Source organism: Mesorhizobium sp. WSM4837, assembly GCF_055811435.1.
In genome coordinates this window covers 1-56,324 of the sequence record NZ_JBVVQE010000007.1, presented here as the reverse complement: position 1 = coordinate 56,324, position 56,324 = coordinate 1, and the positions used below count along the sequence as shown (strand labels likewise).

Sequence of the window (56,324 nt, the reverse complement as noted above, 5' to 3'; positions counted from 1 at the left end):
TGACGCAGTGGCGCACGGCCTGCGCCTCGGCGCTGGCAGCCTCCTATCTGGCCCGCGAGGACGCTTCGCGGCTGCTGGTGGTCGGCGCCGGCGCGCTGTCGCCGTTCCTCGCCAGGGCGCATTGCGCGGTGCGGCCGATCACCGTCATCCGCATCTGGAACCGCACGCCGGCCAATGCAGAAAAGGTTGCGGCGGAATTGCGCGCCGAGGGCTTTGCGGCCACCGCCGCGAGCGATCTCGACGCAGAACTCGGCCAGGCCGACATCGTTTCGTCGGCGACGATCACGACCACGCCGCTGATCAAGGGCGCGCTGTTGAAGCCGGGGACCCATGTCGATCTGGTCGGCGGCTTCACGCCGTCCATGCGCGAAAGCGACGACGATGCGATTGCGCGCGCCCGCGTCTACGTCGACACCCGGGCCGGCGCCACCAAGGAGGCGGGCGACATCGTCCAGCCACTGGCCTCGGGCGTGCTGGAGGCGCAAGCCATCGTCGCCGACCTGCATGAATTGGCACGCGACCAGAAGAAGGGCCGGCAGAGCCCCGGTGAGATCACGCTGTTCAAATCGGTCGGCGCAGCCCTCGAAGACCTCGCCGCCGGCATTGCGGTGTACAAGGCGAGCAGTAGGCAGTAGGCAGTAGGCAGTAGGGGAGCCGTACAAATCGAGCGGCTTCGTGCAAGCCATACTTTCCCTATTCACTTACTGCCTACTGCCTACTGCCTACTGCCTACTCCCTTACTCCCTTCCCTCCGGGAACGTCTCCGGCGTCACCCCGTTGTTCAGGCGTTATGGAGATACGCGGGTTCCTGTTGTTCTGGTCCATCTTGGCCGCCGTTGTCGCGGCGCTCAGCCTTGGACCATCCTTCGCCCATGTCCTGGAATCAGCTCCTCGGCTGACGAAATGGTCGCCTTCTCTCTGGCGCGAGACGACTGTCTTCAACGCCCAGTTCCAGCTGTTTGCCGTCATTGGCGCGCCACTGGACCTGGCCGCGATCGGCTGTCCGGGACTGCTCGCTTGGATGCTGCGCAATGACCGTCCAGCGTTCTGGTATGCGTTGGCCGCTGCCGTGATCTATGCGGTGTCTCTTGCGATGTGGTTTGCTCTCGTCAAGCCGGCGAACGATATTCTGGCCACCTGGGTGCCTGGGCCGATTCCGGAGAATTTCGAAGCGATCCGGCTGCGCTGGGAAACCGGCCATCTGATCGTCGCCGGCTTCAAGGCCGTCGGTTTCGTATCGCTGGTTGCCGCCCTGCTTTTCATCAAGCGCGGCTGACCGTTTCGGGAATGTCCAGCGACTGCGTTTATTGCGCCGGTGAATGTGCTGTGGCAGAAGCGGGCCACGTCGGCCCGGAGATGCGCTTCTTGAAACCTTTTCGCGACAAACGCCGCGACAGCCGCTCGCATCAGCCCGCAAAGGGCGGGGCGGAACCGCGCGGAACCGGCGCATCGGGCAACCGCACCGAGCCGATAGCCGCGCCGCGCGTCCTTTCCCGCCGCGACGGCGCCCTGCCCGCCGAACACCTGCCGCTGATCCTCGAAGTCGCGCCCAACGCCGACTACGCGTTGCTCGACAGCGGTGCCGGACAGAAGCTCGAGCAGTACGGCCCCTATCGCATCGTTCGGCCTGAAGGCCAGGCGATCTGGCAAAAAGCGTTGCCGGCCAAGGACTGGGACCGCGCCGACGCCATTTTCACCGGCGACACCGACGAGGAAGGCATCGGCCGCTGGCGTTTCCCCAGGACGCCGCTCGGCGAAACCTGGCCAATGAAGCATGACGGCATCGATTATCTCGGCCGCTTCACCTCGTTTCGCCATGTCGGCGTGTTCCCCGAGCAGGCCTCGCACTGGGATCACATGGCCGGGCTGATCGCGGCGGCGAAGCGGCCGGTCAAAGTGCTGAATCTGTTCGGCTATACCGGCCTTGCCTCGCTGGTGGCGGCGCGCGCCGGCGCCGAGGTCACCCATGTCGATGCTTCCAAGAAGGCGATCGGCTGGGCCAGGAAGAACCAGGAGATGGCGGGCCTGTCGCAAAAGCCGATCCGTTGGATCGTCGACGACGCCCTAAAATTCGCCGAGCGCGAGGAGCGCCGTGGCAGCCGTTACGACATCGTCCTGTTCGATCCGCCCGCCTATGGCCGTGGCCCCAGGGGCGAGGTCTGGCAATTGTTCGAGGATCTGCCTGCTCTGACCGACCTCTGCCGCTCGGTCCTGACGCCGAAGCCGCTCGCTGTCGTGCTGACCGCCTATTCGATCCGCGCTTCCTTCTTCGCCATCCATGCCTTGATGCGCGACACTTTTGCCGGCATGGGCGGCACGGTCGAATCCGGCGAACTGATTATCCGCGAGAAATCCGCCGGCCGGGCGCTGTCCACCTCGCTGTTTTCGCGCTGGGTGGCCTGAATGAGCGAGCGGCACGCCGGCGCGCCAGGGCAGGTGAAGGAAGTCACCAGCCTTGCCAATCCGTTGATCAAGGACATCAAGGCGCTCTCGCTGAAGAAATACCGCGACCAGCAGAACGCATTCATGGCCGAGGGGCTGAAGCTGGTCATCGACGCGCTCGACCTCGGGTGGTCGATCCGGACGCTGGTCTTCGCCAAAGCCGGACGCGGCAACGCGGCGGTCGAAAAGGTCGCGGCACGCACGGTTGCCGCCGGCGGCACCGTGCTCGAAGTTTCGGAAAAAGTGCTCGTCGCCATCACCCGCCGCGACAACCCGCAAATGGTGGTCGGCGTCTTTTCGCAAAAGTTCCTGCCGCTGAAGGACATCCGCGCTCAAGACGGCGATGTCTGGGTGGCGCTGGACCGCGTGCGCGATCCCGGCAATCTCGGTACCGTCATCCGCACCGTCGATGCCGTTGGCGCCAAGGGCATCATCCTGGTCGGCGAGACCACCGATCCTTTTTCCGTCGAGACCGTGCGCGCCACGATGGGTTCGATCTTCGCCGTGCCGGTCGCCAAGGCGACGCCGGAAGCCTTCCTTGCGTGGCGAAAAAGCTTTCCTGGCCTGGTTGCCGGCACACATCTGAAGAGTGCGGTCGATTACCGTTCGGTCGACTTTTCCAAAGGCCCGGTGCTGCTGATGATGGGCAACGAACAGCAGGGCCTGCCCGAAAGCCTGGCCGAAAGCTGCGACAGATTGCTGCGGATTCCACAGTCCGGTCGGGCCGATTCGCTCAATCTCGCGGTGGCCACCGGCATCATGCTGTTCGAGATCCGGCGCGGCGCGCTGAAACTTGCCCCGGAGGGCGCCTGACCGTGACATCCCGAATGGTGAAATCCCCAACGGCAAAATCCTGGTTGCCCTACGTCGTGCTGGTCGCCGCCGCGGTGACGCTCGACCAGTGGGTGAAATATCTGGTCGAGACCGGCCTCCCTTTTCAGGAAAAGGTCGATCTTGTCCCGTTCCTGGCATTGTATCGCACCTACAACACCGGCATCGCCTTCTCGATGTTTTCGTCCTTCGGTGACACCGGCCTGGTGGTCATCGCCGCTTTCGTCGTCGCTTTCGTGCTCTATCTCGCGGCCCGAACTCCGCCCGGCCACGTGCTTACCCGCATCGGCTTTGCGCTGATCGTCGGCGGCGCGCTCGGCAATCTGTTCGACCGCGTTACCTATGGTCACGTGATCGACTACATCCTGTTTCACACCCCAATATGGTCCTTCGCCATCTTCAACCTCGCCGACGCCTTCATCGCGGTCGGCGCGGTGGTGGTCGTCCTCGACGAACTCATTGGTTGGCGGCGTGAGGCCAAGCCCTCAAGCGATTGACCTGGCCTTCTGCCGCCATACAGTGTCCCATTCAAGAAGCCCGAGGAGAAGACATGCCCGAAACCTTCAAAGCCATCCTCGTTTCGCGCGACGCCGAGAAGAAGCAGTCGGTCGCGATCACCGACCTTACCGAAGCCGACCTAATGGAAGGCGACGTCACCGTCGCCGTCGAGGCGACGACGGTGAACTACAAGGACGGCCTCGCCATATCCGGCAAGGCGCCGGTGATCCGCCGCTGGCCGCTGGTGCCGGGCATTGATTTCGCCGGCACCGTGATCTCGTCCTCCCATGCTGACTGGCGCACGGGGGACAAGGTCATATTGAACGGCTGGGGCGTCGGCGAGACGCATTTTGGCGCCTATGCCGAGCGCGCCCGTGTCAAGGGCGACTGGCTGGTGCCGCTGCCCCAGGGCATGAGCCCGCATGATGCGATGGCGGTCGGCACGGCAGGTTACACAGCCATGCTTTGCGTTATCGCGCTGGAACGGCACGGCATCGTGCCGGAACGCGGCCCCGTCGTGGTGACGGGCGCGGCCGGCGGCGTCGGCTCGGTCGCGGTTTCGATTCTGTCCAGCCTCGGCTATCACGTCACCGCCTCGACCGGCCGCAGCGCTGAAAGTCCATACCTGACCGACCTGGGTGCTTCGGAAGTGATTTCGCGCGACGAGCTTGCCCAGCCGGCAAAGCCGCTCGCCAAGGAACGCTGGGCCGGCGGCGTCGACGCGGTCGGCAGTCACACCCTGGCCAACGTCCTTTCGATGACCTCCTATGGCGGCGCCGTCGCCGCCTGCGGCCTGGCCGGCGGCATGGATCTGCCGACGAGCGTCGCCCCGTTCATCCTGCGCGGCGTTTGTCTGCTCGGCATCGATTCGGTGATGGCGCCAAAAACGGTCCGCATGGAGGCGTGGCGCCGCATCGGCACGGACCTCGACCTCCAGAAGCTCGCCAAACTGTCCACGACCATTGGCTTCGATGGCATCATCGACGCCGCGCACGATATCGTCGAGGGCAAGGTCCGCGGTCGCGTGGTGGTGGACATGTGAGCTCTTCCTTCTCCGGTTTTTAATGCATGTCGAGCAAAAGTATGACCCAGGGTGTGCAGCGGTGAAGCGCCTCGCATGAGGCCGGCCAAACGCGACGCGCTTCAGGAGCGGAGAGGCAAAAACCGCGCGACCGCTAAAATTCGAACGATCCGCGGCAATTTTCCATAATCTCTGTCTGGCAAGGGTTTCCGCATGGTCACGGAATCCGGCATCAGAGAAACAGAGAGCGCCGAAAACGTCGACGGGATCGGCCCGGAGGCGCCAAGCCGGCAGCATATCGCGGCGCCGCCACTGGCGCCTGAATTGCCCGCCGCCAATCGCGAAGGCCTGCCGTTCCTGATGCTCGTCGCCATCGTCGTGCTGGCGGGCCTGTCGCATCTGACCGGCGCGCCGATCTTCATCACCGTCGGGCTTTTGTCGACTGGCATGGCAGGCCTTGCCGTGCATGTGCGTGCCAGGCGCACGGCGCGCCGCACGGTTGCGCTGCTTGGCGAGACCGCAGCGCGCAGCCGCGCCGAGGTTGAGAGCCTGGCCGACCGCGTGTGGGAGATGCAGGAGAGCGAGGAACGCTTTCGCGGGTTGATCGACGCGCTTGGCGATCTCGTCGTCCATCGCGACCGTGACGGCCACATCGTCTATGCCAACAAGGTTTTCGCCGAGCTTGTCGGAGCCGACCAGCGCGACCTTGCCGGCAAGGCCCTGGCCGACCTCGGCATCGACGTCGGCATCGTTCCCGATGCCGCTTTTTCCGATCATGAATGCCTGAGCTCCACCGACGTCGCCATTAGAACACCGAGCGGCCCGCGCTGGTTCTCATGGATCGAACTGTCCGTGCGCGACAAGGAGAGCGGTGCCGTCTCGCATCGCGCCATCGCCCGCGACATTACCGCCCGCAAGCACGCCGAAACGTCGCTGATCACCGCCCGCGAGCGAGCCGAATATGCAAGCCAGGCCAAATCGCGCTTCCTCGCCACCGTCAGCCACGAGATCCGCACGCCGATGAACGGCATCATGGGCATGGCCAAGCTGCTGGCGGACACCGGGCTCTCGCCGCAACAACGGACCTATGTCGGCGCCATCTCGACCTCGGCCAGCGCGCTGCTGGCGCTGATCGAGGACCTGCTCGACTATTCCAAGATCGAGGCCGGCCGCTTCGATCCCGAACCGCAGCCAATGTCGGTGCGCGAGATCGCCGACAACATCGTAGAACTCCTGGCGGCGCGTGCTTTCGCCAAGAACATCGGCCTTGGCTGCCATGTCGAACCCGACGTGCCGCAGATGATATCAGCCGATCCTGGAAGAGTCAGGCAGGTGCTGCTCAACCTCATCGGCAACGCCATCAAGTTCACCGACAGCGGCGGCGTGTTGGTGAGCATCGCTCGTGCCCGCACCGAAACCACCGACCGCATATGCTTCACCGTCACCGACACCGGTCCCGGCCTGCAGGAGGACGACCTGGAGCGCATCTTCGAGGAATTCGAACAGGCTGACGGCACGTCGACTCGCGCGCATGGCGGCGCCGGGCTCGGTCTTGCCATCTCCAGGCGCCTGGTGATCGCCATGGGCGGCACGATCTCGGTGTCGAGCCAGCTCGGCCAGGGTTCGGAATTCGTCTTCGAAATCCCTGCAATATCGGCCACCGAGCCGCCGCAGAGCCGTCGGGATGCGCTGTCAGGGCGGCGCGCCGTGATCCTGTCGAAGAACGCCATCGAGGCCGACGCCATCGCCCGCACCATCCGCGCCAATGGCGGCAAGGTCGATCTGGCCACCACCGCCGCCCAGGCAGCGTCCTTCGCCGAAGGCTGCGACGCGCTTTTGGTCGATGCGGCCATGGAGGAAGGCGACGGCAGGTTGCTCAAGCGCCTTCGCCAGAGCGGCTTTGCCGATTGCGAGGCGATCACACTGATCGCGCCAACCGACCGCGGCATGCTGGGCGAGTTCCGCGCCAGCGGCTACGCCACCTTTCTGGCAAGGCCGGTGCGTGGCGAAACGTTGCTTCGCGTGCTCTTGACCAGCAGCGTGCCTGCCCTCACCCAGCCGCAGCCGGAAAAGCGCGGCGCACCAACCGCCCGCGCCATTGGCGGCCGGCGGCGGGGCCTGTCCGTGCTGATCGCCGAGGATAACGACATCAACGCCATGCTTGCCCGTGCCACACTGCTAAAGGCCGGGCATCGCGTGAAACTGGTCGGCAACGGCAAGGCCGCCGTCGAGGCCATCACCGGGACCGACCACAAGTACCGCTTCGACGTGGTGCTGATGGACCTGCACATGCCTGTCATGGACGGGCTGGACGCGATCGCCGCCATCCGCCGGCACGAGGAGGAAACCGCCGTGTCGCCGGTTCCGATCATGGTGCTGTCGGCGGACAGTCAGGAAACGACCCGCCACGCAGTGCTCGCCCATGGCGCCAGCGGCTTCGTCACCAAGCCGCTCGACCCCGACGCGCTTGTCCATGCGGTCGAGGGTCACGTGGCCGCTTGATCCGCCGGCTATCCTTGCCTGGCTTACCTGCAGAACATAGCCGGTTGAAGGGTTGCCCAGCCGACGAAGTATTGCCGGCAGGGCCGTATCACGGTACTGTCACAATCCTGTTGCACCTACGCCGTATCCCCGTGCCAAGAGGGATGGCTCGAAGGAGAATCACTCGTGCATACAGTTATGCCGGAATGTGACGCTCGGCCGAACGCCAGGGGTGCTTTGCTCACCGGGCGCAACGTCGATGCTGTCATAAAAGGCGAAGCGCTTGGCCGTATCGGCAACCTCGAAGTGCGGCTCGCACGCAACGAGGCCGAGATCGCCGCCGCGCAGGAAGTGCGCTACCGGGTGTTCTATGACGAGCTCGGCGCCAAGAAAACCCTGTTTCAGGTGCAGGACCGCCGCGACGCCGACCATTTTGATCCGCTCTGTGATCATCTGCTCGTCTTCGACACCTCGCTGTCCGGTCCCGAGCATCGCCGCATTGTCGGCACCTACCGCCTGTTGCGGCAGGAGATCGCGGCAGCGGCCGGCGGCTTCTATTCCGAGGGCGAGTTTGAGCTGACCAATCTTATCGCCCGCCATCCCGGCCAGCGTTTCCTCGAGCTCGGCCGCTCCTGCGTCTTGCCGGAATACCGCTCGAAGCGCACCATCGAGGCGCTCTGGCAAGGTATCTGGGCCTATATCAACCATTATGGGATCGGCGTGATGACCGGTTGCGCCTCGTTCCCCGGCACCGTGCCGGCGGCACACGCCGAAGCGCTGACCTATCTCGCCCATCACTGCCGGACGAATTCGGCCTGGGACGTGCGCGCCGTCGCCGGCCGCTACTGTTCCATGGATTTGATGCCGATCGAGGCGGTCAACGCCAAGGCCGCGATCGCGGCGATGCCACCGCTGGTCAAGGGCTATCTGCGCGTCGGCGCGCGCATCGGCGACGGCTGCGTCATCGACCGCGAATTCTCGACGGTCGACGTGTTCGTGGTGATGCCGGTCAAGGAGATCGGCGCCCGCTACGTCAGCTATTATGGCGGGGAAGCCCAGCGCTTCGCCGCATGAGATTCCAATGAGTAGCGAATAGGGAGTAGCGAGTAGCGGGAGTTCCGCCAATTCGCTGCGGATCGTTGTCCCTATTCGCTACTGGCCCTCATTTCACGGAATATCTTCCGGCCGCCGGCCGGGCCGGCTCTTGTAGGACGGAAAGGCCCAGCCGAACTTAAGCGCGCCGCCACGCACGCAGAAAGCGGCTATGAAGCCCACCAGGCCCGAGGCGAGCGGCGGCAGTCCGGCGAGATCGCCTGTTGTAAACAGGATGGCGCCCGCAAGGGCGGCGGTGACATAGATTTCTGGTCTCAAGAGCACCGAAGCCTCACCGGCCAGCAGGTCGCGCAAGATTCCGCCGAACGTGGCGGTGAGCACGCCGGTAACAACGGACACGACCGGCGAGCCGGTGATGGCCAGGCCCTTGGCGGCACCCATCACCGAAAACGCGGCGAGGCCGACGGCGTCGAGCCAGAGCAGTAATTTCCAGCGGGATTCGAGACGGTGCGCCCCGAAAAAGACAAGCATCGCCACCACCGCGCAGATCAGCACATAGCCAGAGTTGGTAACCCAGAAGACCGGCAGATTGAGGATGACGTCACGAAACGTGCCACCGCCGATGCCGGTGACGCTGGCCAGGAACAGAAAGCCGATGATGTCGAGCTGCTTGCGCGAAGCGGCCAGCGCACCGGTCGCCGCGAAGACGGCGACACCGGCATAGTCGAGAAGCTCGATCGGGTTCAAGGGCATAGCGGAGTAGGAGAGCGGGTGAATAGGGCTGTATGAATAGCACGAAGCCGTACGATTGGTACGGCTCCTTTACCCTACTGCCCCTACTGCTCCTACTGCCCTATTCCCTTAACTTACGCATCCTTCTCAGCTTGCTCATTCACCGGCCCTGGCTCGACCGGCGCTTCGCTTGCCACATGCTTGGGACCGCCCTTGGCAACGCCGACCATGGCCGGCCGCAACACCCGCTCACCGATCGAATAGCCTGGCTGCACGACCTGGACCACCGTGTTGGCCGGCACCTCCGGATTGGGCACCTCGAACATCGCCTGATGGAAATTCGGGTCGAATTTCTCGCCTTCCGGCTCGAGCTTCTTCACTCCGTGCCGCTCGAGCGCCGATAGCATGGCGCGCTCGGTGAGCTCGACGCCCTCGATCAGTGACTTCAAACCGGCATCACCTGACGCCTTGGACTCAGCCGGGATCGCATCCAGTGCGCGGCGCAGATTGTCCGATACCGACAGCATGTCACGGGCGAAATTGGCAACCGCATAGGCGCGTGCATCGTGCACGTCACGGGCGGTACGGCGGCGCAGATTCTCCATCTCGGCTGCGACGCGGAGCGCGCGGTCCTTCAACTCGTCGTTTTCCTTCAGCAGCCGCACAAGCGCTTCATAGTCGCCGTCGGCGCTGCCTTGCGTGTGTTCGGTGGCAGCCCCGGCCGTCTCGGCTTCATCGGGCGCGCGTTCGTCTTTTGCCTGGTCGCTCATCGCCGTTTCCCGTCATTTCAAATGATGTGGATTTTGTGCCCGATATCGAGGTTTGGCGGCCAAAAATCAAGGGGCAAGCGATACTGGACAGGCCGCTCGCGCTTTTGACGACGCATCATGGAGACCTTTCGATATTAATTCAAATTTTACTGTAACCACCGGCTTTGCTTGCCAAGATGCTGCGATAGGGGAACCATTCGTCTGCTGGAAGAGTTTCGAAACCGACACAGGATTTTGAGATGGCGACCCGCAACGACGGCGACCGTAAGACTGGCGCCCCCAACGATGACGAAAGACGTGAAAGGCTGGCGGCCGGCATCAGGCGCCAGTTCGGCACCGAGGCAACGATGCACTTTCTGCGCGCGTTGCCGGCGTTCTGGACGGAGAACGACATTCCCGATCGTTTCAGGGAATTGCTTGACCGCCTGGACGGCATCGAAAGCAGCGTAGCCGCCGGTGGCAACCGGCGATAGACAACACACACGCCTGTCGCTGCGCGCCATTGGCATGCCTTTTGCCGCAGCTTGCGCGTCGCGCGACAATTACCCGCAGTAACTTTGCGTGATGCCTGGCTTGCGGCGACGAAATGGCCCGTCTATGCTTCCTGATGAACATGATTTCCCCCGAAGCTGTAGCGAACAGCAAGCGTGCCTGGTTGAAGATCCTGGCGCGCTACAAGAAACCTGACAGGCGGCGCAGCGCCGTCGAACTTGCCATCACCCTCATCCCCTTTGCCACGCTGTGGGCACTGTCCTCGGCTGCCTATGCCTATGGCCATTGGTGGGGCCTGATCCTCATCCTTCCGGCCGCCGGCTTTCTGGTGCGGATCTTCATGATCCAGCACGATTGCGGCCACGGCTCGTTCTTCGCCAATCGCACCGCCGACGACTGGATCGGCCGCGGGCTGGGCATCCTGACCTTGACGCCTTACGATTGCTGGCGGCGTGCCCACGCAACCCATCACGCCAGCGCCGGCAACCTCGATGAGCGCGGCACGGGCGACATCAGGACGCTGACTGTTGCCGAATATCGGCAAATGTCCTGGCGGGGCCGCCTTGCCTATCGTCTCTATCGCCATCCGCTCGTCATGTTCGGCCTCGGCCCCATTTGGCTTTTCATCTTTGAGCAGCGACTGCCGGTCGGCATGATGCGAGGCGGCCTCACGCCCTGGGTGTCGTCAATGGCCACCAACGTGGCCATCGCGGTTGCGGCCGCCGCCCTCATCTGGTTCGTCGGCCTCGAAGCGTTCCTGGTTGTCCACTTGCCCATCGTCGTTCTCGCCGGCTCCGCCGGCATCTGGCTGTTCTACGTCCAGCACCAGTTCGAGGAGACCGAGTGGGCAAAGGACTCCGAATGGGAGTTCCAGCATGCGGCCCTGCACGGCTCGTCCTATTATGACCTGCCGCCGGTGCTGAACTGGTTCACCGGCAATATCGGCGTCCATCACGTGCATCACCTCTCCGCCAAGGTGCCGTGCTATCGGCTCCAGGAGGTCCTGAGGGACTATCCGGAACTGCGCGAAATCGGCCGCGTCACGCTTCTCGACAGCCTGCGCTGCGTCAAGCTGGCGCTGTGGGATGAGAGCCGCAGCAAGCTGGTGTCGTTTCGCGAAGCGCGGATGACTGCGTAAAAGCATCACCCGAAAATCGAAATCGATTTTCGGAAGGATCATGCGCAGAATCAAGTTCTACAGCGTCCTTTGCGCGTCCCAAAAGGACGCGGCGCTGTAGAGCCGCCGCACCACTGGTGCGGCGGTTTCCAAGGCCCGACTCAAGCCGCCTGGCGTTCGTCGCGCATCAGGATCTCGCCGTGGCGGATCTCGGTGCCAAGCACTTTCAGGCATTCGCGCATGAAGGCGGCCAGCCCCGGCCAGCCCTTGGCCGACACCAGATTGCCGTCGACATGGGCGCCGGTCGGCGCGACATCGATGTAGGTGCCGCCAGCGAGCGTGACTTCCGGCTCGCAATACTGCAGCGCCGCGACTTCCCTGCCACGCAGCACGCCGTCGACCGCCATCAGGATCTGCGCGCCGTGGCAAATGGTGAAGATCGGCTTGCCGGTCTCGTGGAAATGCCGCACCAGCGCCTGCACGCGCTTGTCGATGCGGATATATTCCGGCCCGCGCCCGCCTGCCGCATAGACGGCATCGTATTCAGCCGGATTGACCTCGGAAAACGTCTTGTTGAGGATGTAGTCGTGGCCGAGCTTTTCCGTATAGGTCTGGTGACCCTCGAAGTCGTGCAGCGACGTCTTCAGGATATCGCCTGCCTTCTTGTCGGGACACACGACATGCACGGTGTGGCCGACCGCATGCATGGCCTGTTCAAAGACGAAAATCTCGTATTCCTCGCTGAACTCGCCAACGAGCATCAATATCTTCTTACCAGCCATTCCCGGTTCCTCCCTTGGTGGCGAATTTATTTCGGATCACGAAATAATAGGCCGTATCTTAAGGGGCGGGATGCCGAAAATAAAAGATTGAATCGGCAAAGTGGTCCGACCAGATGCGACTTGCTCGGTGGGGAGATCAACCGGTGCGCACCCGCCGCCAGGAATATTTGGGGCCTTTGGCCTCCGGCTTCACGGTCGGCTGGTAGGACAGCGGCAGACCGCCGGTGCGGCCTTCCTCGAGCCGTTTCAGCAACACTGGATTTGATACTTCGAACTCGTCGAAGCCGAGGCGCAGCATATGCGGAAGCTGGTCGACCAGAACCTGTCCGGTGGCGCGGACCGCGCCCTCGAAACGGTAGCGGCTGCGCAGCAGTTCGCCCTTGGAGAAGGAGCGGCCGTCACTGAAAGCCGGGAAGGCCAGCGCCACCAGCGATATCTGGTCGAGCAGGTCCGCGATCTTTTCGAGCTGATCGCCGGGCTGAAGCAGCACGCCGAGGCGCTCCTTCGCCGACCGGCGCACCGCCGGATCGAGGTCGAGAAACACCTGCAGCGGCAGGATGAAGCGGCCATTGCCGGACAGTGCGTCGGCGCTCTCGGCATGACTCCACTCGTCCTCGCTAAAACCTGTCGGGGTCCAGAGGCGGGTGGCGTTTTTCACTATCGATTCACTCATCGAGAAATTCCCAAGTCCACAAAATTCTAAAGTTGAAAACGCTCGAGGGTGTGTTGAGATTCAGGACAGGCCGAGCCGAGAATGGTGGCTTCCGAGAACCGGAGCGGAGCGTACTTTGGGTACGTGCCGCCATTCGCAGGCCAGCCTCACCTGAATATCGACATACCCTAAAGCGATGCGTCGGTCAGCGACTTCTCCAGCCCCGACAAATGGATGCCGCACTCTGTCTTGGCGTGCCCCACCCAGCGCCCGCTGCGTGCATCCTCGCCCGGCTGCACCGGCTGCGTGCACGGGAAGCAGCCTATCGAGAGATAGCCATAGGCGACCAGCGGATTCTCACGCAGCGCATGCGCGCGCATATAGTTAGCCTGGTCTGATGTCGTCCAATGCGCCAGCGGATTGATGCGAATGCGCGATCCGACCGCCTCGAACACCGGCAGAGATGCCCGCGTCGTCGCCTGAAAACGCTTGCGGCCGGTGAACCAAGCGCGGAACGGCTCGACGCCGCGCGCCAGCGGCTCGACCTTGCGGACCTCGCAGCAGGCGTCGGTGTCGGTTTCGTTCAGATTACCGGCCGGATCGATCCGTTCGAGCGCCGCTTCTTCGGGCATGATCACCCTTATATCGGTCAGCCCGAAATCGGCAACCAGCGCGTCGCGATAGCCAAGCGTCTCCTCGAAGTGCTTGCCGGTGTCGAGGAAGATGACCGGCAGCGTCCGGTCGATCTTGGCGATCATGTGCAGAAGCACTGCAGAATCCGCCCCGAACGACGAAACTGCGGCGATTTCACCTTGAAAGAATTCCCGGGCCGACCGCTCGATGATCTCCAGCGGCTTCAGATGACCATAGAGCGCATCGAGCCCCGCCGCTTCGGCGGCGATGCCGGCCTCGACGTCGACGATACGATCAAGCGGCCTTGGCTTCGCCAGCATAGAGCGCCTCCTTGAACGGCGCGGGACCGACACGGCGGTAGGCGTCGATGAATTTTTCGTTTCTGTCGAGCCGGAGGCCGAGATAGGTCTCGACGATCTGCTCGATGGCGTCGGTGATCTCTGCCGAGCTGAAGCCGCGGCCGATGATCTCGCCGACCGAGGTGTTCTCGTCGGCCGAGCCGCCGAGCGTGACCTGGTAGAGTTCGGCGCCCTTCTTCTCGACGCCGAGGATGCCGATATGGCCGACATGGTGATGGCCGCAGGCATTGATGCAGCCGGAAATCTTCAGCTTCAATTCGCCGATCTCGCGCTGACGCTCGAGCGAAGCGAAACGACGCGAGATTTCCTGCGCCACCGGAATCGAGCGCGCCGTGGCCAGCGCGCAATAGTCGAGGCCCGGGCACGAGATGATGTCTGATATCAGGTTGGAATTGGCGGTCGCCAGTCCGATGTCGACCAGCGCGTCATAGACCGCCTTGAGGTCGGCCCGCGCGACATGCGGCAGGATCAGGTTCTGCTCATGGCTGACGCGCAGCTCGTCGAAAGCATATTTTTCGGCAAGGTCGGCGACCGCTTCCATCTGGCTGTCGGAGGCGTCGCCCGGCGCTTCGCCAATGGCCTTGAGCGAGATGGTCACGGCGGCATAATCGGGGTGACGGTGGGTCACCACGTTCTGGTCGAGCCACTCCGAAAAGCTCTTCGAATCGAGGCGGGCGAGCTTGACGGCCTCGTCGCCTTCCGGCCGATCGACCAGCGCCGGCGGCGCGAAATAGGCATCGATGGCGCGGATGTCGGCTTCCGGCAGTTTTAGATCCGCATCCTTCAGCTCCTGCCATTCGGCCTCGACCTGGCGGGTGATCTCCTCGACGCCGGTCTCGTGGACGAGGATCTTGATGCGCGCCTTGTATTTGTTGTCGCGGCGGCCGTAGAGGTTGTAAACGCGCAGGATCGCCGTGCAATAGGACAGAAGGTCGGCCTCGGGCAGGAAGTCGCGGATCTTCTTGGCGATCATCGGCGTACGGCCCTGGCCGCCGCCGACATAGACGGCGAAACCGAGTTCGCCGGCAGCGTTCTTCTTCAAATGCAGGCCGATGTCATGCGTCTGGATGGCGGCGCGGTCGCGCTCCGCGCCGGTCACCGCGATCTTGAATTTTCTCGGCAGGAACGAGAATTCCGGATGCACCGACGACCATTGGCGCAGGATTTCCGCATAAGGACGCGGATCGGCCACCTCGTCGGCGGCGGCACCGGCAAAATGGTCGGCGGTGACGTTGCGGATGCAGTTGCCGCTGGTCTGGATGGCGTGCATCTCGACGCTCGCCAGATCGGCCAGGATCGCCGGAATGTCCGACAGCGCCGGCCAGTTGAACTGGATGTTCTGGCGCGTCGTGAAATGGCCGTAGCCCTTGTCGTATTTGCGGGCGATGTGGCCAAGCATGCGCAACTGCTTGCTGTTCAGCGTGCCGTAAGGCACCGCGATGCGCAGCATGTAGGCGTGCAACTGCAGGTAGACGCCATTCATCAGCCGCAGCGGCCGGAACTGATCCTCGGTGATCTCGCCGGCAAGCCGCCGCGCGACCTGATCGCTGAACTCGGCGACGCGGGCCTGGACGAAATCGTGATCGAACTCATCGTAACGGTACATGTCTGGTCTTTCCGGGCGCGTCCGCCCGTTGTCTTCAATGTGGTCGTTTACGCCGCCCGGGCGGCTACCGGGCGGGCCTGCTTGCCCAGGTCGTTGCGGTTGGTCGGGCCGGCGGCGCGGATCTTTTCGCGCAGCCGGACCGGCTCGACGACACCATTGGCGACGGTCACGTCGATCAGATTGACGTCGACCACTTCATTGTTGGCAGAGGCCGTGGCGCCGATCGCCTCCAGCCGGTCTTCAGCCGCCTTGTCATAGGCGATATCGGCATTGTCGATGGTCTCGGCCCAGCCGCCATTGGCGTACCAGACGGCCTCGCCGTCGGCGAGGCGGTTTGCTGTCAGAACTTTCATCGATCAGCTCCTTCGGCGGCTGTTTGGGCCGCGCCTTCATGCCTGTGTGCCGCCAGCGGCTCGGAACGTTCAAAATTGGCGCCGGCGACCGCATCGCCGATGATGGTCATGACCGGACCGGTAAGGTCGGCGCGAATCTCCAGCGACGGCAGGTCGGCGAGCGTGCCGTGGAAACGGCGGCGGTTGGCAAGGCTGGCATTCTCGACCACGGCGACCGCCGTATCCGGCGACAGGCCGGCCTCGATCAGCCGGCCGGCAACCTCGGCCGCGACCGAGCGGCCCATATAGACGGCGACCGTGGCGCCGGAAATGGCGAGCTTGGCCCAGTCGGGCAGCGAATTTCCCTTGAGGTCGTGGCCGGTGGTGAACACCATCGACGACGACACGCCGCGCAGCGTCAGCGGCAGCTCGAAATCGGCGGCGGCGGCGAAGGCCGCGGTGACGCCCGGAACCACCTCATAGGCGATGCCGGCATCGCGCAGCGCTGCCATTTCCTCGCCCGCCCGGCCGAACACCAGCGGATCGCCGGATTTCAGCCGCACGACGCGCTTGCCGTCGCGGCCGAGCTCGATCAGCAGCGCATTGATCTCGGCCTGGCTCTTGGTGTGGCAGCCCTTGCGTTTGCCTACCGGCAGACGCTCGGCGTCGCGACGGCCCATGGCGACGATCGCCTCCGGCACCAGCGCATCATGGACGATGACATCGGCTTCCATCAGCAGCCGGTGGGCGCGCAACGTCAGCAGGTCTTCGGCGCCGGGACCCGCGCCAACCAAGGCAATGTGACCCGATGCCGGCGCGTTCGAAAGCAACAGGTCGACGGCGGCACCGTGCGCCTGCGAAAGCTGGCCAGCCTCCATGGCGCGGGCCGGCGCGCCGCCGAAAAACTCGCTCCAGAAGCGGCGGCGGGCATTGCCTTTCGGCAGCAATCTCTCAACAGTGCCGCGCAACGAGGCAGCAAGCGAAGCAAGCGGCCCGAGCGACGGCGACAGCATGCGGTCGATGCGGCTGCGCAGCATCTGGGCAAGCACCGGTCCGGCCCCTTCCGTGCCGATGGCAATGGCGACCGGCGCGCGGTTAACCAGCGCCGGGGTGAAGAAATCGCACAGCTCCGGCCGGTCGACGGCATTGACCGGAATGCCCAGCCGGCGCGCATCCTCGGCAACGCGGCGGTCAAGCGCCTCGTTGCCGCTGGCAGCAAACACCATCACCGCGCTTTCGAGATGCGCGGCCTCATAGGCGGCAGCGATGTGGACGGCGCCATTCGCGGCGATGAAGGCCAGCAAATCATGCTCGGGGGCATCGGCTATGATGCGCAAGACGGCGCTCGACTGGCCGATCAGCCGCGCCTTGGCCAGAGCCTCCTCGCCGCCGCCGACGATGGCCACAGCTTCGCCAGCGACCCGCATAAAGACGGGAAAGGCGTTGAGCTTGGCGGCGGCCTGCGGCATACGAGCGGAATCCTGAATACGCTGTCGGTTTTACGGGCGGGCGCGAAAAAACAGAAGGAACGCACTCGCGCATCGCTTCGTGCGAAGCAATCGCTTTTCCGCAAGCACCAGAGGCAGGAGAAAAAAATTCCACACCCACGAGTGGAGCGGATCCAAGCCGCTGTTGCGAGCCTTGATCTGCGGCCGTTCTAGCGACAAGCGAGATATATTACAAAACACTTTTTTCTAAATTCTACCAATCTAGTAGATTAAAGCCGACATGCGCTGAGCACCGTCATCCCCGTTGGTTGGCTTGCTCGCCGTGCTTGTCGTCATCGGAACATTCCTGCCTCGGCGCGCGTTTGCCTGTGCGAATCCGAGCCTGGCTGTCCAGCTGCGGCAATGGCTCCAGAGACGGGGCCTGGAAAACCATGAAAAACAGAAAAAGGAGCGCTCCGGTGAACAACCTCAAGCTGAAACGCGGACTGTGGGTCGTGGTCGCCGACGGCGAGAAGGCACTGTTCCTCGAGAACGCGGCGACACCCAATATCCCGACCTTCAGGTCGTGCAGGAGATGGAACAGGAAAATCCGGCAACGCGAGAGCAAGGTTCGGACCGCCCGGGTCGCTACAGCGACGGCCCATCCGTCCACCGCAGCGCAGTCGAGGACACTGACTGGCATCGCCTCGGCAAGGAGCGTTTCGCCGACGAAGTTGCCGAGCGGCTTTACAAGCTCGCGCATCGCGGCGCCTTCAAGGAGATGGTGCTGATCGCACCGCCGCAGGTACTGGGTGACATGCGTCGAAAACTGCACAAGGAAGTTGCCGAGAAAATCACAGCGGAAATTCCCAAGACGCTGACCAACCACACCATCGTCGACATCGAAAACCTGCTGCAGGCCGCCTGATCGGGCATCAGGCGCGCAGGCCATCTCTTTTTAGCAGCGACCATTGCCAGCCCGAGGCGACCCGCCTTCTGCCACCCTTGTCGTCGGTCCATGGCATTTGCGGGTTGCCGCGCGGCTATCCGGGCCGCCACATTGCAAGGCGGCTGCTTCGGGCGGTGCATATCCGACATCGTAATTTTGAAAGGCGCTCCATAGACAATGCCGCATGACACGCCGCTTATCGCCACCATCGTCGCCGGTTTGGGGCTGGCTTTCGTCTTCGGCGCAATTGCCAATCGCTTCCGCATCCCGCCGCTGGTCGGTTACCTCGTCGCCGGCGTCCTGGTCGGGCCGAACACGCCGGGCTTCGTCGCCGATACCGGCCTCGCCAATGAACTGGCCGAAATCGGCGTGATCCTGTTGATGTTCGGCGTCGGCCTGCATTTCTCGCTGAAGGACTTGTTGTCGGTCCGCGCCATCGCCGTGCCCGGCGCCATCGTGCAGATCGGCTTCGCGACGGCGCTCGGCGCCGGCCTTGCCTGGATGCTCGGCTGGTCGATGGGCGCGGGGCTGGTGTTCGGGCTGGCGCTTTCCGTCGCCTCGACCGTTGTGCTGCTGCGTGCCTTGCAGGAGCGGCGGCTGATCGAGACCGAGCGCGGCCGCATCGCCGTCGGCTGGCTGATTGTCGAGGATCTGGCCATGGTGCTGGCGCTGGTATTGCTGCCGGCGTTGGCCGGCGTGCTGGGTGGCCAGCAGCAAGTGGAGAGCCATAGCAGTCTGCTGTCGCTGCCGGCGAGCTTCGGCGTCTGGGGCATCGTCGGCATGACGTTGGCCAAGGTCGCGACTTTTGTCGTCGTTATGCTGGTGGTCGGCCGCCGGGTCATCCCCTGGATCCTGCACTACGTCGCCCATACCGGGTCGCGTGAATTGTTCCGGCTGGCGGTGCTGGCCATCGCGCTCGGGGTTGCCTTCGGCGCGGCCAAGCTATTCGGCGTCTCGCTGGCGCTGGGCGCATTCTTTGCCGGCATGATCATGAGCGAATCCGAACTCAGCCATCGGGCGGCCGAGGAATTGCTGCCGCTCCGCGACGCCTTTTCCGTGCTGTTCTTCGTTTCGGTCGGCATGCTGTTCGACCCGTTCAGCCTGGTCAGCAATGGCTGGCCGATCTTGGCGACGCTGGCCATCATCGTCATCGGCAAATCGCTGGCGGCCTTCGTCATCGTCGTCGCCTTCCGTTATCCGATCGCGACCGCGTTGATGATTTCGGCAAGCCTGGCCCAGATCGGCGAATTCTCCTTCATTCTGGCCGAGCTCGGCGTCGGGCTGAAGCTGCTGCCCGAACAAGGACGCGACCTCATCCTCGCCGGTGCTATCCTGTCGATCGTCCTCAACCCGCTGATGTTCCTTGCCGTCGACTGGATGAAACCATGGCTGGAGAGGCGCGCCGGCAAGGCGGCGTCGCTCGATGAGGCAAAGCCGATCGGCCCCGCGACGGAGCCAGGCCAGTTGGCTTCGGTTGCGGCACCTGTGAAAGAGGATGGCCCGCCGCCCAGGACAGCGCTTACCGGCCACTCCATCCTGGTCGGCTATGGCCGTGTCGGCAGCCTCGTCGGCGCGTCCTTGAAGAAGGCCGCCCTGCCCTTCCTCGTCATCGAGGATGCCGACAAGACGCTGGCGAAGCTCAGGGACGACGGCATCGAAACCGTGTCAGGCAACGCCGCAAATAGCGAGGTGTTCGCCGCAGCCAATCCCGAGGGCGCGAAGCGGCTGATCCTCGCCATCCCCAACGCCTTCGAGGCGGGACAGATCGTGCTGCGCGCCCGCGCCGCCAACCCGAAGATCAACGTCATCGCCCGCGCCCACTCCGATGCGGAGGTCGAGCATCTCAAGGGGCTCGGAGCCGACACGGTCATCATGGGTGAGCGCGAGATCGCGCGCGGGATCGTGGAAGAGGTTTTGGCAGCACCGAAAGCGCCTTCAGCAGCCTAAGCCGGCGCCGCCCCTCACCCTTACCCTCTCCCCGTGAAGAACTAGAGAGGGTAAGGGTGAAAAAGCTCACACGTGCTGGCCGCCATTGATGTGGATTTCGGAGCCCGTCACATAGGACGCCTGCTGCGAGCACAGGAAGAAGATGATGTCGGCGACTTCGGCCGTGGTGCCCAGCCGTCGCAGCGGAATCGTCTCGACGATCTTTTCCGTGCCCGGTGACAGGATCGCGGTGTCGATCTCGCCAGGTGCGATGGCGTTGACGCGGATGCCGTGCGGGCCGAAATCATGCGCCATTTCGCGCGTCAGCGAGCCGAGCGCCGCCTTCGACGTCGCATAGGCGGTGCCGGCGAAGGGATGCACGCGAGTGCCGGCGATGGACGTGACGTTGACGATCGAGCCTTTGGCCGACGCCAATTCCCTGAACAATCCCCGCGCCAGCATGATCGGCGCGAAGAAATTGACCTGGAACACGTCGCGCCAGACATGCATCGGCGTGTCGATCGAATTCATGCGGCTGTTGCCGTCCTTGAGCTTTGGCGAGATACCGGCATTGTTGACCAGCGCATGGAGTTGGCCGCCATGCGCCTCCAGCCGATGTCGGATCTCCGAGATCGCGATGCCGACATCCTCCTGGTCGGCGAGATCGACCTTGATATGGTCCTCCGGACCGGCCGGCCACGGGCAGTCGTCGGCAAAGGCCTGGCGCGAGCAGGTGATGACGCGCCAGCCTTCGCGCGAAAAGCGCTTGACCGTGGCGTGGCCGATGCCGCGGCTGGCGCCGGTCAGCACGATGGTCTTTCTGGTGTCGGTCTCGGCCATTCACGATCTCTCTTTAACCCGCAGATGTAGCGGAACACGGCAGCGATGACGAGGGGGTCAGCCGCCGGTGAGGATGTCGAGGATCGAGGTCTGCCGCTTCTTGACCGGGCCGCCGACATCGGCGGGCGGCACCGGGCGCTTGATCGATGCGGTGGTGCCGCCACCGCCCGGCATGCCGAAGCCGCCGGCATCGACCGTTTCGGCGGGACGCACGGCGCGAGGCGGCGACGCTTTTTGGGCGGACGGCGCGGATTGGCCAACCGAAGCGGACGGCACCGGCGCCGGTTGCGCCGTGTTGGGCGGTAATTCGTCCTGCACGATCGTATCGGCAGGCGTCGACCGCCATGTCCCGGGCAGCGGCCGCACCGGCACGCCTTCGTGCGCGGCGACCATGAACTCATGCCAGGCCTGCGCCGGCAGCGCGCCGCCGGTGACCTTCTTCATCGGACCGCCATCGTCATTGCCGAACCAAACTCCGGTGGTGAGATTGGCGGTATAGCCGATGAACCAGGCGTCGCGCGAATTCTGGCTGGTGCCGGTCTTGCCGGCGGCCGGCCAGGCAAAGGCCGCCTTCCTGGCAGTGCCGATTTCAACGGTGCCCATCATCATAGAGTTCATCATGCCGACGATCTCGGGCTTGATGACGCGCGGGGCGCCGCCATTGTTGTCGTAGAGCACCTTGCCGCCGGCTGTCGTCACCCGGCGGATGAAATGGACATCCGGCCGGTAGCCGCCATTGGCGAAGGGGACATAGGCCGACGTCAGTTCCAGCGGTGTCACTTCGGACGTGCCGAGCGCGATCGAGGTGTTGGCCGTGAGGTCGGACTCGACACCCATGCGATGCGCCGCCTCGACGACCGCGTCAGGCCCGACTTCCATGGTCAGCTGGGCGGCCACCGAGTTCAGTGACTTCGCCAGCGCCGTCGCCAGCGTCACCTTGCCGAAATACTTGCCGCCGTAATTGGTGGGCGTCCATTTGCCAATTTTGATCGGCGCGTCATTGCGCACGCTGTCGGGCGTGCGGCCGGCTTCCAGCGCCGCCATGTAAACAAAGGGCTTGAACGCCGAGCCGGGCTGGCGGCGCGCCTCCGAGGCGCGGTCGAACTGGCTGGTCGAATAATCATAGCCGCCGACCATGGCGCGTACCGCGCCGGAATTGTCGATCGACACCAGCACGCCCTGGCTGGCATTGAGCTTTTTGCCGCTGCCGTCGATCAGCCGGCGGATCGATTGTTCGGCGAGCTTCTGCAGCGTCAGGTCGACGGTGGCGTCGACGATGATGTCGCCGCGCACGTCGCCGATCAGGTCGGGCAGTTCTTCCACGATGGCGTCGGCGACGTAGTTTTCCGAGCCCGTCCAGTAGGATGCCACCCGCGACGCCGGCGCGCTCATCGCCGTGGTCAGTTCCTTGGCGCTGATCTTGCCTTCGTCGCGCATGGCGGCGAGAACAAGCTGCGAGCGCTGCTCGGCGGCCTTCGGGTCACGCGCCGGAGACAGTCGCGACGGCGCTTTCAACAGGCCGGCGAGGAGCGCGGCCTCCGGCAACGTGACGTCGCGCGCGCTCTTGCCGAAATAGCGGCGCGAGGCCGCTTCGACACCATAGGCGCCGGAGCCGAAATAGACCCGGTTGAGATACATTTCGAGGATCTGGTCCTTGGTGTGCTTGTGCTCGAGCCAGAGCGCCAGAAGCACTTCCTGCACCTTGCGTTCCAGCGTGCGATCGGGTGTCAGGAACAGGTTTTTCGCCAATTGCTGGGTCAGCGTCGAGCCGCCCTGCGAAAAACGCCCGCCGACAACGTTGGCCACCATGGCTCTGGACAGACCGATCGGGTCGATGCCCAAATGCGAATAGAAGCGGCGATCTTCGATGGCGATGACGGCCTCGGGAATATAGGTCGACATTTGATGCAGGCCGACGGCTTCGCCGCCGCTCATGCCGCGATTGGCGAGCAGTTTTCCGTCGACCGAGACGATCCTGATATTGGGCGCGCGGTCGGGGATGGCCCAGGTGGTGGCCGCCGGCATTTTCGCGCCGTAATAGACGACGATGCCGGCGGTGGCGATGGCGCCCCAGATGGCCAGCACGAAGCACCAGTAGGCCAGCCGGCCGAGCACGCCGAACAGGCCGCGCTGGCTTTTGCCGCGCCCGCGACGCGACGCTTTTGTCCTGGCCGATTGGCGCTTTGCAGAGGTGTTGCGGTTGCTCGGCACGACGCGATCCTCCTCGCTCACCGAAAAACCGGCCGAGGATTTCGCCCGCGGCGGTCCCTCGAAGCTCGGTTCGATGCGGCTGTCTCTGCGGTTCGCCATGCGCTGTGCTGTCTGTCCCGATGCCTATCGCATCGGCCCGAAACTCGCAATTTTCGGGCCGATGCGAAGCTTCAAAGTCGTAGAGCGCACTCTGTGTGTCCGAACGGACGCACGTCGCTCCATGGCGTTCGGGGTGAAGAGTAGATGCGGCGATTTAAGGGCGGGTTAAATGGTTCAAAGTTAGTTCAATGCGTTACGGCACGTCACCGCTCCGTTCCTTGCTCCTGGCGGTCGGCAACAATGGCGTCTATCGCGAGACGGCGGAGCGTTCTCGCATTTCGGCATCAACTGCCCAGCCGCAGTCGTTCGGCGCGGACCGCCAATAGCAAGGTAGCCGCAATCTATGCTCGTCATTAGAGCGCGATCGGTAAAGTGCGTTCGATCGCGCTCTAACCCATTGAATCTACGCATGACCTTGTTACCAAAGTTACGCGTACTGGGGATCATGCGTTAGCCAATCGCAGCACGAACGGAAAGCGCTGCCCAGGATGATTGCATCGTCTCGCCCACATGGCAGTAGCAGACAATTTCGTGGAGCTCATCGTCGGTCAATTCGAAGAAACGCTTTGCTTCGCCATAAGTATCGTCTTTCAGCCCCTCATCGCGCAGGACCGAATCCTCGAAGGCAACCGATATTGGCGAGCCTTCGCCACGCATAATGTCGCGCTCGGGTGACGAACGATATTCGGTCCCGATAAGTGCGGTGAGGAGTCGGTTGGGCTGCCGTTCAAGAAGTTTTGACCAACGTTCGAGACGCTGGGTTCGGTCCATTGCAGGAGGTGTTGTGTCTCTGTGTACCTTTGCCACCGTATGCAGTTGGTCCAGTGTTTGGTGCCTCATGGCAACCTCCTAATAGTAGGTGGGTTGGCCCCAAACTCCCTGTACCAAGATCATACCGCGAATGTGTCGATACGTCACTCTCATTCCATATCCGGCTTGGCTTCTATCCGGGTGCATCGAAGGATGGAGCGGCCCCTGCCTTATCGTCAATTTTCGGCCTGATAGGGTTAGATCATCGGCACCTCTGCCGCGCCAACCCAACGCCGCTCAATTCCGCTGGATCGATATGCCCTTGTCGTCGATCTTGAGTTCCACGCCCTCCGGCCTGGTTTGCTCGCGATAGACATAGATGCCGAGCGCGATGACCACGACGACGAGCGCGCCGATGACGAGATAGAGCATGTTCTGTTTCATGGCGCGCCCTTGATGTGCTTCGCAGGATCAGGCCTGCTTCACCAGCTTGATCAGCACGAGCAGGATCACCGCGCCGATCGTGGCGTGGATAATGGAGGCAAGTATGCCACCGCCTATGGCGAATCCCAGCCTTGGGAAGAGCAAGCCGGCTATCAAGGCGCCGACGATGCCGACGACGATATTGCCGATCAGGCCGAGGCCGAAACCCTTGACGATCAAGCCGGCGAGCCAGCCGGCGATGGCGCCGATGATGATGAAGACAAGCAGGCTCTCAGTACCCATTGCAGATCCCTCCCGAGCGAATGGTCGCGGAGCGGAAAGCTCCGAATCGACCTCCGATTGCAACAGGTCCAACCTATTGGAAAGAAGCCGGCGCCGCCAGCGGCGTCATTCGCCGTCGTCATCCCCGGATGCAGGCCGCCAGCTGATCGGCTCGATCTTTCTTTGCGTATGACCGTCCGTATAGGCCCACCAGCCGGTGTCGTTCTCGTCCCAGTCGCCGCCGGCCGCTTTCAGCCGGTCGAGCGACCTGTACTGCGCGATGGATTCGTTCATCACCCCGTCGCTGTCCTTCCAGTAGACGGTGACCTTGGAGCCATCCCTGGGTGCTGTTTCGATTGGTTTTCTGGCAGCCATTTCTTCCCCTCCATCGATCGATAGAACGTCGAGGCGAACGCCTGGTTCCACTTAGCTGTGGGCGAAGATGTCTGCCTCATCCCAGCCCATCAGGTCGAGTTTCGCACGCGTCGGCAGGAAGCGGAAGCAGGCCTCGGCCTCCTTGGTCCGGTTGTCGCGCGCCAGCCGCATCGTCAGCACATCGCGCAGCTGGTGCAGGTAAAGCACGTCGGAGGCTGCGTATTCGAGTTGTTCGGGCGACAGTGTCTCCGCCGCCCAGTCCGACGATTGCTGCGCCTTCGACAGGCTGACGCCGAGAAGCTCAAAACAAATGTCCTTCAGCCCGTGCCGGTCGGTGTAGGTTCGGGTCAGCCGCGAGGCGATCTTGGTGCAAAACACCGGCTCTGGCATGACGCCGAAGGCGTTGTAGAGGACGGCGAGATCGAAACGGCCGAAATGGAACAGCTTGGTTATGCTGCGGTTCCTGAGCAGGCTGACGAGGTTTGGCGCCTTCTTCTGGCCGGGCGCGATCTGGATGACGTCGGCGGAACCGTCGCCCGGCGAGATCTGCACCACGCAAAGCCGGTCGCGATGCGGATTGAGCCCCAGCGTCTCCGTGTCGATCGCGACCGCCCCGACGTCGTAGTGCAAGAGCCCGGGCAGGTCGTTCTTGTGGAAGCGGATATCGCTCATCGTCTTCTCCGGTCGCGGCCCATTCGTGCGTCCAACTGGGCGCGGCGTCGCTCTATCCCGTCCTCGCCGCGATCCGATGAAAAATCAACAGAAAGTTGCAGTCTGGCCCTCTCAGCGTGTCAGCGCGTCGAGAATGCGCGCCCACGAGCGCTGGCCCTTGTGGAAGGAACTCATTTCGTATTTCTCGTTCGGCGAATGGATGCGGTCATCGTCGAGCCCGAAACCGACAAGCAAGGATTCGATGCCGAGATAAGTCTGGAAATCGCCGACCACCGGGATCGAGCCGCCGCTTCCCGTGGTCACCGCCGGCTTCGGCCACTCGTCGGACAGCGCGTCCTTGGCCTTGGCGAGAAATGGCGAGTCGTAGGAAAGCTGGATCGCCGGCGAGCCGCCATGCGGGTGGAAATCGACTGAGCAGTCGGCCGGGATGCGCTCCCTGACGAAGGCCTGGAAAGCGGCGCGGATCTTTTCCGGGTTCTGCTTGTGGACGAGGCGGAAGGACACTTTTGCCGAGGCTTCCGCCGCGATCACCGTCTTGAACCCTTTGCCGGTATAGCCACCTATAATGCCGTTGAACTCGGCAGTCGGCCGCGCCCACGTGAGTTCGAGCACCGAGCGGCCGTGTTCGCCGGAAGGGATCGACAGGCCGACAGGCCCAAGGAACGTCTCAGCGGTCTCGCCGAGCGCCTCCCACGACTTCAGGATCTGCGAAGGCGTCTCCTCGACACCGTCATAGAAACCGGGAATGGTGACGCGGCCTTCCTTGTCGTGGATGTCGGCCAGGATCCTGGCCAGGATGCGAATCGGATTGGCGGCAGCACCGCCGTAGAGACCGGAATGCAGGTCGCGGTCGGCGGCTTTCACCGTGATCTCCTCGCCGACCAGACCGCGCAGCGCGACGCAGATCGACGGCGTATCGCGGTCCCACATGCCGGTGTCGCAGACGAGCGCGAAGTCGGCCTTGAGTTCGGCCGCATTTGCCTCGAGGAACGGCTTCAGCGATGGCGAGCCGGACTCCTCCTCGCCCTCGAACAGAATTGTGATGCGGCACGGCAGCCCGCCATGCACCTGCTTCCAGGCGCGGCAAGCCTCGACGAAGGTCATCAACTGCCCCTTGTCGTCGGCCGAACCACGTCCCGTGATCACCTGGCGGCCGGGCTCGATCTGCTTTACCGAAGGTGCGAACGGATCGCTTTCCCAGAGCTCGATCGGGTCGACCGGCTGCACGTCGTAATGGCCATAGAACAGGACATGCGGCGCGCCTGCCGGCCCGTCATGGTGCGCCACCACCATCGGATGGCCTGGCGTGTCTCGCACGCTGGCGTCGAAGCCGATCAGCTCGAGCTCAGCCACCAGCCATTCCGCCGCCTTGCGGCAGTCTGCGGCATAGGATGGATCGGTGGAGATCGACTTGATCCTGAGCAGGCCAAACAGGCGCTCCAGGCTCTCGTCGAGATTTTTGTCGAGGCGGTCGAGGACGGGAGAAATTCTGGACATTTTATCAAGCCTTTCGATTCTGAGCGGCAACCCTAAAGCTGCGAGGCAGAAACGAAAAGCCGGCGGTCGTTGGACCACGGGCACCGGAAGGCAAAAAAATGCCGCCGTGGTGGAGGGGGAACCACGGCGGCCTTTACTCGAAACGATGCGGCAGCCCGGAGAGGGGGGATAGGCTGCCGCAAGTGTCCGGGATAGGCGGGGGACGGGCCTTGCTCCGGACCTCGGCGAAAAATGCCGATGGCGTTTATCTGTGTCTCCGAACGTGGCGATTCAAGGGCACGAAGATTACACTTTCGTAACATACCCGTGATCGGATCGACGTGTCAGGGATGTTGCCGGAACCGGTGGTTGAGGCCGCCTTTGGCATGGACCACGACGCCGCGCCGCGCTATCCCTTCGTCCCATGAAAAAAGGCGATCATCTGTTCCTTGTCGACGGCTCCGGCTACATCTTCCGTGCCTATCACGCGCTGCCGCCACTGACCCGCAAATCCGATGGGCTGCCGACCAGTGCCGTTCTCGGCTTCTGCAACATGGTGTGGAAGCTGACGCAGGACGCCCGCAACACCGATGTCGGCATCGTGCCGACGCATTTCGCCGTCATCTTCGACTATTCGTCGAAAACCTTCCGCAACGACCTCTACCCCGAATACAAGGCCAACCGCTCGGCACCGCCGGAAGATCTGATCCCGCAGTTCGGCCTGATCCGCCAGGCGACCAGGGCCTTCAACCTGCCCTGCCTCGAGACGGAAGGCTACGAGGCCGACGACCTGATCGCCACCTATTGCCGGCTTGCCTGCGAAGCCGGCGCCGACACCACCATCATCTCCTCCGACAAGGATCTGATGCAGCTGGTCGGCCCTTCGGTCGCCATGTACGACCCGATGAAGGACCGCCAGATCGGCGTTCCCGAGGTGATCGAGAAATGGGGCGTGCCGCCGGAAAAAATGATCGACCTGCAGGCGCTGACCGGCGATTCGGTCGATAATGTGCCGGGCGTGCCCGGCATCGGGCCGAAGACGGCGGCGCAATTGCTGGAACAGTTCGGCGATCTCGATACGCTGCTCGCCCGTGCCACCGAGATCAAGCAGGACAAGCGCCGCGAATCGATCATCGCCAATGCCGACAAGGCGCGCATCTCGCGTGAACTGGTGACGCTGAAGAACGACGTGCCGTTGAACGGCGGGCTCGATGATTTCGTGTTGCACCCGCCCGACGGACCAAGGCTGATCGGCTTCCTCAAGACGATGGAATTCTCCTCGCTGACCCGCCGCGTGGCGGAAGCAACCGGAACAGAAGCGGCTGACGTCAAGGCCATGCCCGTCATTATCGAGCGCGCCGACACCGCGCATGGTCCCGATGTCGGGTTTGGCGTGCCGGCAGCCGCCGAAAGCGTGGCAGGCACAGTGACAGACGAAGCCGGGGAAGCGGTGCCGGCCACCGTCAAGGTGGAACCCAAGCAAGGCGACACCCCATCGCTTCTCTCGGCGCTTCGCTTCGAGGACGCCACCGCCAGCAAGATCGACACCAGCGCCTACGTCTCCATCCGCGACACTGAAGTGTTGAAGGCATGGGTGGCCGTGGCGATGGAGGCCGGCATCATCGGCTTTGACACCGAGACCAATTCAGCCGATCCGATGCAGGCCGAGTTGATCGGCCTGTCCATAGCCACTGCGCCCGGTCGCGCCGCCTATGTGCCGCTCGCCCACAAACGCGGCAATGGCGACCTGCTCGGCGGCGGAGTGGTCGAAAACCAGATTCCGATCCGTGAGGCGCTTGCCATCCTGAAGCCGTTGCTGGAGGACAGGTCGGTTCTCAAGATCGTTCAGGAGCTGAAATACGACATCGTCGTCATGAGCCGCCACGGCATCGATATCGCCCCCTTCGACGACACCATGCTGATTTCCTACGTGCTCGACGCAGGCACGTCCGGCGGCCACAGCATGGCGGCTCTGTCGGAAAAGTGGCTCGGCCACTCGACCATTGCCCTCAAGGAACTGGCAGGCTCTGGAAGAAGCTTCGTCGGCTTCGACCAGGTCGACATCGACAAGGCAACGGCCTATGCCGCGGAGCACGCCGATGTGACGCTCAGGCTCTGGCGGGTGCTGAAGCCGCGGCTTGCCGCCAAGGGCCTCGTCTCGGTCTACGAGCGGCTGGAACGGCCGCTGGTGCCGGTTCTGGCAAGGATGGAGCAGCGCGGCATCTCCGTCGACCGGCAGATCCTGTCGCGGCTCTCCGGCGAATTGGCACAGGGCGCCGCGCGGCTGGAGGACGAGATCTACCAGCTCGTCGGTGAGCGCATCAATATCGGCTCGCCAAAACAGCTCGGCGATATCCTGTTCGGCAGGATGGGCCTGCCCGGCGGCTCCAAGACCAAGACCGGCCAATGGTCGACCTCGGCGCAGCTCCTGGAAGACCTCGCCGCAGAGGGCCACGAGCTGCCGCGCAAGATAGTCGACTGGCGCCAGCTGACCAAATTGAAATCGACCTATACCGATGCGCTGCCCGGTTTCGTCCATCCCGATACGAAGCGCGTCCACACCTCATACGCGCTTGCCGCAACGACGACGGGCCGGCTGTCGTCCTCCGATCCCAATTTGCAGAACATTCCGGTACGCACCGTCGAGGGGCGAAAGATCCGGACGGCGTTCATCGCCGACAAGGGCAACAAGCTGGTTTCCGCCGACTACAGCCAGATCGAGCTGCGCGTGCTCGCCCATGTCGCCGAGATCCCGCAGCTCAAGCAGGCGTTTGCCGACGGCGCCGACATCCACGCCATCACCGCCTCGGAGATGTTCAACGTGCCGGTCGAGGGCATGCCCTCGGAGGTACGCCGCCGCGCCAAGGCGATCAATTTTGGCATCATCTACGGCATTTCCGCCTTTGGCCTGGCCAACCAGCTGTCGATCCCGCGCGAAGAGGCCGGCGCCTACATCAAGAAATACTTCGAACGCTTCCCCGGCATCCGCGATTATATCGACGCGACCAAGGCCTATGCCCGCGAATACGGCTATGTCGAAACGATCTTCGGCCGCCGCATCCACTACCCGGAGATACGGTCGTCAAACCCGTCGGTCCGTGCCTTCAACGAGCGCGCCTCGATCAACGCCCGGCTGCAGGGCACCGCGGCCGACATCATCCGCCGCGCCATGATCCGCATGGACGAAGCGCTGGAAAAGGCGAAGCTGTCCGCCCGCATGCTGCTGCAAGTGCATGACGAACTGGTCTTCGAGACGGCCGAAGCGGAGGTCGAGGCGACGATCCCCGTCGTGCGTCATGTCATGGAGAACGCCGCGATGCCGGCGGTGTCGATGTCGGTGCCGCTGCACGTCGACGCCCGCGCCGCCGACAATTGGGAAGAGGCGCATTAGCGCCTCATGCGGATGTCCGCGGCCGACCAGTTGCAATCTGTAGCGATCCTTCGCGCCCCCCTCTGTCCTGCCGGACATCTCCCCCACGAGGGGGGAGATTGGCAGCTTCGGCGCTGCAACCATCTTGCTCCGTTGGAGATTGGCGAAAGCCGGGATAATGGCCGATTTCCCCCGTGTGGGGGAGATGTCCGGCAGGACAGAGGGGGGCGCTCTCCCTCCGGCTTCCACCGCTAGGTCACGGCACAACCGGCCCTTAAGCCGCCTCGGCCAGGCATTTGGCACAGGTGCCGCGGAACTCGATCACCGCCTTCTTGGCGGCGAAGCCGGTCGAGCGTACCCATTCGTCGAGCCGGTGCCCGACATCATGGTCGGAGAATTCGGTCACCTGCCCGCATGTGTCGCAGATGGCAAAGGCGGTCATCGAATGGCTGTGGTCGTGCGGCTCGGCGCAGGCGACAAAGGAATTGAGGCTTTCGAGCCGGTGCACGAAGCCGGACTTCACCAGCGTGTCGAGCGCGCGATAGACCTGCAGCGGGGCGCGAAAACCCCGATCGCGAAGCTGGTCGAGCAATGTATAGGCGCTGAGCGGCCCGCTGGCGGCCTCGAGTTTCTCGAGCACGCACAACTGGTTTTTCGTCAGCACATCCCTTGCCGCCATGATCCTGTTCCAACCCGTTTTGCGCCGGTTGCTCGTCATTTTCCGCATGCAAGCGGCTTCAATTCTCTCCAGATAGCGACGAACCGGCCTTTTTGCTACTGTTTCTGTGCCGGCGCCGCAAACCTGAAGTGATTGCCCTGAATCACTTGCGTGGCGGACCCTTGCGCTCGGCGGAGGCGGCCCACAGATTGATGTCGGCCTCGCGCGCGTAGGTGTCGATTTCGGCGAGTTCGGCATCGCTGAAATCGAGCGCCTTCAGCGCGCCGACGCAATCCTCGACCTGTTCCGGCCGGCTGGCGCCGATCAGCGCCGAGGTCACCCGGCCCTTGCGCAGCACCCAGGCCAGCGCCATCTGCGCCAGCGTCTGGCCGCGTCGGCCGGCGATGGCGTTCAGCGCCTTGATGTTGACGATGGTCTTGTCGTTGATGAAGGCCGGCCGCAGCGACTTGCCCTGGCTAGCGCGGCTGCCCTCAGGGATGCCGCCGAGATATTTGTCGGTCAGCATGCCTTGCGCCAGCGGCGTGAACACGATCGAGCCGACGCCGAGCCCCTCCAGCGTGTCGAGCAGACCGTCGTCCTCGACCCAGCGGTTGAGCATCGAATAGCTCGGCTGATGGATGATGCAAGGCGTGCCGAGCTGCTTCAATATGTCGGCGGCCTCGCGCGTGCGCTGCGAATTGTAGGAGGAGATGCCGGCATAAAGCGCCTTGCCCGAGCGCACCGCGTGATCGAGCGCGCCCATCGTTTCTTCCAGCGGCGTTTCTGGATCGAAACGGTGCGAATAGAAGATGTCGACATAGTCGAGCCCCATCCGCTTCAGGCTCTGATCGAGGCTGGCCAGCACATATTTGCGCCCGCCCCACTCGCCATAGGGTCCGGCCCACATCTCATACCCGGCCTTGGTCGAGATGATCAGCTCGTCACGAAAAGAGGAGAAATCCGTCCGCAGGATTTCGCCGAAAGCCGTCTCCGCCGAACCGGGCGGCGGGCCGTAATTGTTGGCGAGGTCGAAATGCGTGATGCCGAGATCGAAGGCCTTGCGCGCGATCGCCTGCTTGGTCCGGTGCGGCGTGTCGTCACCGAAATTGTGCCAGAGCCCGAGCGAGATCGCTGGCAATTTCAGGCCGGATCGCCCGCAGCGATTGTAGACCATGTTCTCGTAACGGTTTTCGGCGGGGACATAGGGCATGGGAGATCCTCAAATCAAAAGCGAGCCCGGCAGTTGCCACCGCGATAAAGGGTGAGTCGGCTCTGCCTCTCACCCTTAGCCTCTCGCCGTTCCTGTGGGGAGAGGGATCGCTGAAGCGCTTGCGTTACTTCTTCTTCGCCAAGAGCCCATTCTTCTTCGCCAACAGCCCTTCCGCATCCTTGACGCCCAGTGCCGCAGGCCGTTCGCAGGTGGTCTGCATGGCAACGAACTTTCCGCTCGCGCCCGACCGCAACATGCCGGTCATCACATCGACCGCATGCAGCGCCAGGTCCATCGAACAGCGATGCGGCCGGCCTTCCGCAATCGCCAGCGCCATGTCGGCGAGACCGGCGGTGCGATAGTTGGCCATCATGCCGTGCGAATGCATCTGGTTGGCCACGCCGAACGGATGCTTCCATTTCGGCAGCTTCTTGACCGGCTTGGCGGCATTGGTGAAGCGAACGTCGCCGCCAAAGAAATTCGGATCCGGCAAAAACACCGTGCCCAATTCGCCGTAGAGTTCCATCGGCGCATGGCCATGGCTCCACACGTCCCAGCTGCTATTGAGCGTCACCACGGCGCCATTCTCGAACTCCATCACGCCGTGGATGGTCGTCGGCGTCGCGACCAGGATTTTTTCGCCCGCGCGCGGCTTCGAACTGATGGTGCGTTCTGTCGAGGGGATCGAAGCGAAGGCCGCCACCTGCTTCACCGGCCCGATCAGCTGGATCAGGTTGGTGATGTAATAGGGTCCGATATCAAGCACCGGACCAGCGCCAGGCTGGAAGAAAAAATCCGGATTGGGGTGCCAGTGCTCCATCCCATGGCTCATCACATGGCATGTGCCGCTGGTGATCTTGCCGAGCTTGCCACTGTCGATGAGGTTGCGGACGAGCTGGTGCGCGCCACCGAGGAAAGTGTCCGGCGCCGAGCCGATGCGCAGTCCGTCTCTCTCCGCCAGTTTCTTCAGGTCGAGCCCTTCCTTGACCGACAGCACGAACGGCTTTTCCGAATAGACGTGCTTGCCGGCATCGAGGATCTGTTTCGAAACCTCATAGTGCACCGCCGGAATGGTGAGGTTGACGATGATGTCGATGTCGCCGGCCTTGAGCAGCCCTTCGACTGTCTCGGCGCGCAGCTTGAACTCCTTCGCCCGAGTCTTGGCCGCATCCATGTCGATATCCGCGCAGGCGCGCATCTCGATGCCGCGAAACAGCGGCGCCAGTGAAAAATACGCCTTCGAGATGTTGCCGCAGCCGATGACGCCGACCCCAAGTTTTCTTGCCATGCTGGTTTGCTCCTAAAAGGTCTTGGCGGCTGCGATCGAGCGGCGGGCGAAGCGATCGATATCGTTGGGGTTGTCGTGTTCCATGACGTAGTATTTGGCGGCGCTGTTGGCGCGCAGCGCCTGGATCAGAGCGGCCCAGTCGATCGTGCCGTTGCCGACGTCCGACCAGCCGTCCTCGTCGAGGCCCTCGCCGGGCTTGGCGATGTCCTTGACATGGACGGAGGCGATGCGTTTGCCATGCTTCTCGATCCAGGGCAGCGGATCTTCGCCGCCGCGCACCACCCAGGCGACGTCCATCTCCCAGCCGATGTCGGGCGCTACCGCCAGGATATGGTCCTGCGGCACCGAACCGTCGGCAAGCTTCTTGAACTCGAAATCATGGTTGTGCCAGGCAAAGCCGTAGCCGGCCTTTTCAGCCGTCTCGCCGACCTTGGCCAGGCGCGCGCCGAAGCTGCGCCAGCCGGCGGCATCGGTTGGCCTGCTCTCGGCGACCAGATAGGGGCAGATGAGCAGCGTGATGCCGAGCGCGTCGGCGATCTTGCGCACGCCGTCGAAATCGTTCTCGAGCGCATCGATCGAGAAATGGCCGGTCGGCATGGCGAGGCCGTTCTTGTCGAGTTCGGCACGAAATGCCGCGGGGTCGTCATAGACGCCGCCGAACCCTTCTACTTGCGCGTAGCCGAGCTCGCCGAGCATCTTGAGCACCCCTACCCAGGGTTGGAAGTTGCGGGCGCTGTAAAGTTGGAATGACCAATTCATCGTCTCTGTCCGTTCTCTGGGGATGGATGTGCTTGGAGGGTGAATTCTCGGGGTGTTACAGGCGAGTGCCGGTGGCAGCGTCGAACAGCGAAGCGCGCATCGGGTCAAAACCGATGCTCACGGTGTCGGCGTTGTTCGGCGTGCGCTCAGATGTCACCCGCACGGTGAAATTCTGATTTGCGAGCTTTAGCCAGACCAGCGTGTCGGACCCCATGGGTTCGACGACCACGACGTTTGCCGTGGCTGTGAACGGCCATCCAGTGCCGCTGTTGAACGCGACATGCTCGGGCCGGATGCCGAACACCGCCGCTCCCGGCACCGGCTCCTTTTCGAAAGCGTAGGTGGCAAGCGGGATCCGCACTTCCTCGGCGACGAAGTGCCAGTTGCCATCGTCCTTCTCCAGCCGGCCGTCGAGGAAATTCATTGCCGGAGAGCCGAGGAAGCCGGCGACGAAACGGTTGACCGGGCGATTGTAGATGGTCTGCGGTGCGTCGAGCTGCTGGATGACGCCGCCCTTCATCACCGCGATGCGGTCGGCCAGAGTCATCGCCTCGATCTGGTCGTGGGTGACATAGATCATGGTGTTCTGCAGCTTGCTGTGCAGCAGTTTGATTTCGACACGCAGTTCGGCGCGCAGCTTGGCATCGAGATTGGAGAGCGGCTCATCGAACAGGAAGACGTCGACGTCGCGCACCAGCGCCCGCCCGATCGCCACACGCTGGCGCTGGCCGCCCGAAAGCGCCGAGGGCTTGCGCTGCAGCAATGGCTCGATCTGCAGGATCTCGGCGGCCCGCGCGATGCGCTTGGCGATCTCGTCCCTGGGGATGCCGGCGACGCGCAGCCCGAAGGACAGGTTCTTCTCCACCGTCATCTGCGGGTAGAGCGCATAGGACTGGAACACCATGCCGATGCCACGGTCCTTGGGTTCCTCCCAGGTGACGTTCTTGCCCTTGATGAAGATGCGGCCGTCCGAAACGTCGAGCAGGCCGGCGATGCAGTTGAGCAAGGTCGACTTGCCGCAGCCGGACGGCCCGAGCAGCACGATGAACTCGCCCTCGGCGACATCGATGTTGAGCGTCTCCAGCACCGAAATTGCGCCGAAATTCAGCGACAGGTCCTGGATTGAGACGCTGGGATTTTCGAGTCTTGTCATCATCATCCTTTCACCGCGCCGGCGGCGATGCCACGCACGAAAAGCTTGCCGGAAACGAAGTAGACGACGAGCGGTACCAGGCCGGTCAGGATGGTGGCGGCCATGTTGACGTTGTATTCCTTCACGCCTTGCACCGAGTTGACGATGTTGTTGAGCTGCACCGTCATCGGATAGGTGTCGGGGCGGGTGTAGACGACGCCGAACAGGAAGTCGTTCCAGATGCCGGTCACCTGCAGGATGATGGCGACGACGAAGATCGGCAGCGACATCGGCAGCATGATGCGGAAATAGATGCCCCAGAAGCCGGCGCCGTCGACGCGCGCCGCCCGGAACAGTTCCTCCGGCATGGAAGTGAAATAGTTGCGGAACAACAGCGTCAGGATCGGCATGCCGAAAATGGAATGGACGATCACCAGGCCGCTTAGGCTGCCGTAGAGGCCGATCTCACGCAGGATGATGACGATCGGATAGATCATCACCTGATAGGGAATGAAGGCGCCGACGATCAGGATCACGAAGAAAGTATCGGCTCCCTTGAAGCGCCAGTTGGCAAGCGCGTAGCCGTTCACCGAAGCGATGGCGATCGACAGGATGACCGACGGAACGGTGATGCGCACCGAATTCCAGAAGCCGCGCGAGAGCCCGTCGCAGTTGAGGCCGGTGCAGGCGCTGGACCAGGCCTTCACCCAAGGCTCGAAGGTGATCTCGAGCGGCGGCGAGAAGATGTTGCCGAGGCGTATCTCCGGCATGCCCTTGAGCGATGTGACCACCATCACGTAGAGCGGCAGCAGATAATACAGCGCCACCACGATCAGCGTGCCGTAGAGGAAGATGTTGCGGCGCGAGAACACATGCCGCGGCTTCGGCCCTCGCGGCCCGGATGCCTCAAGCCCGATAGAGCCCGTACCGGCAGGCAGGGGAACGGCAAGGTCAGCCACGCTTCTTGCCTCCGAATTCGAGATAGGCCCAGGGAACGATGACGATCACCACCGACAGCAGCATCATGGTCGAGGCGGCGAAGCCCTGGCCCAGGTTCTGGGCGAAGAACATGTAGTCATAGACATATTTGGCCGGCACTTCGGAGGCGATGCCGGGACCGCCGCTGGTTTGTGCGACAACCAGGTCATAGACCTTGACGATGCCGGCAGCGATGATGACCAGCGCGGTGATGAAGACCGGTCGCATCATCGGGATGATGATGAACAGATAGGTCTTCAGGGTGGGTATCCCATCCACCCGCGCGGCCTTCCAGATATCCTCGTCGATGCCGCGCAGGCCCGCCAGCATCAGGCACATGATGAGGCCGGTGCCTTGCCAGAGCGCGGCGATCAGGATGCCGTAGATGACGATGTCGGAATTGTAGAGCGGATCGAAGCTGAAGCTTTCCCAGCCGAGGCCGCGCACCACCCCCTGGATTCCGAACTCCGGGTTGAGCAGCCACTGCCAGACCAGACCGGTGACGATGAAGGAGAGCGCGAAGGGATAGAGGAAGATGGTGCGGAACGTGTCCTCGAAGCGGATCTTCTGGTCGAGCAGCGCCGCCAGTATGAAGCCGATGACCAGAGAGAACACCAGCGACAGCACGCCGTAGACCAGCAGGTTCTCGATCGAGACCAGCCAGCGCGGCGTCGACCACAGCCGATAATACTGGTCGAGCCCGACGAAGTTCAGCCGCGGCAGCAGTTTTGAATTGGTGAAGGAATAGAGCACCGTCCACGCGCTGCCGCCGACGAAGATCACCAGTGCGGTGAGGACCATCGGAATAGAGGCGACCTTGGCGTTAAGGTTGCGGAAGAGTTGGTTGGGGCGTTCGCTCTTGCTCATCTGCACAGCCGGGCTGGATCGGGTAAGGGCGGGAGGGTCAAGGCCGAAGAGTCTCTTGACCCGGAGCTCCCGGCCCCGCGGCGGGCCGGGAGCGAGCGGTTCGTCGATCGTCAGTCCGCTGAGGCGACGATGTCGGCGAAGCGCTTTTGCGCCTCTTCCACGGTCATGTCCGGCTTGGCGAAGAACTCGGAGAAAAGGTCCTCCTTCTGCTTTTGGGTGTCTTGCGACAGCAGCTGGTCCGTCCAGGGCATGACGCTGCCCTTGGCCAGGATGTCGAGCCCTTTCTTCATGCAGTCGTTCGCCGCCTTGAGGTCGATATCGCCGCGGACCGGCAGCGAGCCCTTCTTGAGGTTGAAGGCGACCTGCGTCTTGGGATCGAGCAGCGTTTCGGCCAGCGCTTCCTGCGCCTTGGACTTTTCCGCGTCCTGCAGCAGCGGGAAGTAGAAGGCATCGCCGCCGGTGGCGATGACCTCGTTCAGGCCAAGGCCGGGAAGACACGTATAGTCCTTGCCGGCGGTCTGCCCGGCAACCTGGAACTCCCCCTGCGCCCAGTCGCCCATGATCTGGCCGCCGGCCTTGCCGGAGATGACGAGATTGGTGGCCTGGTTCCAGTCCTGCACATTGGTGTTCTTCGCCATCTTGCGGGCATCGTCCGCGGCCTTGAATACCTTCGCGACCTCGGGCCCGGCGGCGAATTCGGCATCCTTGTCGCGATAGACCTTCAAGAAAGCGTCCGTGCCGCCGACCGCCGTAAGCAGCACGTCGAAGGCGCCCGAGGATTGCCAAGGCTGCCCGCCGACCGCCAGCGGTATGATGCCTGCCTTCTCCAGCGCGGGGGCGGCCGCGACATATTCATTCCAATTCTTCGGCACCGGCACACCGGCCTTTTCGAAGGCCGCGTTCGACAGCCACAGCCACTGCCAGGAGTGAATGTTGACCGGCACGCAATAGATCTTGCCGTCGAGGGTACAACCGTCGAGCAGGCTCTTCGGCTGCACGATTTCCGCCCACTTGTCCCTGGTGGCGAGCTCGGTCAAATCGGGCATCAGACCGGCCTGCACCAATTCTTCCGCTTGCCTTCCGTGGTTGAACTGGGTGGCGCCCATAGGGTCGCCGCCGGTGATGCGGCTGATCATGATTGGCCGCGCGGTGCCGCCGGAGCCGGCGATGGCGCCGTCGACCCAATGATTGCCTGTCGCGTCGAACGCCTTGGCGAATTCGGCGACCGCCGCCGCCTCGCCGCCTGAAGTCCACCAATGGGTGACTTCCAGATCGGTCGCTGCCGCCGGGCCGGCGAATGGCAGCGCGGTTGTCACCGCCAACGCAGCGGTCATGATTTGGTATCGCATTTCGGCTCCTCCCAGAATCTGAAACGTTACAGATTTTCGATACGGCAATTGTTGGAGGCGCGCAACCCCCGAACAGGAGCAGCTCGGCATTTTTTCGAGCCGCGAACAAACCCACCGCGCAACGTCCGCTACGGCACCGCAGCAAGGCAGGCTGCACTGCAAAATGATGCTGCAATGCGTGTAATTTGGCAAAACCTTGCTCAGCGGGCAGCCTTGCCGACGCACACCGACTTTGCGTCGAACGAAGCGCCGCTCATCCAGGCTAGCTTTTACTGGCCGCTGCGCGACGGCAAGTGACAATCTGTAACGTTTCAGGATATAGGGTGTTCATCACCGATTGCCGACCTGCACGGCAACTGCTATGCGCCTGACGGGCGGGATGAATGGACAGAGATCAGACGGAAAAGGACGACGAGGCCTCGGCACTGGGCAGGCCGACATTGAAGACGCTTGCCTTCATGACCGGGCTGGGCGTCACCACCGTGTCGCGGGCGTTGAAGGACGCGCCCGAGATCGGCGCCGAGACCAGGCGGCGCGTCCAGCTCGTCGCCAAGCAGATCGGCTACCGGCCGAACCGCGCCGGTGTGCGCCTGCGGACCGGCAAGACCAACGTCATCAGCCTCGTGCTCAACACCGAGCGCGAGATCATGAGCTTTGTCTCGGACATCATCTACGGCGTCTCGGAAGTCATCGCCGACACACCCTATCACCTGATCGTCACGCCCTATTCACGCTCTCAGGATCCCCTGGACCCGATACGTTATCTGGTGGAAACCGGTTCCGCCGACGGCGTCATCATTTCGCGCACCCAGCCGAATGACCCCAGGGCCCGTTACATGCTCGAGCGTGGCATTCCCTTTGCCACGCATGGCCGCACCGATATGGGGCTGATCCACCCCTATCATGATTTCGACAATTACGCGTTCGCGACCGAGGCTGTGCGCCACCTGGCCGGCATCGGCCGCCGCCGGCTGGCTCTGCTGGCGCCTCCAGTCGAGCTGACCTACCACAGTCATACGCTGAACGGCTTCACCGATGCGCTGAGCGAGGTCGGCGCCAGCGAGATCCCGTTCAACACCGTTTCGGTCGACCATTCGATCGAGCAGATCAGGATGAGGACCGCGCAGCTGATGCGCCGCGACGTCAGGCCGGACGGTTTCGTCAGCAGTGCCGCTGCCGCGACACTCGCCATCGTCGCCGGCATCGAGGACGCCGGGCTCAAGCTCGGCCGGGACGTCGACGTGGTGTCCAAGCAGTCGTCCGACCTGCTGCACCTGTTCCGCAGGGAATTGCTGGTGGTCAACGAGAACTTCCGGCTGGCCGGCGCCGAGCTCGCCCGCTCAGTGTTGGGCTGGATCGGCGGCGCAACACCTGGCTCCTTGCAGAGCCTGAGCAAGCCGACCGGGGTTCTGGCCTATCGCCCTCCCGACTAGAGCGGGATACGTTCAAATTGAACTGGGCATCCCTCTCCATCTATTTGTCTTAGCCGCATTTCTGCGGCGCCAAGTGATTCCACTGGCTGCAAAATGCGCGCTGCTGACTGGCAGCCTTGGGCCGGAGAACGAACCCGGCAGCTGCGGAACCTGGACCTTCAAAAGCGGACAGGTGACGGCGACTGCCGTAAAATGGGCATAGAAGATAGGTGGATGCACGGAGATAGTAATGATGGCGCCACTCCAATCAACTTTCCAATGCTAGCCTTACGGCTGAAATCTGAAGCGGTTCATCTCTGCCTCCAATCACATGAAATCCGAGGTTCTCCGCGACGACATGTGGAGGTAGAACACGGATACCGGCGAGAAGATCTGCGGAGACCAGAATGGGATGACCGAGAGCCTTGGATAGCGACTCCAGACGTCCAGTGGTGTTCACGACATCGCCGAAATACGCGATCTTGTGTCGCTCAAGGCCAATCTCAGCGGTAACGACCGACCCGCAATGCAGCACGGCGCGAAACTCCGGCACCTGCCCGAAACGCGCTTGCCACGCCGCCGCCTGATCCCTTATGGCCGCCGCGAAGTCGAAGACGCAACGAAGACACGCGGCGTCCCGCATGCCGCGAGCCATGGGCCAGGTGACCAGCGCCATATCCCCGATGTAGTCGTCAATAGAGCCCTGGGAGCGACGAACAGGCGACGCAAGTGCGTTGAATATCTGTCCGAGGTAGGCCTGGGTCTCCAGACCTCCGTACCGATCCGCGAATTTCGTGGAGCCACTGACATCGAGGAACAGAAAGATCCGCTCCTCCTTGATGGGACAGTGATAACGACCGAGAAGCAGGCTGGTGAACAGGCTTGGCCCGATAAGGTCACGCAGTCGGAACACGAATGCGACGAGGGTGGAGACGCCGAGTGAATACAAAAGACCGGACTCCGACATCACCATGGCTTCGCGAGCGGTGCTCATATAGCCGAGGAGATGGTGAAGCGCTGTGCCGGCGGCGGCGTTGCCGATCAAGATCATCAACACGTAGGTTGCGATCGTAGCCACGACGAAGACAGGCGTTGCCGCTTGCCGGATCACATTGCGCCATCGGCGCAAGATAACGCCGCGCTCATACAACAGAATAGGAGTTCCGATGAACACGCCCCTGACTGCGGAGTGCAGGGCCTCGACGTCGAACATCAGTGCGTAGGCCAAGCCCGCTACTGCCCCCACAATGGGTGCGAGGAGCCACGGCAAAGGGCGACGAAAGCGGTCGCGGCCAGTGTTCATTTCGTATCCTGCTCGATGACATCCGGGGACTGCCCCGGCCTGTTGCTCGGTGCGGTTGTGATTTCATAGTTTCGCCCTGGGCACCCTCGATCATGTATCGTGGTATTGCCGTTTGCTCAGGCTAGACTCGCCAACTGAAATATGGCGTCTGCAAATGCCTTCGGTGCTTCCTGAGGAAGATTATGCCCTATGCCGCCGGATATGAGCCGGTGCTCGTATTTGCCGGAGAACATCTTGGCGTAGGCGCTGGGGTCGGGATGCGGCGCGCCGTTGGCGTCGCCCTCCAGAGTGATCGTCGGCACGGCGATGACCGGAGCTTTCGCAAGTCGCCGCTCCAGTTCGTCATATTGTGGCTCGCCTTCCGCCAACCCAAGCCGCCAGCGGTAGTTGTGTACTACGATCTCGACATGATCCGGATTGTCGAAGGCGGTAGCGCTGCGCTCGAAGGTTGCATTGTCGAAATTCCACTGCGGCGAGGCAATCTGCCAAATCAGCCTGGCAAAGTCCCGCCGGTACTTTTCGTAGCCGGCCTGGCCGCGTTCTGTGGCGAAGTAGTACTGGTACCACCATTGCAGTTCGGCTTTCGGTGGCAGTGGCATCTTGTTGGCCTCCTGGCTGCCGATCAGATAGCCGCTGACCGAAACAAGGGCCTTGCAGCGTTCGGGCCACAATGCCGCGACGATGTTGGCCGTGCGTGCGCCCCAGTCGCAACCGCCGACAATCGCCTTATCGATCTGCAGTGCATCCATCAGCTTGATGACGTCGACCGCGACCACCGCCTGCTGGCCATTTCGCGGTGTTTCGCTGGAGAGAAACTGCGTCGAGCCGTAGCCGCGCAGATAGGGGACGATGACTCGAAAGCCCCTCGACGCCAAAATGGGTGCAACGTCGACATAAGTGTGAATGTCATAGGGCCAGCCATGCAGGAGGATGACCGGCGCACCGTCGGCCGGTCCGAGCTCCGCATATCCGACGTTGAGCACGCCCGCGGTGACCTGTTTCAACGGGCGGAACGATGTAGTCGTGCCCGGTTTGATTGTTGTGGCACCCGTTTTCGTCATGCTGAGTTGTGCGCCTGCCGAGCCGGCCGTGGCAAACTGAACGGCCGCGACGGTGGTGACGGCCACGCCCAAAAGGTGCCGTCGATGGAGGTCGATCTGTTCGGTCATAGTGGTTTGTACCCGTTGATAAGGCATGGTGCCTGGTGGAAGATTATCTTCGGTCGATTGTCACATCGGACACGTCGACCGTGATAGGTAATGCTTGGTTTGCGACCCCTCGGTGTCATGGAGGAGCACACGCCGCCGTGTCGGGAATACGAAGCCGTCTTTACTCAGGCTGACTCATTGAGTTTTCGCTTTCTTACGCGGCCACGGCGACGCCGTACCGCGCCGGCGAGGCGTTGAGCGAAAGGTTTGGGATGAGTTTCTGCCGGGCCGCCTCATAGGCGTGCCAGTCGGCGACGTCGGGAAGCGAGGGAATAGTCACCAACTCGCCCTGGTCGAGGCCGGCAAGGGCCGCGTCGACGAGGTCATCGGACTGCATGATCGCCTTGCTCGGCAGATCGTCGAGTGAACCTCCTGATACGTCCCAGAAATTGGTGGCTATGGCGCCGGGCAGAACCGCCTGGATGCGCAGCTTCTTGTCCGCCAGTTCATTGTGGAGCGAAAGGCTGAAAGCGAGCACAAAGGCTTTCGTCGCGCCATAGACGCCGTTGAGAAGCTCAGGTGCGATAGCGACGGCCGAGGAGATGTTGATGATCGTGCCGCCGCCGCGCGCCACAAAGGCCGGAGCCGCGGCATAAGTCAGGCGAGTCAGCGCCGTGATGTTGAGCCCGATCATCGCCTGCATTTTGTCCACGTCGGACTCCAAAAGCGGCGCGACGGCGCCGATGCCAGCGTTATTTACCAACATCGTGATGGCGGGATCGGTGCCGAGCACCATCTCGATCCGGCCCAGATCCGTCTTGTCGTTGAGGTCAGCGGCAATGGTACTGATCTTGCAACTCGTTGAGCCGGCGATGCGCTTGGCCATTTCGTCCAGCCTCTTCTGGCTGCGCGCCACGAGAATGAGGTCATAGCCGCGGCGCGCCAGCCGGTCGGCGTAGATCGCTCCAATGCCGGCCGAGGCGCCGGTCACCAGAGCAATGCCCATTTTGGAGTGCGTCATGATCGTTCTCCCATTCGATTGCGCCGGCAACAGCGCGTGAAAACATCAGCGGCAAACCAGGCTTGGATCGCCGGTTGAACTGGGCGGCGGGACGGCGAACCGTCCCGCTCACCCGATTTTGGGTTGCTGCTTAGAGCGGCAGCGGCTTGCCCGCCTGCTCCGCCACCATGTACTTGGCGTACCAGTCCGGCCAATTCTCATCGCGCTGGCCGCCATTGCGCTTTTCGTGCTCGCCGTGTGCTTCTGACGCGCGCCGCATCGCTGAGGCCAGATCAGCCTCAGAAGCGTAATTTGTCATGTTGGTGTCGATCCGGCCGGGAAACCGGGTAGTGACTTCCTGCAGCAGCCACTCATTGCCGTCCGGATCACTGAACGTGGCATAGCTGAAGTAACTGCGGCGCTCCGGATCCAGACCTGTGATGGCCGGCTTTCCAGGCCCGGCGCGGTGGAAAATCTCGCTCACCTCAACACCGTGAGCGATGAGCTCTTCGCGCGCTGCGACGATGTCCGACACGACCAGATATAGTCCTCGAGCCGACCCCGGCGTGGCCGACGTGATCCCCTTGCCGAAGTGAATCGAGCTCGGCGAACCCGGGGGCGTGAACTGAACAGCGTGAAAGTCGTCCCCGACGGCAAAGTCGGCGTCAAGCCGCCAACCCAGGTCGCCGTAGAAGCGCTTGGAGCGCTCGACTTCTGCGACAGGGATAACGACAACCTCTAGTTTCATGTCGGTCACCTTGTTGGAGGGCGCGACGTCTCTTGCGATGACAGCCTGGTTCATGATGATCTCCTTTCGTGTTAGTGCAGTGTTGAAGTGTTGATGCATTCGCCTGCGGTGGGTGACCGGGGCGTTAGTCACTAGGCTCCACGAGCGGCTTTCCTTTTTCAACGAAATACGTGGCGAGCTCGGCTGCATTGCCGCTGCCGACGTTCTTTGCCGAGTGGACTGTGCCAGTCGGGATGAACAGGACCTCGCCGGCACTGAGCGTCACCGGTGGGCTGCCTTCGAGCTGGTATTCCAGCAGGCCCTCGATGACGTAGACGATCTCCTCGCCGTGGTGGCTGTGGTTTGGCGCCAAGACCCCGGGCGCGATGTCGACGCGTACCTGAACGACCTCGCGTCCTGGCACGCTTAAATCGTGTTGTTGGAGATCGGTGCGCTTGATTCCTGATGATTGCCCCCAAGCCATGGGCAGCACGCAGCCGCTTCCGGCGATCAAAATTATCGCTGCAATAATTCGGTTCTTCATTGGATTTTCTCTCGTTTGACGGTTGGATTGACAGTCAGTGTGCCGGCCGCAGAGACCTGAACGCGGCGCGCAGTTCGGCCGAGAAGAGTTCCGGCTCCTCCCAGGCGGCGAAGTGTCCGCCCTTGTTCACTTCTTTGAAGTAGATCAGGTTGGGATAGGCGCGGCGGGCCCAGGTCTCGGGCGCTCGATAGACCTCTTCCGGGAATACCGAGATGGCGACCGGGAGCCCGATATCGGAGGTTTTCTGCGCCGCTGCGAGAAGGACACTCTGGCCCATCGTCTCCCAGTAGAGCCGGGCCGCCGAAGTCGCGCTGTTCGTCAGCCAGTACAGCGTGACGTCGTCCAGCATCTCGTCCTTGCTGAGCAGGCGCTCGGGTTCGCCGTTGTTGTAATCGTACATCCAGCCGGCGAGCCCGGCCGGCGAATCCGTCAATGCGTAGCCGATCGCCTGAGGCCGCGTGCCCATCATTGCCGCGTAGGCCCGATATTTCTTGTAAAAGGTTTCGAGCGAACCAAACGCGACACCTTCCTTCTCGGTGAGGCTGGCTGGCGCCGGCCCGCCGGCGGCAAGGACTGCGGCCACGTCCGCCGGTATCGTTGCCGGCAAATTGATGTGGATGCCAAGCAATCCCTTTGGCGCCTGGCGTGCCATCGCGCTGGAAACGGGCGCGCCCCAGTCGCCGCCCTGGGCAACAAAGTGGTCGTAGCCCAGGCGCTGCATCAGTTCGGTCCAGGCACTTGCGATGCGGTCTGGATTCCAGCCCACGCCGCGCGGCTTGCCGGAGAATCCGTAGCCGGGCATCGAGGGCAGCACCAGGTCGAAGGCATCCTCAGGCTTGCCGCCATGCTGCGCGGGGTCCGTGAGCGGGCCGACCGTCTGGAGCAGTTCGAAGACGGAGCCGGGCCAACCATGCGTCATGATCAGCGGCAGGGCGTTGGGTTGCTTCGACCGAATGTGCAGGAAGTGGATATCGAGCCCGTCGATCTCGGTCATGAACTGCGGCAGGGCATTCAGCTTTGCCTCAGCCTTGCGCCAGTCGTACTCGGTTCCCCAGTAGCGGACGATCTCCTGCAATCGTGCGAGCTGAATGCCCTGCGACCGATCGGCGACTGTCTCCTGGTCAGGCCACCGTGTCGCCATGATGCGCCGGCGAAGCTCGTCAATCTCTTCCTGCGGGATGTTGACCGTGAACGGGCGGATCGAACTGCTGGTGGCTGCAGCGTTAAGCGTTCCGGGAAGCAGGCCCACGGCCCCGGCGGCGGCGGCGGCGGTCGCAACAAGAATTTCGCGCCGAGTAAGTGACCGTGCCGACATGACACCCTCCCTGTTTGCTGATGCTTTTGGACGGCACACAGATCGACTGTCAGGCGAGGCAAAGCTATTGCACGATGGTATCGGCGATACCTTTGTATTGGCCCGGCGATGCCTCATCGTCCCGTCGGACCGACACCAAGGCACAATGGACGCCGCTATCACGCCGGCGCATTGTCACGGCACGCGATAATCGCGAAAGGACCGCAATGGAGATCGAACAGAGCCGCGTTTTGGATGCACTTCCGGCTATGGTGTGGACCGCGAAACCGGACGGGCATGCCGACTTCGTCAATCGACGCTGGTCAGACTATACGGGGCTCGATCTTGATCAGGTCCGCTTCTCCGGGTGGCAGGCTGCGATCGACCCGCAAGACTTGCCGAACCTGACCGAGAGTTGGCGATCGATACTGGCTTCCGGGGAACCCGGCGAAATGGAAGCGCGCATGCGGCGCGCCGACGGACAATACCGATGGTTCGTGATCCATTGCAGTCCGCTGCGTGACGATGTTGGTCGTATCGTCGAGTGGTATGCGATCAACACCGACATCGATCAAAGGAAACGCGCCGAAGAAACGCTTCGGCAGGACGAGGCGAGGCTGACCGCCGCAGAGCGAGATATTCGGCAGACGATCGATACGATCCCCGTATTCGTTGCAACATACAGTCCGGACGGAACGCGCACTTTCGTGAACCGGACGTGGCAAGACTACATGGGCCTCACACTCGAGGACGCGACAGGTCCATCCGGGAAGACATTTCCGCATTTCTATCCGGATGATGTAGAGCGGAACGATGCGGCGTGGAGAGTTGCACTGGAAAGCGGCGAGCCGCTTACCATTGACGTGCGGGTTAGGCGCGCCGATGGACAATATCGCTGGCACACATCTCGCCGCGTGCCCCATCGCGACGAAAACGGACGCGTCATCCGTTGGTATTCGGTCGGCATAGACATTGACGACCAGAGGCGCGCCGAAGAGGCGCTGCTTGCGAGCAGGCACGATCTTGGCCTCATCATCAACACCATACCTGTGATGGCATGGTCGGCTCGTCCTGACGGGTCACCTGAATTCTTCAACCAGCATTATCTCCACTACGTGGGCCTCTCCATTGGCCAGTCAAAGGATTGGGAGCCGGCCGGTCCATTGTCCGAGTATTGGGACTTGACTGCGGCTGTCCATCCCGGCGACGTAGACCGACTTGCCGCCACATGGGAGGCCATATTGGCGTCAGGGAAGTCGGGGGAAGCCGAAGCACGCCTCCGCCGCTTCGACGGCAAGTATCGGTGGTTCCTATTTCGGGCCAATCCCCTGCGCGACGAAGCCGGAAACATCGTCAAATGGTACGGCACGCATACCGACATCCACGGGCGAAAGCGTGCCGAAGACGCGCTCAAGCGCAGCGAAGCATTCCTGTCGGAGGGTCAGTACCTTGCCCGCATGGGGAATTTGTCCTGGCAAGTCGCAACGGGCAAGATCACCTGGTCCGAGCCTCTTTACCGCATCTTCGAGTTCGAGCCGGGTACGCTCGTAACGCTCGAACGAATAGCCAGCCGAGTTCATCCCGAAGACCTGCCTCTGATGGGGGACATGGTTGAACGGGCGCAGCGCGGTGATAGCGACTTTGAGTACCAGCACCGGATTCTCTTGCCCGACCTGTCGGTCAAGCACCTGCACTTGATCGCCCACCGCGCACGCAACGATTCCGGCCACGTCGAGTATGTCGGCGCGGTTCTTGACATCACACAACGGCGGCGCTCCGAAGAGGCGCTGGAGAAAGTCCGATCCGAACTTGCACAAGCTACGCGGACTATGAGCTTGGGTGTGTTGACCGCGTCGATTGCACACGAAGTGAACCAACCGCTCTCGGGCATTGTCACCAACGCCGGCACCTGCCTTCGCATGCTGGCGGCCGACCCGCCTAATGTTGACGGCGCGCGGGAAACTGCGCGGCGTACAATCAGGGATGGCAACCGCGCGGCTGATGTGATCGCCCGGCTTCGCGCTCTGTTTGCCAAAAGGGCCACGATAGTTGAACCGGTCGATCTCAATAGCGCTGCGGCAGATGTGGTCGCATTGTTTTCCGGAGACCTTCAGCGAAACAAGGTGCTCCTTCAGACCCAGCTTGCAGACGGACTGCCGCTCGTCGGCGGCGATCGGGTCCAACTGCAACAGGTCATCATGAACCTGTTGCGCAACGCATCCGACGCGATGGTCGCCGTCGACGATCGACCAAGACTTGTCGTGCTTGGCACTCGGCTCGGGGAGGACGGAAAGGTACACCTTTTCGTGCGGGATACCGGAATCGGGTTCGATGCTCAGGGTGCTGAGCGGCTTTTCGAAGCCTTCTACACGACCAAAGCCGAGGGCATGGGAATAGGCCTGTCTGTCAGTCGTTCCATCGTCGAAAGCCATGGCGGGCGGCTTTGGGCGGAGGCGAATGTCGGTCCTGGATCGACCTTCTCGTTTTCAATCCACGAATATCTCCGCGCAGAGTCACCACCTGCCCATCCGTCTGGCGCCATATCGGCACCGACCAGCAGCAGCGCCTCAATCCAACGAGGTTTTTCATGAACGTTCGCCGCCCACTCGTGTCGATCGTCGATGACGATGAGTCCGTGCGCGAGTCTCTGCCCGACCTGTTGAGGGAGTTCGGCTTCCGTGCCGAAGCGTTCTCTTCGGCGGAGCAGTTTCTGGGGTCAGGCATCATCAACGAGACCGAGTGCCTGGTGCTTGACATCAGCATGCCCGGCATGACGGGGCCTGATCTCGAACGAGAGTTGGCGCGCCGGGGCCAGCCTATCCCAATCATCTACATTACGGCGCAGAGATATGAGACCGCGCGGCCGGACCTTCTAAAAAAGGGTGCGGTAGAATGCCTGTTCAAGCCGTTTAGCGACACAGCCCTGCAGAAAGCGCTCGACCTGGCCTTCGCTAATGATTGAACGCGACTTGCTATGCCGATCCGCAAGCGATACTTCCCGCACACACGGATTTGGCAACTGCACCGAGCAAGGGCAAAGGCCGGCATCATGTCACACGAAACGCCTGTCGTATTCGTCGTTGACGACGACATTTCTGTGCGTGAATCGCTCGAATTGCTCATCCGTTCAGCGGGCTTCCATCCGGAGCCCTGCTCATCGGCGCAGGAATTTCTCTCTCGGCCCCGAGCCCTGGTTCCGAATTGTCTGATTCTTGACGTCAACCTTCCCGATCTCAGCGGGCTCGACTTGCAACAGCTCGTCTCCGTCGAGCGAACCGACATGCCGATTATCTTCGTCACTGGCTACGGCGACGTGCCGATGACAGTCAAAGCGATGAAGGCCGGAGCCGTAGAATTCCTCACCAAGCCGTTTGGGGACGACGTGCTCATGACAGCCGTCGAGTACGCACTTGAACGCAGCCGGACTGCACGTGCGAACGAGTTGGACAAGCAAGTGCTCCGTGAGCGCTATTCATCACTCAGTCCACGCGAAGCGGAGGTGATGGCGCTGGTCGTGACGGGACTGTTGAACAAGCAGGTTGGCTTCAAGCTCGGCATCAGCGAGATCACAGTAAAAGCCCATCGCGGCCAGGTGATGCGAAAGATGAAGGCCGGTTCCCTTCCCGAACTGGTCACCATGGCTGCAAGGCTGAATCTCGGGCAGTCACCGCATCCCAGTTCGTTGCAAAGCCGAGGTGTCACGTCCTGGCGCGACGGCTAAATAGCCAAATCAAAAATTCGGTGCACACTGTTGGCAATCGCGCGCGGCCGCTCTGCCCCGGGTTCTCTGGAAACCGACCCGAATGCATCGTCCCGTCAATACATGTTGACACGAGACGATTTCGTCAACTAATGTTGACGCATGATCGATGTCCACCAACTGCCCACACCTGACGAGCCGGAGCAAGCATTGGCTGCGGTCGTAGCGCTTCGGCGAGCGGCTGACCTGTTGGAGCGTAGAGCTGTCAGGGCGGCCCTGAAGCAAGGTTGGTCCTGGGCGAAGATTGCCCAGGCACTCGGCATCTCCAAACAGGCAGCCCATAAGCGGCTGTCCGACATCAACGCCCCGGCCAATCCGCCATAGGAGACGATCATGCTCAGCGGCATCAAAACCCGTCTATCGAACGTCCGCACCATCAAGACACTGTGCGAAAGTGCCGAACACTACGCTTTAAAGGACCAGCAGCGACAGGCCGGAGCCGAACATTTCCTGCTGGCGGCTATCGATCTTCCCGACAATACCGCCCGTCTCGCATTCCGCGAAGTTGGGACGGACGCCGCTGCCTTCCGCGCCGCGGTCGGCGCTCAATATTGGGAAGCCCTGCGCTCCGTTGGGGTGAACGCCGGCGAACAAATATCCGGGGGTTTAACCCCAGAACCGCTTCAGGGAGCTGCAGGCCTTTATGACGCAGCCCCGTCGGGAGCTGAGGTGATGAAGGAATTGGCGGCCAATCGAAACGATCACCGTCCACTGCTGGGTGCGCATGTCGTGGCTATAGTCGCAGCGATGGAGCAGGGAGTGGCGGCACGTGCGTTGCGCTGCATGGGAGTCGATCCCGCTGCGCTGAAGGCGGCGGCGAACAAGTTCTCGCGCGCCAGCTATCGGCACACGGGACTGACCGGCGCCTGACGTCCAGATCCAAGACTATTCAGCATCAATGCATGAAATACGATCGAGCCACAGCTTGGGAGGCTCCTTCGACTGGCCGCCCGCTCCGCTCCCCCAAGGGCCATGGAAGGCGCCCGGCCCGTCGATCCGTTCGAAGCCGTGCGCGCCGAAGAAATAGCGTTGCGCCTGGATCAGGTTCGAGGTGCCGCGGCCCTGGCGATAGCTGAACCCGCTGCCAGCCGTCCAGATCCACCGCCCTACGGAATCAGCATCAAACAGAAGGAGGAAGTTGAAGGCTGATATCGGGCGTACGTGCAGCTCATACCGTGAATCATAGCTTCGTTCTCCCGAAATCACGGTGATCAGGCGCTGGCACTCCGAGTGGGCGAACCTTCCGGTTGCGCGAGCAATGCCTATCGGCCGCGCTCGGCGCGCCACGTTTTGAACCGTTCGGCGTGTTCGTCTCGCGTGCAGGGATAGAGCCCGATTATCGGAACGCCCGCCTTAACCTATTCGACCACGAAATCCTCGTAGATCGTCATCTCAGCCGCCTCATCGGCCACCTCGCCCGCGATTTCCCGGGGAATGACGATGACGCTATCGTCGTCTCCAATCACGATATCTCCGGGGAACACGGCCACGTCACCGCAACCGATCGGCACGTTCAGGTCCAATGCCTCGTGCAGAGTGAGATTGGTAGGGCTGGACGGCCGCGTATGGTAGGCCGGGATATCGAGTCCGCCGATCACCGCGGCGTCGCGGAACCCGCCGTCGCTAACGGCGCCGGCGACCCCGCGCACCATCAAACGAGTCACCAGGATGTCGCCCGCGGACGCCGCGCGGGGATCTTTGCGGCTGTCCATGACGAGCACGTGGCCCGCCGGGCAGGTTTCGACGGCGACGCGCTGCGGATGATCCGGCTTGCGGAATTCAGTGAGTTGGTTACGGTCCTCGCGCGCGGGGATGTAGCGCAGCGTAAAGGCCGGCCCGACCATGTTGCGGCCTTTTCGCTGCAGCGGACCCACGCCCTGGATTACCTGGTTGCGCAGGCCGCGCTTGAACAGCGCTGTGGCCAGGGTGGCGACGGAAACGCCCATCAGTTTTTCGCGCAGTTTCTCGTCCATGTTCGCTTCCTCAATTCAGGTGCTGGCACTGCAAGCGCCGTGGTTTCTCCGGTCGCCGGTGTGGGCGGAAGGCAATTCGCAATTCAGTTGGGATTTCCCGCCGCAAGGCGGTTCGCGACTAAAAAGGCGTCGAGCCTCGCCTGCTGCGCCGAAGTGAGCGGCCAGGCCGAGGGCGGGCGCGTCGGTCCGCAGCCAAGGCCCTGCGCGATCAGCGCCGCTTTTACGCCGGTCACGTTGGCGCCGCCCATCTCCTCCGCGCGGATGTCCTCGAAGACTCGCATTCCATCGATGAGCGCGTTCGCCTTCTCGAATTCGCCGGCCTCGAGTGCGGCATGGATCGCGACCGACCGTTCGGGCCATACGTTTATCAGCCCGGAGGTGAACCCTCGCGCGCCGACGGCATAAAAAACCGGCGCCCAGACCTCGGCGAGCCCTCCCACCCATACGATCGAGGGGTCGCAGGCGGCCCGCGCTTCCGCCAGGCGCAGCGGGTTCGGTGTCGCCCACTTCACGCCCTTGACACCTGGAAGGCCGCACAGCTCGGCGATGGCGCGCGTGCCGATCGTGTCGTTGCGCAGATAGAGCATCATGGGCAGGCCGCCCGACGCGTCGGCCACCGCGTTCAGGTAGTCGACCAGCCCTCGCGGCGCGACGAATGCGTCGGGCGGCTGGTGCACCATCAGCGCCGCGGCTCCGGCCTCGGCGGATGCTTTCGCCAGCTTTCGCGCGTCACGGATGCCCCGGCCGACGCCCGTGAGCACCGGCGCGCGGCCGGCTACCATCGAGACGACCTCACGCGCCATCGTCACCGCCTCGTCGGTTGTCAGCGCATAGAACTCGCCGGTGTTGCCGTTGACCACCGGCATGTGCACGCCGGCGTCGAGCGCCCTGTCGAGGATCGGGGAAAGCCGTTCGGGCGCGATGTCGCCGCGTTTGTCGTAAGGCGTAACCAGAATGCCCGATATGCCGGTCAGCGCCTTGTCGAGGGAAAATGTCATGCCTGGCCTTTCAGAAGATGTCCGGTTCGCCGGTTGAAGCGCCGAAATCGCGTTCGAGGAAGTCGAAGTCGCAACCTTTGTCGGCCTGCGTCACATGACGCGAGAACATCCAGCCCCAGCCCCGTTCGAAATGCGGCGCCGGAGGACACCGTTCGGCCCGGCGTCGCGCCAGTTCGTCGTCCGCCACCAGCATGTCCAGGCGCCGGTTCGGCAAATCCAGCCGCACGATGTCGCCTGTCCGCAGCAGCGCAAGCGGCCCGCCGATGTAGGCCTCCGGCGCGACGTGAAGCACGCACGCTCCGTAAGAGGTTCCCGACATCCGCGCATCGGAGATGCGCAGCATGTCGCGATGACCCTTTCTGATCAGCGCCCTGGGGATCGGAAGCATGCCCCATTCGGGAAAACCCGGTCCGCCGAGCGGGCCGGCGTTCCTCAGCACCAGCACGTGGTCCGGCGTGACGTCGAGATTTTCGTCGTCGATCGCCGCCTTCATCGCCGGATAGCTGTCGAAGACAAGAGCCGGGCCTTCGTGAATATGGAATCGAGGGTCGCAGGCGGCCGGCTTGATGACGGCGCCATCTGGGCAGAGGTTGCCGCGCAGCACGGCGAGCGACCCTTCTGAATAGACCGGGTTGGACAGCGGGCGGATCACGTCGTCGTTCCACACCTGCGCGCCCTCGAGCGTTTCGCCGAGCGATTTGCCGGTGACCGTCAGCGTGGAAAGGTCGAGCCGCTCGCTTAATTGCGCCATCAGCGCACGGAGGCCGCCGGCGTAGTAAAAATCGTCCATCAGGTAGTCCTTGCCGGCGGGGCGGACGTTGGCGATGAGCGGGGTGGCACGGCCGAGCGCGTCAAGATCGTCGAGAGTCAGCGGCACGCCGGCGCGGCGCGCCATCGCGATGAGGTGAACCACGGCGTTCGTCGAACAGCCGGTGGCCATCGCGACGATAGCCGCGTTCCTGACGGCTGCCGCGGTGACGATCTTATCGGGGGTGAGGTCGTCCCAAACCACGTCGACGATGCGCCGTCCGCATGCTGCCGACATGCGCTGGTGGTCCGAATCGACGGCGGGTATCGAGGAAGCGCCCGGCAGCGACAGCCCCAGCGCTTCCGTGATCGCGGTCATCGTCGAGGCCGTGCCCATCGTCATGCAAACGCCGGCCGACCGCGCGATGCCGCCCTGGATACCCGTCCACTCGTCATCCGAAATCTTGCCCGCACGCCTCTCGTCCCAGAATTTCCAGGCATCCGAACCGGAGCCCAGCGTCTTGCCGGCGTAGTTGCCGCGCAGCATCGGGCCGGCGGGAAGGAAGATCATCGGCACGCCGGCGCTGAGCGCGCCCATCACCAGCCCCGGCGTGGTCTTGTCGCACCCGCCCATCAGCACCACGCCGTCGAGCGGATGCGAGCGGATCATCTCCTCCGTCTCCATCGCCAGCATGTTGCGATAGAGCATCGAGGTCGGCTTGGTGAAGCTCTCGTCGACCGACAGTGTAGGCAATTCGACGGCGAACCCGCCCGCCTGAGCGACGCCGCGCTTCACGTCCTGCGCCCGCTCGCGAAAATGCGCGTGGCAGGAGTTGAGCTCCGACCAGGTGTTGAGAACCCCGATCACCGGCCTGTCGCGAAAATCCTCCTCGGAATAACCGAGCTGCATCAGCCGCGACCGGTGGCCGAAGCTGCGCAGATCGTCCGGCGCAAACCAGCGCGCCGACCGCAGCGACGCCGGTGTTCTGCGGTTGTCGTCGGGCATGACATCCTCCACGCGTATCGCTCGATGTATGCGGTAACATTCATGTTTGTCAATTTGGTGCGTCCGCGTAGAACAGAATTTCTACCCGCCAATGTCGGTACGGTTGACAGAAACGCTCGTTCTCGTGCAAGAGGATGTATGCGCTAACATAGATGCGCATGGGAGCGGGTTGTGCGGCAGTGGGAGATTGCCGCGCGACCCTGAGATCGCGCCGCGGGTTCCGCGGCCCAGGGAGGACATCATGAAACTGACCCGTAGATCCCTTCTCGCAACAGGAGCCGGGGCCGCCGTCGCGCTGGCGAGCCCGTTCGTCGCGCGTGCGCAGAGCCTGCCGCGCAACATCCGAATGGTCATCGGTTCGACTTCGACGGGCGGCGACACCTACCAAAACTCGTCGATCGCCGCCGAAGCGCTGGCGCAGAAGCTGGGCGTGAACATTCGGGTCGACCCGGCGGGCACCAGTGAGGCGCTGAACGCCACCGGCCGCGATTCCCGCGGCACGACGATCATGCTGCACCACGACCAGATTTATCTCTCCTATCTCTACGGAGTGCCGGGCGTCCCCGATGCCTTCGCTGATTTCGCGATCGGACCGACTGTGGCAATCAACCCCGGCGACTGCTTCCTCGTTCCCAAGAAGTCCCCCTATCAGTCGATGGAGGACGTTTTCGCGGCAGCCGCAAAAGGCGAGAAGGTTCGCGTCGCCATCCAGCCGGGCGGCGTCTCGGAGATCGGTTTCACCGGCATGCGCAATGCTGCCCGCGTGCGCAATCCGGGATCGGAAGCCAACATCGTGGCGGTCAACACCGGCTCGCAGGCCGACAAGAACCAGGCGATGTGGGACGACCTGGCCGACGTGATCAACGGTTCGATCCAGGCCAACGAGCAGTTCACGCAACTGCCGGAAGACGACCGCACCGCGATGCGTTTCGTCTGGATCACCGCGCGTCCCGAGACATTGGCGCAGGCCCCCGAGGCGGGGATGGGTGGAACGAGCCGGGAAGAAATGCTCAAATTCACCAGCCCCCAGACCAGCGTCACGCTCGACGGCAGCAAGGATTTCACGTTCGACAAGGAGTTTTTCCTGCTGTTCAACAAGGAGATGGACGCCGCCATGGCGTCCGAGATCGACGCCGCGCTGAAGGAAATCTACGCCGCCGGCGAGATCCAGAAGCGGCAGGCCAAGGCGTTTTTCATCCCCAACTACCTGCCTCAGGCCGAGGCGAAGGCGCATCTGACGTCCAAGCGGGATACGGTGGCCTCGATCATCGAGAAGCTGAAGGGCTAGAGCATCGTGCCGAAAAGTGGATGCCGGTTTTCAGCAAAACCGATGCGAAAACAAAAAGCTGGAGCGAGCCGCCAATCGGGCGGCTTGCTCTAGGGGTATAGTCTTTCGTGGGGGGGGGCCCCCCGGCGGGCGCGGGGGGGGGGGGGGGGGGGGCCCGGCCCCCGGGGGGGGGGGGGGGGGGGGGGGGGGGGGGGGGGGGGGGCGGGGGGGGCGGGCGGGGGGCCCCGCCCCCCCCCCCCCCCCCCCCCCCCCCCCCCCCCCCCCCCCCCCCCCAAAGCCAGC

Annotated in this window: 52 protein-coding genes and 3 pseudogenes (1 of these 55 running past the window's edge); 20 read left to right on the top strand and 35 right to left on the bottom strand. The window is 63.0% G+C overall.

Annotated features, from left to right (window positions below):
• The 8 genes from lhpI to olsB all read left to right on the top strand — a co-directional run.
• Positions 1-635, top strand: partial view of a bifunctional Delta(1)-pyrroline-2-carboxylate/Delta(1)-piperideine-2-carboxylate reductase gene (lhpI, locus tag AC0L3D_RS05890; RefSeq protein ID WP_473643442.1) — the 3' portion only. 334 nt of this gene lie to the left of the window's left edge; the window shows 635 of its 969 coding nt (coding positions 335-969); its start codon lies beyond the left edge, outside the window; its stop codon occupies positions 633-635.
• 155 nt (positions 636-790) lie between these two features.
• Complete coding sequence (locus AC0L3D_RS05885) at positions 791-1,276, top strand: DUF1772 domain-containing protein (RefSeq protein WP_287290050.1); 486 nt, start codon at positions 791-793, stop codon at positions 1,274-1,276.
• Positions 1,277-1,365: 89 nt separating this feature from the next.
• A complete protein-coding gene (locus AC0L3D_RS05880; RefSeq protein WP_473643440.1) occupies positions 1,366-2,403 on the top strand; it encodes an RsmD family RNA methyltransferase in 1,038 nt (345 codons plus the stop codon).
• Positions 2,404-3,255 (top strand): TrmH family RNA methyltransferase, encoded by an 852-nt coding sequence (locus AC0L3D_RS05875; RefSeq protein WP_473643438.1) that lies wholly within the window; start codon positions 2,404-2,406, stop codon positions 3,253-3,255. It abuts the gene before it with no gap.
• Positions 3,256-3,269: 14 nt separating this feature from the next.
• Positions 3,270-3,770 (top strand): signal peptidase II, encoded by a 501-nt coding sequence (lspA, locus tag AC0L3D_RS05870; protein WP_031254192.1) that lies wholly within the window; start codon positions 3,270-3,272, stop codon positions 3,768-3,770.
• A 53-nt stretch (positions 3,771-3,823) separates the two neighbouring features.
• A complete protein-coding gene (acuI, locus tag AC0L3D_RS05865) occupies positions 3,824-4,813 on the top strand; it encodes an acrylyl-CoA reductase (NADPH) (RefSeq protein ID WP_023797435.1) in 990 nt (329 codons plus the stop codon).
• Between the two features lie 192 nt (positions 4,814-5,005).
• The gene (locus AC0L3D_RS05860) at positions 5,006-7,294 is read left to right on the top strand and encodes an ATP-binding protein (protein ID WP_128173488.1); all 2,289 of its coding nucleotides are present in this window, start codon (positions 5,006-5,008) and stop codon (positions 7,292-7,294) included.
• 165 nt (positions 7,295-7,459) lie between these two features.
• Positions 7,460-8,347 (top strand): l-ornithine N(alpha)-acyltransferase, encoded by an 888-nt coding sequence (gene olsB / locus AC0L3D_RS05855; protein ID WP_084833614.1) that lies wholly within the window; start codon positions 7,460-7,462, stop codon positions 8,345-8,347.
• Positions 8,348-8,440: 93 nt separating this feature from the next.
• Here olsB and AC0L3D_RS05850 read toward each other — a convergent pair whose 3' ends face one another.
• The gene (locus AC0L3D_RS05850) at positions 8,441-9,073 is read right to left on the bottom strand and encodes a trimeric intracellular cation channel family protein (RefSeq protein ID WP_023797432.1); all 633 of its coding nucleotides are present in this window, start codon (positions 9,071-9,073) and stop codon (positions 8,441-8,443) included.
• Positions 9,074-9,192: 119 nt separating this feature from the next.
• On the bottom strand, positions 9,193-9,828 hold the full coding sequence (gene grpE, locus AC0L3D_RS05845) for a nucleotide exchange factor GrpE (RefSeq protein WP_091595557.1): 636 nt from the start codon (positions 9,826-9,828) through the stop codon (positions 9,193-9,195).
• Between the two features lie 239 nt (positions 9,829-10,067).
• Here grpE and AC0L3D_RS05840 point away from each other — a divergent pair, with 239 nt between their 5' ends.
• Together AC0L3D_RS05840 and AC0L3D_RS05835 are read left to right on the top strand one after the other, a co-directional pair.
• Entirely contained in the window at positions 10,068-10,301 is a 234-nt protein-coding gene (locus AC0L3D_RS05840) for a hypothetical protein (RefSeq protein ID WP_473643435.1), read from the top strand.
• Positions 10,302-10,435: 134 nt separating this feature from the next.
• Entirely contained in the window at positions 10,436-11,458 is a 1,023-nt protein-coding gene (locus tag AC0L3D_RS05835) for a fatty acid desaturase (RefSeq protein ID WP_023797429.1), read from the top strand.
• Positions 11,459-11,598: 140 nt separating this feature from the next.
• On the opposite strand, the gene AC0L3D_RS05830 is transcribed toward AC0L3D_RS05835, so the two are convergent.
• The 6 genes from AC0L3D_RS05830 to cysG all read right to left on the bottom strand — a co-directional run bounded on the left by AC0L3D_RS05830 (position 11,599) and on the right by cysG (position 17,270).
• Positions 11,599-12,219, bottom strand: a complete 621-nt coding sequence (locus AC0L3D_RS05830; RefSeq protein WP_027153074.1) for a DJ-1/PfpI family protein — start codon at positions 12,217-12,219, stop codon at positions 11,599-11,601.
• A 136-nt stretch (positions 12,220-12,355) separates the two neighbouring features.
• Positions 12,356-12,892, bottom strand: coding sequence for a DUF934 domain-containing protein (locus AC0L3D_RS05825; protein ID WP_023797427.1), 537 nt, complete (start codon positions 12,890-12,892; stop codon positions 12,356-12,358).
• A 167-nt stretch (positions 12,893-13,059) separates the two neighbouring features.
• A complete protein-coding gene (locus AC0L3D_RS05820) occupies positions 13,060-13,824 on the bottom strand; it encodes a phosphoadenylyl-sulfate reductase (protein WP_473535414.1) in 765 nt (254 codons plus the stop codon).
• Positions 13,799-15,469, bottom strand: a complete 1,671-nt coding sequence (locus AC0L3D_RS05815; RefSeq protein ID WP_473535415.1) for a nitrite/sulfite reductase — start codon at positions 15,467-15,469, stop codon at positions 13,799-13,801. Before AC0L3D_RS05815 ends, AC0L3D_RS05820 begins: the two co-directional genes overlap by 26 nt.
• A gap of 47 nt (positions 15,470-15,516) precedes the next feature.
• On the bottom strand, positions 15,517-15,822 hold the full coding sequence (locus tag AC0L3D_RS05810) for a DUF2849 domain-containing protein (RefSeq protein WP_128173485.1): 306 nt from the start codon (positions 15,820-15,822) through the stop codon (positions 15,517-15,519).
• Positions 15,819-17,270: a siroheme synthase CysG gene (cysG, locus tag AC0L3D_RS05805; RefSeq protein WP_128173484.1), complete on the bottom strand. Its 1,452-nt coding sequence runs from the start codon at positions 17,268-17,270 to the stop codon at positions 15,819-15,821. Before cysG ends, AC0L3D_RS05810 begins: the two co-directional genes overlap by 4 nt.
• Before the next feature lie 437 nt (positions 17,271-17,707).
• Here cysG and AC0L3D_RS05800 point away from each other — a divergent pair.
• Positions 17,708-18,156 (top strand): annotated as a pseudogene (locus AC0L3D_RS05800) (baeRF12 domain-containing protein).
• A gap of 198 nt (positions 18,157-18,354) precedes the next feature.
• Positions 18,355-20,124: a YbaL family putative K(+) efflux transporter gene (gene ybaL, locus AC0L3D_RS05795; RefSeq protein WP_473643433.1), complete on the top strand. Its 1,770-nt coding sequence runs from the start codon at positions 18,355-18,357 to the stop codon at positions 20,122-20,124.
• A 66-nt stretch (positions 20,125-20,190) separates the two neighbouring features.
• On the opposite strand, the gene AC0L3D_RS05790 is transcribed toward ybaL, so the two are convergent.
• From AC0L3D_RS05790 to AC0L3D_RS05755, 8 genes are all read right to left on the bottom strand, one after another.
• Entirely contained in the window at positions 20,191-20,943 is a 753-nt protein-coding gene (locus AC0L3D_RS05790) for an SDR family NAD(P)-dependent oxidoreductase (RefSeq protein WP_065010150.1), read from the bottom strand.
• Between the two features lie 57 nt (positions 20,944-21,000).
• Positions 21,001-23,253: a transglycosylase domain-containing protein gene (locus AC0L3D_RS05785; protein WP_473643431.1), complete on the bottom strand. Its 2,253-nt coding sequence runs from the start codon at positions 23,251-23,253 to the stop codon at positions 21,001-21,003.
• 450 nt (positions 23,254-23,703) lie between these two features.
• Positions 23,704-24,093: a hypothetical protein gene (locus AC0L3D_RS05780; protein ID WP_473643429.1), complete on the bottom strand. Its 390-nt coding sequence runs from the start codon at positions 24,091-24,093 to the stop codon at positions 23,704-23,706.
• 207 nt (positions 24,094-24,300) lie between these two features.
• Positions 24,301-24,447, bottom strand: a complete 147-nt coding sequence (locus tag AC0L3D_RS05775) for a hypothetical protein (RefSeq protein ID WP_027153083.1) — start codon at positions 24,445-24,447, stop codon at positions 24,301-24,303.
• Positions 24,448-24,474: 27 nt separating this feature from the next.
• Complete coding sequence (locus tag AC0L3D_RS05770; protein ID WP_023797416.1) at positions 24,475-24,729, bottom strand: GlsB/YeaQ/YmgE family stress response membrane protein; 255 nt, start codon at positions 24,727-24,729, stop codon at positions 24,475-24,477.
• 105 nt (positions 24,730-24,834) lie between these two features.
• Complete coding sequence (locus AC0L3D_RS05765) at positions 24,835-25,083, bottom strand: hypothetical protein (RefSeq protein WP_023797415.1); 249 nt, start codon at positions 25,081-25,083, stop codon at positions 24,835-24,837.
• 51 nt (positions 25,084-25,134) lie between these two features.
• Positions 25,135-25,755, bottom strand: coding sequence for a ribonuclease D (locus tag AC0L3D_RS05760; protein ID WP_023797414.1), 621 nt, complete (start codon positions 25,753-25,755; stop codon positions 25,135-25,137).
• A gap of 111 nt (positions 25,756-25,866) precedes the next feature.
• Positions 25,867-27,252 carry a M20/M25/M40 family metallo-hydrolase gene (locus tag AC0L3D_RS05755; protein WP_128173480.1) on the bottom strand — a complete coding sequence of 462 codons (1,386 nt, stop codon included), beginning with the start codon at positions 27,250-27,252 and terminating at the stop codon, positions 25,867-25,869.
• A gap of 403 nt (positions 27,253-27,655) precedes the next feature.
• Here AC0L3D_RS05755 and polA point away from each other — a divergent pair, with 403 nt between their 5' ends.
• The gene (polA, locus tag AC0L3D_RS05750; RefSeq protein WP_128173479.1) at positions 27,656-30,622 is read left to right on the top strand and encodes a DNA polymerase I; all 2,967 of its coding nucleotides are present in this window, start codon (positions 27,656-27,658) and stop codon (positions 30,620-30,622) included.
• A gap of 253 nt (positions 30,623-30,875) precedes the next feature.
• On the opposite strand, the gene AC0L3D_RS05745 is transcribed toward polA, so the two are convergent.
• The 8 genes from AC0L3D_RS05745 to AC0L3D_RS05710 all read right to left on the bottom strand — a co-directional run bounded on the left by AC0L3D_RS05745 (position 30,876) and on the right by AC0L3D_RS05710 (position 38,842).
• Positions 30,876-31,280, bottom strand: a complete 405-nt coding sequence (locus AC0L3D_RS05745) for a Fur family transcriptional regulator (protein ID WP_023797411.1) — start codon at positions 31,278-31,280, stop codon at positions 30,876-30,878.
• A 142-nt stretch (positions 31,281-31,422) separates the two neighbouring features.
• Positions 31,423-32,469, bottom strand: a complete 1,047-nt coding sequence (gene mgrA / locus AC0L3D_RS05740; protein ID WP_023797410.1) for an L-glyceraldehyde 3-phosphate reductase — start codon at positions 32,467-32,469, stop codon at positions 31,423-31,425.
• Between the two features lie 124 nt (positions 32,470-32,593).
• Positions 32,594-33,757 carry a Gfo/Idh/MocA family protein gene (locus tag AC0L3D_RS05735; RefSeq protein ID WP_473643426.1) on the bottom strand — a complete coding sequence of 388 codons (1,164 nt, stop codon included), beginning with the start codon at positions 33,755-33,757 and terminating at the stop codon, positions 32,594-32,596.
• 12 nt (positions 33,758-33,769) lie between these two features.
• A complete protein-coding gene (locus AC0L3D_RS05730) occupies positions 33,770-34,516 on the bottom strand; it encodes a sugar phosphate isomerase/epimerase family protein (RefSeq protein WP_473643424.1) in 747 nt (248 codons plus the stop codon).
• 55 nt (positions 34,517-34,571) lie between these two features.
• The gene (locus AC0L3D_RS05725) at positions 34,572-35,669 is read right to left on the bottom strand and encodes an ABC transporter ATP-binding protein (protein ID WP_287194669.1); all 1,098 of its coding nucleotides are present in this window, start codon (positions 35,667-35,669) and stop codon (positions 34,572-34,574) included.
• 2 nt (positions 35,670-35,671) lie between these two features.
• On the bottom strand, positions 35,672-36,607 hold the full coding sequence (locus tag AC0L3D_RS05720) for a carbohydrate ABC transporter permease (RefSeq protein ID WP_023797406.1): 936 nt from the start codon (positions 36,605-36,607) through the stop codon (positions 35,672-35,674).
• Positions 36,600-37,493 (bottom strand): carbohydrate ABC transporter permease, encoded by an 894-nt coding sequence (locus tag AC0L3D_RS05715; protein WP_473643422.1) that lies wholly within the window; start codon positions 37,491-37,493, stop codon positions 36,600-36,602. The genes AC0L3D_RS05720 and AC0L3D_RS05715 overlap by 8 nt, the downstream gene beginning before the upstream one ends.
• Positions 37,494-37,603: 110 nt before the next feature.
• A complete protein-coding gene (locus AC0L3D_RS05710; protein WP_473643420.1) occupies positions 37,604-38,842 on the bottom strand; it encodes an ABC transporter substrate-binding protein in 1,239 nt (412 codons plus the stop codon).
• Between the two features lie 383 nt (positions 38,843-39,225).
• Here AC0L3D_RS05710 and AC0L3D_RS05705 point away from each other — a divergent pair, with 383 nt between their 5' ends.
• On the top strand, positions 39,226-40,275 hold the full coding sequence (locus tag AC0L3D_RS05705) for a LacI family transcriptional regulator (RefSeq protein ID WP_473629255.1): 1,050 nt from the start codon (positions 39,226-39,228) through the stop codon (positions 40,273-40,275).
• 247 nt (positions 40,276-40,522) lie between these two features.
• Here AC0L3D_RS05705 and AC0L3D_RS05700 read toward each other — a convergent pair whose 3' ends face one another.
• From AC0L3D_RS05700 to AC0L3D_RS05675, 6 genes are all read right to left on the bottom strand, one after another.
• Positions 40,523-41,557 (bottom strand): adenylate/guanylate cyclase domain-containing protein, encoded by a 1,035-nt coding sequence (locus tag AC0L3D_RS05700; RefSeq protein ID WP_473643418.1) that lies wholly within the window; start codon positions 41,555-41,557, stop codon positions 40,523-40,525.
• Between the two features lie 116 nt (positions 41,558-41,673).
• On the bottom strand, positions 41,674-42,726 hold the full coding sequence (locus AC0L3D_RS05695) for an alpha/beta fold hydrolase (RefSeq protein ID WP_473643417.1): 1,053 nt from the start codon (positions 42,724-42,726) through the stop codon (positions 41,674-41,676).
• A gap of 193 nt (positions 42,727-42,919) precedes the next feature.
• Positions 42,920-43,726: an SDR family NAD(P)-dependent oxidoreductase gene (locus AC0L3D_RS05690; RefSeq protein WP_473643415.1), complete on the bottom strand. Its 807-nt coding sequence runs from the start codon at positions 43,724-43,726 to the stop codon at positions 42,920-42,922.
• 130 nt (positions 43,727-43,856) lie between these two features.
• Positions 43,857-44,507: a VOC family protein gene (locus tag AC0L3D_RS05685; protein WP_473643413.1), complete on the bottom strand. Its 651-nt coding sequence runs from the start codon at positions 44,505-44,507 to the stop codon at positions 43,857-43,859.
• A 70-nt stretch (positions 44,508-44,577) separates the two neighbouring features.
• Positions 44,578-44,976, bottom strand: coding sequence for a cupin domain-containing protein (locus AC0L3D_RS05680; protein WP_473643411.1), 399 nt, complete (start codon positions 44,974-44,976; stop codon positions 44,578-44,580).
• 34 nt (positions 44,977-45,010) lie between these two features.
• Positions 45,011-46,291 carry an epoxide hydrolase family protein gene (locus tag AC0L3D_RS05675; RefSeq protein ID WP_473643410.1) on the bottom strand — a complete coding sequence of 427 codons (1,281 nt, stop codon included), beginning with the start codon at positions 46,289-46,291 and terminating at the stop codon, positions 45,011-45,013.
• Positions 46,292-46,497: 206 nt separating this feature from the next.
• Between AC0L3D_RS05675 and AC0L3D_RS05670 the strand changes: the two genes are divergently transcribed.
• The 5 genes from AC0L3D_RS05670 to AC0L3D_RS05650 all read left to right on the top strand — a co-directional run bounded on the left by AC0L3D_RS05670 (position 46,498) and on the right by AC0L3D_RS05650 (position 50,900).
• On the top strand, positions 46,498-48,861 hold the full coding sequence (locus AC0L3D_RS05670; RefSeq protein ID WP_473643408.1) for a PAS domain-containing sensor histidine kinase: 2,364 nt from the start codon (positions 46,498-46,500) through the stop codon (positions 48,859-48,861).
• Entirely contained in the window at positions 48,858-49,232 is a 375-nt protein-coding gene (locus AC0L3D_RS05665) for a response regulator transcription factor (RefSeq protein WP_287223219.1), read from the top strand. The genes AC0L3D_RS05670 and AC0L3D_RS05665 overlap by 4 nt, the downstream gene beginning before the upstream one ends.
• Positions 49,233-49,319: 87 nt before the next feature.
• Positions 49,320-49,991 carry a response regulator transcription factor gene (locus AC0L3D_RS05660; RefSeq protein ID WP_473643507.1) on the top strand — a complete coding sequence of 224 codons (672 nt, stop codon included), beginning with the start codon at positions 49,320-49,322 and terminating at the stop codon, positions 49,989-49,991.
• Between the two features lie 141 nt (positions 49,992-50,132).
• Complete coding sequence (locus AC0L3D_RS05655) at positions 50,133-50,354, top strand: helix-turn-helix domain-containing protein (RefSeq protein WP_473643406.1); 222 nt, start codon at positions 50,133-50,135, stop codon at positions 50,352-50,354.
• A 9-nt stretch (positions 50,355-50,363) separates the two neighbouring features.
• On the top strand, positions 50,364-50,900 hold the full coding sequence (locus AC0L3D_RS05650; RefSeq protein WP_473643404.1) for a Clp protease N-terminal domain-containing protein: 537 nt from the start codon (positions 50,364-50,366) through the stop codon (positions 50,898-50,900).
• A 15-nt stretch (positions 50,901-50,915) separates the two neighbouring features.
• On the opposite strand, the pseudogene AC0L3D_RS05645 reads toward AC0L3D_RS05650, so the two are convergent.
• The 4 genes and pseudogenes from AC0L3D_RS05645 to araD form a co-directional block, all read right to left on the bottom strand.
• Positions 50,916-51,104 (bottom strand): annotated as a pseudogene (locus AC0L3D_RS05645) (hypothetical protein); the annotation flags it as partial.
• Positions 51,105-51,292: 188 nt separating this feature from the next.
• Positions 51,293-52,003, bottom strand: a pseudogene (locus AC0L3D_RS05640) (ribonuclease activity regulator RraA).
• An 83-nt stretch (positions 52,004-52,086) separates the two neighbouring features.
• Positions 52,087-53,001, bottom strand: coding sequence for a dihydrodipicolinate synthase family protein (locus tag AC0L3D_RS05635; RefSeq protein ID WP_473643403.1), 915 nt, complete (start codon positions 52,999-53,001; stop codon positions 52,087-52,089).
• Between the two features lie 10 nt (positions 53,002-53,011).
• Positions 53,012-54,754 (bottom strand): L-arabinonate dehydratase, encoded by a 1,743-nt coding sequence (gene araD, locus AC0L3D_RS05630; RefSeq protein ID WP_473643401.1) that lies wholly within the window; start codon positions 54,752-54,754, stop codon positions 53,012-53,014.
• A gap of 241 nt (positions 54,755-54,995) precedes the next feature.
• On the opposite strand from araD, the gene AC0L3D_RS05625 reads away from it, so the two are divergent.
• On the top strand, positions 54,996-56,042 hold the full coding sequence (locus tag AC0L3D_RS05625) for an ABC transporter substrate-binding protein (RefSeq protein ID WP_473643399.1): 1,047 nt from the start codon (positions 54,996-54,998) through the stop codon (positions 56,040-56,042).
• A gap of 89 nt (positions 56,043-56,131) precedes the next feature.
• On the opposite strand, the gene AC0L3D_RS05620 is transcribed toward AC0L3D_RS05625, so the two are convergent.
• The coding region (locus tag AC0L3D_RS05620) for a hypothetical protein (protein WP_473643397.1) at positions 56,132-56,324 on the bottom strand (193 nt) is incomplete at its 5' end.

What these genes read in the sequence shown, in the direction of transcription:
- AC0L3D_RS05885 (WP_287290050.1), top strand. Translation starts at nt 791, where the DNA reads ATGGAGATACGCGGGTTCCTGTTGTTCTGGTCCATCTTGGCCGCCGTT.
- AC0L3D_RS05875 (WP_473643438.1), top strand. Translation starts at nt 2,404, where the DNA reads ATGAGCGAGCGGCACGCCGGCGCGCCAGGGCAGGTGAAGGAAGTCACC.
- lspA (WP_031254192.1), top strand. Translation starts at nt 3,270, where the DNA reads ATGGTGAAATCCCCAACGGCAAAATCCTGGTTGCCCTACGTCGTGCTG.
- acuI (WP_023797435.1), top strand. Translation starts at nt 3,824, where the DNA reads ATGCCCGAAACCTTCAAAGCCATCCTCGTTTCGCGCGACGCCGAGAAG.
- AC0L3D_RS05860 (WP_128173488.1), top strand. Translation starts at nt 5,006, where the DNA reads ATGGTCACGGAATCCGGCATCAGAGAAACAGAGAGCGCCGAAAACGTC.
- grpE (WP_091595557.1), bottom strand. Translation starts at nt 9,828, where the DNA reads ATGAGCGACCAGGCAAAAGACGAACGCGCGCCCGATGAAGCCGAGACG.
- AC0L3D_RS05840 (WP_473643435.1), top strand. Translation starts at nt 10,068, where the DNA reads ATGGCGACCCGCAACGACGGCGACCGTAAGACTGGCGCCCCCAACGAT.
- AC0L3D_RS05835 (WP_023797429.1), top strand. Translation starts at nt 10,436, where the DNA reads ATGAACATGATTTCCCCCGAAGCTGTAGCGAACAGCAAGCGTGCCTGG.
- AC0L3D_RS05830 (WP_027153074.1), bottom strand. Translation starts at nt 12,219, where the DNA reads ATGGCTGGTAAGAAGATATTGATGCTCGTTGGCGAGTTCAGCGAGGAA.
- AC0L3D_RS05825 (WP_023797427.1), bottom strand. Translation starts at nt 12,892, where the DNA reads ATGAGTGAATCGATAGTGAAAAACGCCACCCGCCTCTGGACCCCGACA.
- AC0L3D_RS05820 (WP_473535414.1), bottom strand. Translation starts at nt 13,824, where the DNA reads ATGCTGGCGAAGCCAAGGCCGCTTGATCGTATCGTCGACGTCGAGGCC.
- AC0L3D_RS05815 (WP_473535415.1), bottom strand. Translation starts at nt 15,469, where the DNA reads ATGTACCGTTACGATGAGTTCGATCACGATTTCGTCCAGGCCCGCGTC.
- AC0L3D_RS05810 (WP_128173485.1), bottom strand. Translation starts at nt 15,822, where the DNA reads ATGAAAGTTCTGACAGCAAACCGCCTCGCCGACGGCGAGGCCGTCTGG.
- cysG (WP_128173484.1), bottom strand. Translation starts at nt 17,270, where the DNA reads ATGCCGCAGGCCGCCGCCAAGCTCAACGCCTTTCCCGTCTTTATGCGG.
- ybaL (WP_473643433.1), top strand. Translation starts at nt 18,355, where the DNA reads ATGCCGCATGACACGCCGCTTATCGCCACCATCGTCGCCGGTTTGGGG.
- AC0L3D_RS05790 (WP_065010150.1), bottom strand. Translation starts at nt 20,943, where the DNA reads ATGGCCGAGACCGACACCAGAAAGACCATCGTGCTGACCGGCGCCAGC.
- AC0L3D_RS05785 (WP_473643431.1), bottom strand. Translation starts at nt 23,253, where the DNA reads ATGGCGAACCGCAGAGACAGCCGCATCGAACCGAGCTTCGAGGGACCG.
- AC0L3D_RS05780 (WP_473643429.1), bottom strand. Translation starts at nt 24,093, where the DNA reads ATGAGGCACCAAACACTGGACCAACTGCATACGGTGGCAAAGGTACAC.
- AC0L3D_RS05775 (WP_027153083.1), bottom strand. Translation starts at nt 24,447, where the DNA reads ATGAAACAGAACATGCTCTATCTCGTCATCGGCGCGCTCGTCGTCGTG.
- AC0L3D_RS05770 (WP_023797416.1), bottom strand. Translation starts at nt 24,729, where the DNA reads ATGGGTACTGAGAGCCTGCTTGTCTTCATCATCATCGGCGCCATCGCC.
- AC0L3D_RS05765 (WP_023797415.1), bottom strand. Translation starts at nt 25,083, where the DNA reads ATGGCTGCCAGAAAACCAATCGAAACAGCACCCAGGGATGGCTCCAAG.
- AC0L3D_RS05760 (WP_023797414.1), bottom strand. Translation starts at nt 25,755, where the DNA reads ATGAGCGATATCCGCTTCCACAAGAACGACCTGCCCGGGCTCTTGCAC.
- AC0L3D_RS05755 (WP_128173480.1), bottom strand. Translation starts at nt 27,252, where the DNA reads ATGTCCAGAATTTCTCCCGTCCTCGACCGCCTCGACAAAAATCTCGAC.
- polA (WP_128173479.1), top strand. Translation starts at nt 27,656, where the DNA reads ATGAAAAAAGGCGATCATCTGTTCCTTGTCGACGGCTCCGGCTACATC.
- AC0L3D_RS05745 (WP_023797411.1), bottom strand. Translation starts at nt 31,280, where the DNA reads ATGGCGGCAAGGGATGTGCTGACGAAAAACCAGTTGTGCGTGCTCGAG.
- mgrA (WP_023797410.1), bottom strand. Translation starts at nt 32,469, where the DNA reads ATGCCCTATGTCCCCGCCGAAAACCGTTACGAGAACATGGTCTACAAT.
- AC0L3D_RS05735 (WP_473643426.1), bottom strand. Translation starts at nt 33,757, where the DNA reads ATGGCAAGAAAACTTGGGGTCGGCGTCATCGGCTGCGGCAACATCTCG.
- AC0L3D_RS05730 (WP_473643424.1), bottom strand. Translation starts at nt 34,516, where the DNA reads ATGAATTGGTCATTCCAACTTTACAGCGCCCGCAACTTCCAACCCTGG.
- AC0L3D_RS05725 (WP_287194669.1), bottom strand. Translation starts at nt 35,669, where the DNA reads ATGACAAGACTCGAAAATCCCAGCGTCTCAATCCAGGACCTGTCGCTG.
- AC0L3D_RS05715 (WP_473643422.1), bottom strand. Translation starts at nt 37,493, where the DNA reads ATGAGCAAGAGCGAACGCCCCAACCAACTCTTCCGCAACCTTAACGCC.
- AC0L3D_RS05710 (WP_473643420.1), bottom strand. Translation starts at nt 38,842, where the DNA reads ATGCGATACCAAATCATGACCGCTGCGTTGGCGGTGACAACCGCGCTG.
- AC0L3D_RS05705 (WP_473629255.1), top strand. Translation starts at nt 39,226, where the DNA reads ATGGACAGAGATCAGACGGAAAAGGACGACGAGGCCTCGGCACTGGGC.
- AC0L3D_RS05700 (WP_473643418.1), bottom strand. Translation starts at nt 41,557, where the DNA reads ATGAACACTGGCCGCGACCGCTTTCGTCGCCCTTTGCCGTGGCTCCTC.
- AC0L3D_RS05695 (WP_473643417.1), bottom strand. Translation starts at nt 42,726, where the DNA reads ATGACCGAACAGATCGACCTCCATCGACGGCACCTTTTGGGCGTGGCC.
- AC0L3D_RS05690 (WP_473643415.1), bottom strand. Translation starts at nt 43,726, where the DNA reads ATGACGCACTCCAAAATGGGCATTGCTCTGGTGACCGGCGCCTCGGCC.
- AC0L3D_RS05685 (WP_473643413.1), bottom strand. Translation starts at nt 44,507, where the DNA reads ATGAACCAGGCTGTCATCGCAAGAGACGTCGCGCCCTCCAACAAGGTG.
- AC0L3D_RS05680 (WP_473643411.1), bottom strand. Translation starts at nt 44,976, where the DNA reads ATGAAGAACCGAATTATTGCAGCGATAATTTTGATCGCCGGAAGCGGC.
- AC0L3D_RS05675 (WP_473643410.1), bottom strand. Translation starts at nt 46,291, where the DNA reads ATGTCGGCACGGTCACTTACTCGGCGCGAAATTCTTGTTGCGACCGCC.
- AC0L3D_RS05670 (WP_473643408.1), top strand. Translation starts at nt 46,498, where the DNA reads ATGGAGATCGAACAGAGCCGCGTTTTGGATGCACTTCCGGCTATGGTG.
- AC0L3D_RS05665 (WP_287223219.1), top strand. Translation starts at nt 48,858, where the DNA reads ATGAACGTTCGCCGCCCACTCGTGTCGATCGTCGATGACGATGAGTCC.
- AC0L3D_RS05660 (WP_473643507.1), top strand. Translation starts at nt 49,320, where the DNA reads ATGTCACACGAAACGCCTGTCGTATTCGTCGTTGACGACGACATTTCT.
- AC0L3D_RS05655 (WP_473643406.1), top strand. Translation starts at nt 50,133, where the DNA reads ATGATCGATGTCCACCAACTGCCCACACCTGACGAGCCGGAGCAAGCA.
- AC0L3D_RS05650 (WP_473643404.1), top strand. Translation starts at nt 50,364, where the DNA reads ATGCTCAGCGGCATCAAAACCCGTCTATCGAACGTCCGCACCATCAAG.
- AC0L3D_RS05635 (WP_473643403.1), bottom strand. Translation starts at nt 53,001, where the DNA reads ATGACATTTTCCCTCGACAAGGCGCTGACCGGCATATCGGGCATTCTG.
- araD (WP_473643401.1), bottom strand. Translation starts at nt 54,754, where the DNA reads ATGCCCGACGACAACCGCAGAACACCGGCGTCGCTGCGGTCGGCGCGC.
- AC0L3D_RS05625 (WP_473643399.1), top strand. Translation starts at nt 54,996, where the DNA reads ATGAAACTGACCCGTAGATCCCTTCTCGCAACAGGAGCCGGGGCCGCC.